Origin of the sequence: Parasutterella secunda (assembly GCF_024733725.1) — a bacterium.
GTDB lineage: Bacteria > Pseudomonadota > Gammaproteobacteria > Burkholderiales > Burkholderiaceae_F > Aphodousia > Aphodousia faecalis.
In genome coordinates this window covers 1-57,671 of the sequence record NZ_JANRHP010000009.1, presented here as the reverse complement: position 1 = coordinate 57,671, position 57,671 = coordinate 1, and the positions used below count along the sequence as shown (strand labels likewise).

Annotated in this window: 53 protein-coding genes and 1 tRNA gene (1 of these 54 running past the window's edge); 24 read left to right on the top strand and 30 right to left on the bottom strand. The window is 47.8% G+C overall.

The genetic code is table 11. The annotated features are described in order from the left end of the window. The 5 genes from NW199_RS08310 to NW199_RS08290 form a co-directional block, all read left to right on the top strand. On the top strand, positions 1-390 hold the final stretch of the coding sequence (locus NW199_RS08310; RefSeq protein WP_258334298.1) for a DSD1 family PLP-dependent enzyme. It extends 738 nt beyond the left edge of the window; 390 of the gene's 1,128 nt are visible here — the last part of the coding sequence; its start codon lies beyond the left edge, outside the window; its stop codon occupies positions 388-390. A gap of 523 nt (positions 391-913) precedes the next feature. Then, positions 914-1,222, top strand: a complete 309-nt coding sequence (locus NW199_RS08305) for a helix-turn-helix domain-containing protein (protein WP_022473382.1) — start codon at positions 914-916, stop codon at positions 1,220-1,222. Position 1,223: 1 nt separating this feature from the next. Continuing rightward, entirely contained in the window at positions 1,224-2,399 is a 1,176-nt protein-coding gene (locus NW199_RS08300) for a type II toxin-antitoxin system HipA family toxin (RefSeq protein ID WP_258334297.1), read from the top strand. A gap of 219 nt (positions 2,400-2,618) precedes the next feature. Further along, the gene (locus NW199_RS08295; RefSeq protein ID WP_258334296.1) at positions 2,619-4,466 is read left to right on the top strand and encodes a C69 family dipeptidase; all 1,848 of its coding nucleotides are present in this window, start codon (positions 2,619-2,621) and stop codon (positions 4,464-4,466) included. Between the two features lie 156 nt (positions 4,467-4,622). Further along, positions 4,623-5,252, top strand: coding sequence for a response regulator transcription factor (locus NW199_RS08290; RefSeq protein ID WP_022473379.1), 630 nt, complete (start codon positions 4,623-4,625; stop codon positions 5,250-5,252). 127 nt (positions 5,253-5,379) lie between these two features. On the opposite strand, the gene NW199_RS08285 is transcribed toward NW199_RS08290, so the two are convergent. After that, the gene (locus NW199_RS08285) at positions 5,380-5,784 is read right to left on the bottom strand and encodes a hypothetical protein (RefSeq protein ID WP_258334295.1); all 405 of its coding nucleotides are present in this window, start codon (positions 5,782-5,784) and stop codon (positions 5,380-5,382) included. A gap of 176 nt (positions 5,785-5,960) precedes the next feature. Here NW199_RS08285 and NW199_RS08280 point away from each other — a divergent pair, with 176 nt between their 5' ends. The 3 genes from NW199_RS08280 to NW199_RS08270 all read left to right on the top strand — a co-directional run bounded on the left by NW199_RS08280 (position 5,961) and on the right by NW199_RS08270 (position 8,996). Then, complete coding sequence (locus tag NW199_RS08280) at positions 5,961-7,241, top strand: amidohydrolase (RefSeq protein WP_258334294.1); 1,281 nt, start codon at positions 5,961-5,963, stop codon at positions 7,239-7,241. 58 nt (positions 7,242-7,299) lie between these two features. Next, positions 7,300-7,683 carry an allophanate hydrolase-related protein gene (locus NW199_RS08275; protein ID WP_258334293.1) on the top strand — a complete coding sequence of 128 codons (384 nt, stop codon included), beginning with the start codon at positions 7,300-7,302 and terminating at the stop codon, positions 7,681-7,683. 128 nt (positions 7,684-7,811) lie between these two features. Then, the gene (locus NW199_RS08270; protein ID WP_258334292.1) at positions 7,812-8,996 is read left to right on the top strand and encodes a hypothetical protein; all 1,185 of its coding nucleotides are present in this window, start codon (positions 7,812-7,814) and stop codon (positions 8,994-8,996) included. Positions 8,997-9,388: 392 nt separating this feature from the next. Here the strand turns inward: NW199_RS08270 and NW199_RS08265 are convergent, their stop codons facing one another. Continuing rightward, the gene (locus NW199_RS08265) at positions 9,389-9,853 is read right to left on the bottom strand and encodes a hypothetical protein (protein WP_258334291.1); all 465 of its coding nucleotides are present in this window, start codon (positions 9,851-9,853) and stop codon (positions 9,389-9,391) included. Positions 9,854-10,000: 147 nt separating this feature from the next. Between NW199_RS08265 and NW199_RS08260 the strand changes: the two genes are divergently transcribed. Then, entirely contained in the window at positions 10,001-10,453 is a 453-nt protein-coding gene (locus tag NW199_RS08260) for a hypothetical protein (protein ID WP_258334290.1), read from the top strand. A 14-nt stretch (positions 10,454-10,467) separates the two neighbouring features. Next, positions 10,468-11,499 (top strand): tetratricopeptide repeat protein, encoded by a 1,032-nt coding sequence (locus NW199_RS08255; RefSeq protein ID WP_258334289.1) that lies wholly within the window; start codon positions 10,468-10,470, stop codon positions 11,497-11,499. Between the two features lie 61 nt (positions 11,500-11,560). Here NW199_RS08255 and rlmB read toward each other — a convergent pair whose 3' ends face one another. Together rlmB and NW199_RS08245 are read right to left on the bottom strand one after the other, a co-directional pair. Next, positions 11,561-12,310, bottom strand: coding sequence for a 23S rRNA (guanosine(2251)-2'-O)-methyltransferase RlmB (gene rlmB / locus NW199_RS08250; protein WP_258334288.1), 750 nt, complete (start codon positions 12,308-12,310; stop codon positions 11,561-11,563). Between the two features lie 43 nt (positions 12,311-12,353). Then, on the bottom strand, positions 12,354-14,768 hold the full coding sequence (locus NW199_RS08245; protein WP_258334287.1) for a ribonuclease R family protein: 2,415 nt from the start codon (positions 14,766-14,768) through the stop codon (positions 12,354-12,356). Between the two features lie 16 nt (positions 14,769-14,784). Here NW199_RS08245 and NW199_RS08240 point away from each other — a divergent pair. Continuing rightward, positions 14,785-14,869: transfer RNA gene (locus NW199_RS08240), tRNA-Leu, on the top strand. A 288-nt stretch (positions 14,870-15,157) separates the two neighbouring features. On the opposite strand, the gene NW199_RS08235 is transcribed toward NW199_RS08240, so the two are convergent. Further along, positions 15,158-16,120, bottom strand: coding sequence for a DMT family transporter (locus NW199_RS08235; protein WP_258334286.1), 963 nt, complete (start codon positions 16,118-16,120; stop codon positions 15,158-15,160). 190 nt (positions 16,121-16,310) lie between these two features. On the opposite strand from NW199_RS08235, the gene NW199_RS08230 reads away from it, so the two are divergent. The 11 genes from NW199_RS08230 to NW199_RS08180 all read left to right on the top strand — a co-directional run bounded on the left by NW199_RS08230 (position 16,311) and on the right by NW199_RS08180 (position 30,449). Then, positions 16,311-17,207 (top strand): DMT family transporter, encoded by an 897-nt coding sequence (locus NW199_RS08230; RefSeq protein ID WP_258334285.1) that lies wholly within the window; start codon positions 16,311-16,313, stop codon positions 17,205-17,207. A gap of 28 nt (positions 17,208-17,235) precedes the next feature. Continuing rightward, positions 17,236-17,574, top strand: a complete 339-nt coding sequence (locus NW199_RS08225) for a hypothetical protein (protein ID WP_258334284.1) — start codon at positions 17,236-17,238, stop codon at positions 17,572-17,574. 216 nt (positions 17,575-17,790) lie between these two features. Further along, positions 17,791-18,993, top strand: a complete 1,203-nt coding sequence (locus tag NW199_RS08220) for an amino acid aminotransferase (protein WP_258334283.1) — start codon at positions 17,791-17,793, stop codon at positions 18,991-18,993. 263 nt (positions 18,994-19,256) lie between these two features. After that, a complete protein-coding gene (locus NW199_RS08215; protein WP_258334282.1) occupies positions 19,257-21,605 on the top strand; it encodes an autotransporter family protein in 2,349 nt (782 codons plus the stop codon). A gap of 313 nt (positions 21,606-21,918) precedes the next feature. Beyond that, entirely contained in the window at positions 21,919-22,734 is an 816-nt protein-coding gene (locus NW199_RS08210) for an MFS transporter (RefSeq protein ID WP_258334281.1), read from the top strand. 65 nt (positions 22,735-22,799) lie between these two features. Next, the gene (locus NW199_RS08205; protein WP_258334280.1) at positions 22,800-23,171 is read left to right on the top strand and encodes a hypothetical protein; all 372 of its coding nucleotides are present in this window, start codon (positions 22,800-22,802) and stop codon (positions 23,169-23,171) included. A 107-nt stretch (positions 23,172-23,278) separates the two neighbouring features. Then, positions 23,279-24,181, top strand: coding sequence for a 50S ribosomal protein L3 N(5)-glutamine methyltransferase (prmB, locus tag NW199_RS08200; protein WP_258334279.1), 903 nt, complete (start codon positions 23,279-23,281; stop codon positions 24,179-24,181). Then, positions 24,181-26,079: an ABC-F family ATP-binding cassette domain-containing protein gene (locus tag NW199_RS08195; protein WP_258334278.1), complete on the top strand. Its 1,899-nt coding sequence runs from the start codon at positions 24,181-24,183 to the stop codon at positions 26,077-26,079. The genes prmB and NW199_RS08195 overlap by 1 nt, the downstream gene beginning before the upstream one ends. A gap of 34 nt (positions 26,080-26,113) precedes the next feature. Further along, on the top strand, positions 26,114-26,914 hold the full coding sequence (locus tag NW199_RS08190) for an LTA synthase family protein (protein ID WP_258334277.1): 801 nt from the start codon (positions 26,114-26,116) through the stop codon (positions 26,912-26,914). Positions 26,915-27,085: 171 nt separating this feature from the next. After that, positions 27,086-29,071: an LTA synthase family protein gene (locus NW199_RS08185; protein ID WP_258334276.1), complete on the top strand. Its 1,986-nt coding sequence runs from the start codon at positions 27,086-27,088 to the stop codon at positions 29,069-29,071. A gap of 100 nt (positions 29,072-29,171) precedes the next feature. Then, positions 29,172-30,449, top strand: a complete 1,278-nt coding sequence (locus NW199_RS08180) for a M20/M25/M40 family metallo-hydrolase (protein ID WP_258334275.1) — start codon at positions 29,172-29,174, stop codon at positions 30,447-30,449. A 49-nt stretch (positions 30,450-30,498) separates the two neighbouring features. Here the strand turns inward: NW199_RS08180 and NW199_RS08175 are convergent, their stop codons facing one another. The 19 genes from NW199_RS08175 to rpsB all read right to left on the bottom strand — a co-directional run bounded on the left by NW199_RS08175 (position 30,499) and on the right by rpsB (position 47,139). Further along, positions 30,499-30,711, bottom strand: coding sequence for a hypothetical protein (locus NW199_RS08175; RefSeq protein ID WP_249092412.1), 213 nt, complete (start codon positions 30,709-30,711; stop codon positions 30,499-30,501). Positions 30,712-30,714: 3 nt separating this feature from the next. Beyond that, on the bottom strand, positions 30,715-31,212 hold the full coding sequence (locus NW199_RS08170) for a hypothetical protein (protein ID WP_022473340.1): 498 nt from the start codon (positions 31,210-31,212) through the stop codon (positions 30,715-30,717). 17 nt (positions 31,213-31,229) lie between these two features. Further along, positions 31,230-31,658, bottom strand: a complete 429-nt coding sequence (locus NW199_RS08165; RefSeq protein ID WP_258334274.1) for a DUF1178 family protein — start codon at positions 31,656-31,658, stop codon at positions 31,230-31,232. Positions 31,659-31,686: 28 nt separating this feature from the next. Continuing rightward, positions 31,687-32,496 carry a TrmH family RNA methyltransferase gene (locus NW199_RS08160; RefSeq protein ID WP_258334273.1) on the bottom strand — a complete coding sequence of 270 codons (810 nt, stop codon included), beginning with the start codon at positions 32,494-32,496 and terminating at the stop codon, positions 31,687-31,689. Continuing rightward, positions 32,471-33,094, bottom strand: coding sequence for a ribonuclease HII (gene rnhB, locus NW199_RS08155; protein WP_258334272.1), 624 nt, complete (start codon positions 33,092-33,094; stop codon positions 32,471-32,473). Before rnhB ends, NW199_RS08160 begins: the two co-directional genes overlap by 26 nt. A 3-nt stretch (positions 33,095-33,097) precedes the next feature. After that, positions 33,098-34,237, bottom strand: a complete 1,140-nt coding sequence (lpxB, locus tag NW199_RS08150; RefSeq protein WP_258334271.1) for a lipid-A-disaccharide synthase — start codon at positions 34,235-34,237, stop codon at positions 33,098-33,100. 7 nt (positions 34,238-34,244) lie between these two features. Continuing rightward, positions 34,245-35,042, bottom strand: coding sequence for an acyl-ACP--UDP-N-acetylglucosamine O-acyltransferase (gene lpxA / locus NW199_RS08145; RefSeq protein WP_022473335.1), 798 nt, complete (start codon positions 35,040-35,042; stop codon positions 34,245-34,247). Positions 35,043-35,125: 83 nt separating this feature from the next. Next, the gene (gene fabZ / locus NW199_RS08140) at positions 35,126-35,575 is read right to left on the bottom strand and encodes a 3-hydroxyacyl-ACP dehydratase FabZ (RefSeq protein WP_022473334.1); all 450 of its coding nucleotides are present in this window, start codon (positions 35,573-35,575) and stop codon (positions 35,126-35,128) included. Positions 35,576-35,579: 4 nt separating this feature from the next. Beyond that, positions 35,580-36,677 (bottom strand): UDP-3-O-(3-hydroxymyristoyl)glucosamine N-acyltransferase, encoded by a 1,098-nt coding sequence (gene lpxD / locus NW199_RS08135; RefSeq protein WP_258334270.1) that lies wholly within the window; start codon positions 36,675-36,677, stop codon positions 35,580-35,582. A gap of 3 nt (positions 36,678-36,680) precedes the next feature. Next, the gene (locus NW199_RS08130; protein ID WP_258334269.1) at positions 36,681-37,175 is read right to left on the bottom strand and encodes an OmpH/Skp family outer membrane protein; all 495 of its coding nucleotides are present in this window, start codon (positions 37,173-37,175) and stop codon (positions 36,681-36,683) included. 97 nt (positions 37,176-37,272) lie between these two features. Beyond that, positions 37,273-39,603, bottom strand: a complete 2,331-nt coding sequence (gene bamA, locus NW199_RS08125) for an outer membrane protein assembly factor BamA (protein WP_258334268.1) — start codon at positions 39,601-39,603, stop codon at positions 37,273-37,275. A 26-nt stretch (positions 39,604-39,629) separates the two neighbouring features. Then, the gene (rseP, locus tag NW199_RS08120) at positions 39,630-40,982 is read right to left on the bottom strand and encodes an RIP metalloprotease RseP (protein ID WP_258334267.1); all 1,353 of its coding nucleotides are present in this window, start codon (positions 40,980-40,982) and stop codon (positions 39,630-39,632) included. After that, positions 40,976-42,139 carry a 1-deoxy-D-xylulose-5-phosphate reductoisomerase gene (locus tag NW199_RS08115; RefSeq protein WP_258334266.1) on the bottom strand — a complete coding sequence of 388 codons (1,164 nt, stop codon included), beginning with the start codon at positions 42,137-42,139 and terminating at the stop codon, positions 40,976-40,978. The genes rseP and NW199_RS08115 overlap by 7 nt, the downstream gene beginning before the upstream one ends. Before the next feature lie 27 nt (positions 42,140-42,166). Then, the gene (locus NW199_RS08110; protein WP_258334265.1) at positions 42,167-43,066 is read right to left on the bottom strand and encodes a phosphatidate cytidylyltransferase; all 900 of its coding nucleotides are present in this window, start codon (positions 43,064-43,066) and stop codon (positions 42,167-42,169) included. A gap of 2 nt (positions 43,067-43,068) precedes the next feature. Next, complete coding sequence (gene uppS / locus NW199_RS08105) at positions 43,069-43,824, bottom strand: polyprenyl diphosphate synthase (protein WP_249092401.1); 756 nt, start codon at positions 43,822-43,824, stop codon at positions 43,069-43,071. A gap of 15 nt (positions 43,825-43,839) precedes the next feature. Then, entirely contained in the window at positions 43,840-44,400 is a 561-nt protein-coding gene (gene frr, locus NW199_RS08100) for a ribosome recycling factor (protein ID WP_258334264.1), read from the bottom strand. 33 nt (positions 44,401-44,433) lie between these two features. Continuing rightward, positions 44,434-45,162, bottom strand: coding sequence for a UMP kinase (gene pyrH, locus NW199_RS08095; protein WP_258334263.1), 729 nt, complete (start codon positions 45,160-45,162; stop codon positions 44,434-44,436). Between the two features lie 249 nt (positions 45,163-45,411). Further along, positions 45,412-46,302: a translation elongation factor Ts gene (gene tsf / locus NW199_RS08090; RefSeq protein WP_258334262.1), complete on the bottom strand. Its 891-nt coding sequence runs from the start codon at positions 46,300-46,302 to the stop codon at positions 45,412-45,414. A 96-nt stretch (positions 46,303-46,398) separates the two neighbouring features. Further along, positions 46,399-47,139 carry a 30S ribosomal protein S2 gene (gene rpsB, locus NW199_RS08085; protein WP_258334261.1) on the bottom strand — a complete coding sequence of 247 codons (741 nt, stop codon included), beginning with the start codon at positions 47,137-47,139 and terminating at the stop codon, positions 46,399-46,401. Between the two features lie 288 nt (positions 47,140-47,427). Between rpsB and map the strand changes: the two genes are divergently transcribed. Next, entirely contained in the window at positions 47,428-48,231 is an 804-nt protein-coding gene (gene map / locus NW199_RS08080) for a type I methionyl aminopeptidase (protein WP_249092397.1), read from the top strand. A gap of 69 nt (positions 48,232-48,300) precedes the next feature. Here map and fabF read toward each other — a convergent pair whose 3' ends face one another. Beyond that, positions 48,301-49,530, bottom strand: a complete 1,230-nt coding sequence (gene fabF, locus NW199_RS08075) for a beta-ketoacyl-ACP synthase II (RefSeq protein WP_258334260.1) — start codon at positions 49,528-49,530, stop codon at positions 48,301-48,303. A 160-nt stretch (positions 49,531-49,690) separates the two neighbouring features. Here fabF and NW199_RS08070 point away from each other — a divergent pair, with 160 nt between their 5' ends. Continuing rightward, positions 49,691-52,240, top strand: a complete 2,550-nt coding sequence (locus tag NW199_RS08070) for a [protein-PII] uridylyltransferase (RefSeq protein WP_258334259.1) — start codon at positions 49,691-49,693, stop codon at positions 52,238-52,240. A 39-nt stretch (positions 52,241-52,279) separates the two neighbouring features. Here the strand turns inward: NW199_RS08070 and NW199_RS08065 are convergent, their stop codons facing one another. The 5 genes from NW199_RS08065 to NW199_RS08045 form a co-directional block, all read right to left on the bottom strand. Beyond that, positions 52,280-52,678, bottom strand: a complete 399-nt coding sequence (locus tag NW199_RS08065; protein WP_258334258.1) for a PepSY-like domain-containing protein — start codon at positions 52,676-52,678, stop codon at positions 52,280-52,282. A 30-nt stretch (positions 52,679-52,708) separates the two neighbouring features. Next, complete coding sequence (locus NW199_RS08060; RefSeq protein WP_258334257.1) at positions 52,709-53,440, bottom strand: S-methyl-5'-thioinosine phosphorylase; 732 nt, start codon at positions 53,438-53,440, stop codon at positions 52,709-52,711. 2 nt (positions 53,441-53,442) lie between these two features. Then, entirely contained in the window at positions 53,443-55,533 is a 2,091-nt protein-coding gene (ligA, locus tag NW199_RS08055; RefSeq protein WP_491745521.1) for an NAD-dependent DNA ligase LigA, read from the bottom strand. 47 nt (positions 55,534-55,580) lie between these two features. Beyond that, positions 55,581-56,900, bottom strand: a complete 1,320-nt coding sequence (locus tag NW199_RS08050; RefSeq protein WP_249092392.1) for a hypothetical protein — start codon at positions 56,898-56,900, stop codon at positions 55,581-55,583. Positions 56,901-57,032: 132 nt separating this feature from the next. Then, entirely contained in the window at positions 57,033-57,515 is a 483-nt protein-coding gene (locus tag NW199_RS08045) for a DUF6198 family protein (protein ID WP_258334256.1), read from the bottom strand. Between the last annotated feature and the right edge of the window lie 156 nt (positions 57,516-57,671).

Below are 57,671 nucleotides of genomic sequence, written 5' to 3'. Positions count from 1 at the left end.
TGCAAACCGACAGACATCGCCATTTCGCTTTTGGTCACTGTGATTGGTCATCAGCTCGAAAAGGGATGGGTCATTACTGACGGCGGATGGATGGCATTATCACGCGACCGAGGAACGGCCAACCAAAAAATTGATCAAGGTTACGGACTGGTCTGTGACATCAACGGAAATATTCTGGAGGGTTTATGGGTGAGCGGAGCCAATCAGGAGCATGGAATTATTTCTGCTAGAAACGGAATTAATTTTGATCCTAAAAAATTCCCGATCGGAACGCGTTTGAGAATTTTACCTAACCATGCTTGTCCGACCGGCGCACAACATCCTTGTTATTATGTCGTCGACGGTGACATTGAAGTCAAAGATAAGTGGAACCGTTTTTACGGTTGGTAAATAAAACCTATTTGTTATCACAACAGAGTGACCGAAGCGGTGAAAAGCTTCGGTCTTTTTTTTAATCAACAGAAAACTACCTGAAAATTATGAAAAATCGGTAAGAATATTTTTTGAAATATTAATAATAAATTTACCAGATTTTTGAAAGTCTGAAATTTCTTCACTCATCCGGATGAACAGCTTAATAGAATGTTTCTATTTACATCTTTTTAAATTGTTCAATGATTTTTCGTAACGCCTTCCGTAGAACATTAAAGATCAGAAGTTAAAGTCGAGAACTGGCTCAATTAATTAAACTCAAACAAGAAAATCAACCTTTGAGATTTCATTTAATACACTTTATTTTAAGTGTTATTTCCTGTTTATACTCATTATTCTAAGTTTTATTATGATCTTAAAGTAAAAAATATAGGGTTTTGGATACCTTGACTTTAAGAAAATGATCCACTTGACAAGAGCGAATTTAATCATCATAATAATGGGTATTAAAACACTATTTCACCATTATTTTGAGAATAATATGCGTCCGTCTTTAGCCGTTGAAACCTCTCTGAAGGCTCTTGGATCAAATTTAAAAATCGCACGTCTGCGTCGTCGTTTGCCGCAATCGCAGGTTGCGGAGCGCGCAGGAATATCCCTCAACACCCTAGCGAAAGTTGAGGCTGGTGACCCTGGAGTGGCCATCGGTAATGTAGCAGCCATTATGCAAGCCATTGGTCTGGGCGCCCCTATGGGCGATATCGCCTCCCCTTCGGCCGATACGTCCGGATTACGCCTTGAATCAGAACGCCTTCCCAAACGCGCCAGAGCTCCTCGCCGTTTGATCTAAAATGGCTTCCCAAACATTAAACCTTTACTTTAAAAGTCTTTCCAATCCCCTGCCAATTGGTCAATTGAACATTGAAGACCCTGGCAGGGAGTCTTCTGTTTGCTATTTTGTTTATGACTCCGGTTGGCTCAGTTATGGTTATTCTTTAAGCCGGGATTTACCGTTAATCCCTAAAGTTTTTAAAACTGACTCCAGTCACCCTGTTTTTGGGTTCATGTATGACTTGATCCCCGGTATCGGCGCGCGTAAAGCAACAAAGTTTATTTATAAAAAAGACTTAACAAACAATCAGTTATTCCTTCTTTCTCAAGAAGTACTTCGCCCCGGTGCAGTTGGATTCAAAGAGAGCACTCAAGCAGCTCTTCAATATAAGGAAGTCGGCCCCTGTGCACTTGATTTAGAGCGTCTGATGATGGGACACTTGAATATTTCTGATATAGATTCACTCTATCGAGGTCTTAGCGCACTACCCGGCGAACGCTTTAAGCTTGGTTATCAATCTGGTAAAAATAAAAATTTTATTTCAAAATTTAACACCCCCGATCCGCAACGTAATTTAGTGATCTGGGAGGCAATTACATTAAGTCTTGCTAGGCGGATGGGACTTCAAACGGTATCGGCTGAACTGACATCCATGCGTGGTATGGATACGATTATCAGCAAACGCTTTGACCGAACCACTGATGGTCATCCGATCGGATTTGCTTCGGCTCGTGCACTTTTGGCTGCGCACGATGATAATCATTCCTATCTTGAAGTTGCTGACATATTAAATCAGGATGGTGCCAAGCCTAAGATGGACTTGCTCGAATTGTGGCGTCGAATGGTCTTTAATATGTGCGTAGGAAACGTTCACGACACGCTTGATAACATCGGTTTTATCCGAGACGGTGACGGTTGGCGTCTATCTCCCCTCTATTCCTTAAAACCTGAACCCATTTCCATTCCCCGTCGACATCACGCAACGGCTGTAACCGATGATTGTGACCGACCGGACTTATCTAAAGCCGTTGAAATAGCTCCCTATTTTGGCATCAGTCAACGTAAAGCTGAGGCTCTGGCACTCGAAATTTCCTCTTTTTGTGCTCAAAACTGGGAAAAAGTCGCCCGAGATTTTCAGGCCGATCCACTTGAAATCGACAATATGAGAAAAGCTTTTGAACAACTTGATCTTTAATGTCGGGTTATCACTTAATCACATTGACCTACGACAAATTACGCACCTACCTTAACGCTCCTAATTACAGATTGTTACCACTAGTCGGGAGTTCCCTTAGTAGAAAGCTATTTTCCTGAGAGCAAAATGTTGCTGTCGCGAAATTCCCACCTCATATAACAACGGGGAAAGCGACTTTGTTTATATAAACAAACTCTCTAATAAAAGGAGCTTACTGCTATGAAATTACGTGCATCTTTGATGGCCTGTGCCATCACAAGCGCCTTGGTTGCCCTTCCGCTTACCTCGATGGCCTGCTCTACGGTGATCGTCGGTAAAGACGCTTCGGCTACCGGCCAAGTGATCGTTGGCCACAATGAAGACAATGGTGGCCGCGTTTTCAACCCCCAATACTATGTTCCGCCTGCCAAACACAAAGCCGGTGAAATGATCAAATATGAACCGACGGCTGCCATGATCCCGCAAGTGCGCGAAACCTTGGGCTTTTACTGGTCTCAAACGCTTGACCCGAATGGCTCCTCCTTCTCTGACGGTTTTGTCAATGACGCCGGCGTGGTGATTGTTTCCAACGCTTGCTCAAACATTTTTGACAAAAACCAAAAATTGAAAGACGGTGGCGTGGGTTACGGTATTCGCCGCTTGATGGCAGAACGCGCTCACAGCGCTCGTGAAGCCGTGAAGATCGCCACCGACCTCCTCACGAAGTACGGTTACTTCTCCGAAGGCCGCACCTACACGATCGCCGATACGCATGAAGCCTGGCAGCTTGCCATCCACATGGGTAATGTTTGGGTTGCCCGCCGTGTCCAAGACAATGAAGTGATTTATATCCCGAATAACTTCATGATGGATAAGGTTGACGCCACCGACACCGAAAACGTGATCGTTTCCCCGGGCTTGATCGAACGCTCCATCAAGAACGGTCGTTACAAACCCGCAACACCCGGTGTCTACAACGACTTTAACTTCCGCGCTGCCGTTCAACCGGCTGAACAACGCGCTGTCGGCTACAACTTCGGTCGTAACCAAGTGGCCTGGAAATACATCACCGGTGAAAAGATCACCGATCCTGAAAAGTTCCCGTACTCTTTCACACCTGACAAGAAGTTCACCGTTCATGATGTTCAAAACATCTTGCGTCTGCACGAAGACCAAATTGGTGACGATGATGGTTGGTACCACCACTTGGGCTTCGGTCCGTGCCGTGTGACAACTCACGAATCCGTTGTTTTCGAAATCAACGACATTCCTGAACTCATCACGAGCTATCGTGCTTTGGCCCGTCCGTGCGAAACCCCGTACATTCCGTTCTATCCGTTGGCCAAGCCCAGCCAGAACATGAGCTTTATGGATGCCGCCACCGCCACGAAGGAACACTTCAGCGCTCCGGACTATCGCTTCGATTATCACCCCGAATGGGCCTCCGCCACCTTCATCAACAACGCCAACACGCTGGAATTCCAACGTGATGACCGCGATGACAACTTCGACATCATCGAAGACTTGGAAGAAAAGTGGGCCGACGAACAAGCCGGTATCCGCGAACAAGCCAAGGCTGCCATGAAGGTCTCCAAGGATCATGCTTTGAACATCCTGCACCGCTACAACGTGGCTAAGTTGCAAGAAGCTCAAGGCGCCATCCAGGCTCACTTGGACGAAATCGCTCCGCACAAGGTTGTGATTTTGGCTGACTCCATCGATCCGAAGAGCTCCGCCACGGTCAAGTTCGCCCTCTTGAGCGACGATGACCTCGATGCAACGAAGATTGATCAAAAGAACACCTACGGCGGTGTGGGTCGCTCCAGCCTCACGACCAAAGGCGTGATGAGCGACTTGGCTCAACCGGTCTCCTTCTCCGCTGAAGACGTCAATGGCGACGGCAAGAAAGACATGGTGATGACCTTCGTGCAAAAAGACCTCGCCCGCTTCATGATGGCTGGCGCCGTCTATGACACGTGGCTCTACACCCGCGACGGTGGCGATCGTATTGCCGCTTTCGACACGGTGAAGATTAAGGGTCAAACCAACCGTAAGTTCTCCACCAAAGAACGCGGTCACGACAGGTAATCTGATTAACAATCCTAGTTAATAGATAGCCTAAGCCCCGGAAATCCATCGATTTCTGGGGCTTTTAATTAAAAAACTCAACAAATTGAACCAAGAGTAACCATTTTTCTTTTGACTTTTATATACTTAGCAAATCGACTCTTAAGAGGGAACAAAATGCAGCAAAACAACACACCCTTGGTTCGCATTGTTGACGATGATGAAGGCATCCGCAACTCCATGGCCTTTTTGCTCGAAGGCGAAGGCTGGGAAGTTAAGACCTATCGCGATGGTTCTCAATTTTTAGCCAGTAATGACTTCAGCCGACCGGGTTGCATTATTTTGGATGTTCGTATGCCCAATATGAGTGGTTTGGGCCTTCAAACACACCTCAATGAAATGGGTGTGGATTTGCCGATCATTTTCTTAAGCGGTCACGGTGACATCGATATGGCCGTGCACACGATGAAAAACGGCGCCGTCGAGTTCCTCCAAAAGCCTGTGCGCGAAGAACGACTCTTTAAAGTGGTTCATGATGTGATCACTGAATACATGAACCGTCAGGAACAAATGGCCGATGTCATTGAGTTTAAGAATCGCCTCAAAAACCTCACCCAACGTGAACGCGAAGTGGTGAATTTGATCAGCTTGGGTAAATCCAACAAAGAAGTTGCTGAACAGTTAGGCATTTCTGAAAAAACAGCCCAGGTTCACCGTGGCGCAGCATACCGCAAGCTCGAAATTCATAACGCCACGGAAATCGCCCGCTTACTGATGCGCGCCAAAGAAGATCCGCAAATTCAATAATTGCTGATGACCTAATTACCATGCAGACGCTCGGTTTGACCGAGCGTCTGTTTTTCTGGTGGACAAATCAATTAAAGTAGTTAAAACACAACGGTCTTTATCTTTGCGCCACTTTTTTTATTTTCAACTACTTACCCTTATATTCTGTCAATGGAATTACTTCTTGAACAATATTATTTTCGTCGTAACAAACCTGATAAGCCACCTGATCACCACTAAATGCGGTTTCTGTTGGCGTCCCCACGACTTCCCACAATCCAAGGGTTAGAACATCTGCTACTCCATGGACAACGGCCCGGCCAGCCTTACTACCTTTCGCATAGCCCTGAGTGAAAGAAAAAATTTCACAAATTTTCCCATTTTTTGCTTTATCTGAGACAGTTGGCAGACCAAATTCACCAATAATTTGTACCCTTGGAGTACCTACTTTAAATAGATCCACATTTTTCTTATCAGGTTGTTGAGATGCCATATAAACAGAGCAACCACTAAGAATTGAGACTAAAAATAAACAGGCAAGAGAGCGTTTCATTTTATTAATAAAAAAAACAGAGATTACGATGCTAAAAGGGAATAACCACTTTATACAACAAAGGAACGTACTACTTTAATGAAAAAATATCGAAATGCAAAAAATAAACATCCTCCCCCAAACTGTACCGGTGTTATCATGATTTACTTACTACCTAACAGCTAGGGAGAATTGCCATGAATGATCTGTCAACCTACATTCCTGAAATGATTGAAACACGGCGTTATCTGCATCGGATTCCGGAAATTGCCTGGACTGAATTTTTGACGTCTGAGTTGGTTATTAAACGTGTCCGAGAATTAGGTTTTAAGACTATTATCGGCAAAGCACTGTTTAACGAAGAATATGCCTATGGCCGAGAAGATAGTGTCATTGAAGAGGCTCAAAAAAGGGCCCTATCAATGGGCATGGATCCTAAACTTTTAGAAGAAATGCAAGGTTATACAGGTTGTATGGCGATTTGGGAGACCGGACGCGTAGGTCCTGTAACGGCCTTTCGTTTTGACATGGATTGCATCGCAGTTGAAGAAAATCATGATGAAACAAATGAAGCTTTTGTGGGAGGGTTTGATTCTACATTCCCCGGCCTGATGCATGCCTGCGGACACGATGGTCATACAGCCATGGGGCTCGCCTTTGCCCGTTGGATTAAAGATCATGCCGATAGTCTCAAGGGGACCATTAAATTAGTCTTTCAACCCGCCGAAGAAGGAACAAAAGGTGCAAGCGGTATTGCTGAATCCGGTCTTCTGGATGACGTGGATTACTTTATTGGCGGACACGTCGGTATGGATCCAAAACTGCACGAATTGGGCATTATTACAAAAGGCTTCCTTTCGACGACCAAGATTAATGTGAGCTATACCGGCAAACCCGCTCATGCCGGTGCGGCCGGTCAAGAAGGACGCAATGCATTAATGGCTGCCTGCTCGGCCTCTATGCAAATCATGGGAATTGCTCGTCACGGTCAAGGAAACACCGCCGTTAATATCGGTACTTTACATGCCGGCGAAGGCCGAAACGTTGTACCTGTACACGCAAAAATGGAATTAGAAGTACGCGGTGCCAACGACAAAATCTGCAAATACATGCAAGAGCGCGCCCTGAAAATGATTAAAGGCAGCGCAGAAAGTTACGAAGTTGGCTGCGATATCAAGATAATGGGACGCGCAACCAATGTGGTGTCCGATCCTGAAATGTGTGATCTCATTCGAGAAGTCGCAACAGCCGTACCGGGAATTAATCGCGTGTTTGACTACGACACCATCACTTCCAGCGAAGACTGCTCGCTTTTAATCCAAAAGGTACAGTCCCATGGCGGTAAAGCCGTTTTCTTTTATTATGGATGCAACCACAACGGTCACCACAAATCAGACTTTGAAATCCAAGACACGGAAAGTTTACCGTTAGGATTTGCCGTGTTTGTGGGAGCCCTGAAAAAGACAAACGGTCAATAATGCTGTTATAAACCCGAAGGCGCAACCTTCGGGTTTTAATTAACGTAGGAAAAAAAGAATGGACAAGAAAATCCTTTTAGCTGTGAACGGGACACTCATGAGGGGCCTAAAACTTAACGGCAACATGATTGAAGCCGGCGCAGAGTTTGTGAAAGAGGCTAAAACGGAAAAACATTATCGTTGCTGGAGTATCGAGGATGACCACCCGGCGATGATTAAAACGGTTGGAAACGGCGCTGAGATTGAATTAGAGGTCTGGGCCGTGCCTCCCGAAGGTCTATCCTCAATTTTGTTAAAAGAGCCGGCCGGTCTTTGTATCGGCAAAGTTAAACTCAACGATGGTTCCGAGGTTTTGGGAGTGTTGGGAGAACCTTGGTCTGTTGTTGGACAAAAAGAAATCACCCAATACGGTGGTTGGCGAAAATACATCGCTAGCAAGTAGTGACTATTGCTCCATTGTTTAAACCTACTACAGCTTTCAATCGGAGCCTTATAAGAAGGACATATTCAAGCTTTCTTAGGAACTATAATCTGGCCTAAAACATCTTCTCTTTAGTACTGAGGTCCACCATGCCCGCTTTACCGCGATTGTCAGTTATTTCCGCCGCTTTAATTTGCGCCGTCATGCTTTCCGGGTGCTCCGAAGAAAGCAAAATGATCGATTTAGTTAAAAATTCAAGATCGCAATTGGATGGCTTGGAAATGGGGCCCATGTTAGAAAACACAAAAGTGTGCTCAAAACCCAAGTGGAGTTATCAAGAAACCAAACGCGGTGAACAATACGTCCTTTTTGAATGCACTCCGAACACTGATTTATCCGTTATCAGCCAAAAAGTTAAGAGCTTGAATGATCAGAGTCAGAAGGAATCTTTAGCCAGTATCAAACGATATGAGGAAAGTCTTGCAAGGTATCAGAAACAAGTCGATACCATTTCCGGAAAACTTCAGGAACTCAACACAAAGTTTGAAGCCTTTAAAAAGACAGACCTTACGAATTCCATGCCTGTTTTCTATTACACACGCATGGGAGGCGGACAAGATAAGATCCTGTTTATCTTAACGTTATTTAATCTTTCTCCCGATCAATGGAATGATGTTTTTCAAAACGTTAAAAATTATCGCTACGATTACCAGAAGCTCTTTGATTACGTCCAAGAACTACGCAAAACGAACTCCATTTACGCTATGTCGGTAGAGTCAAGCTGGGAAAGTGAGGAAATTGACGCTTATGAAACTTTATTTGATCTTCCAAAAGATCAATGTTTTGATGCTTGGAAAAATCAAGTTTTACCCAAGTTGCAGCAATATCGTTTGGTCGAACTAGCGTTACGTTCGACCTATCGGGAGTTAACGGCTAATTTTGAAAAGGCAATTGATCGCTATAAATGGGATTTAGAAAAACCGGTTCGGGAGGTCGAAAAATTCAATCGGTACCTTGAAAGGGAAAAGAAAAATTTAGCTAACCTGAAAAATATCAATTGGACTCAATTAAAAGACGCTACCTTATACGTCAGGTTTAACGTCAACCCGGACAAAGAAGAAATTATTAAACCGAACGGCTCGCGCAGCGGATATGTTTTAAGATGGAAAGACGGAACGGAAATTAACCAATACAGTTTCTACACCATGGTTCCGATGAATCTTGAAAGAGCCGCTGAACAAGATGATGTGAGAAGCCTACAGTATTGGATGGAAGGACTTTCCAACCCCATGACATTAAAAACCTTCTATCAGCAAGGGATTAAATCGGAATAACCTATTCAAAATTAGGCTTTCCGGACCACTCCATTCCCCATCCCCCAAAAAAAGCCCACTGCGACGATCAGATCACAGTGGGCAGTTAAATTGGAAAGGTAGCTAGGCTCGTCGCCTGCGCTTTCCCCGAACGAAACCGATCTCCCTCAAACGATTCCGTCCACCCGATGAAACGGATGCGACCAGCGCATCCCCCTCGTTTCACCCGGCTCGAGCACCCGTAAGCGAAGAACCAAGCGCTCGGTGAGCATCAAAACCACAATTCCGTTCCGATCCTCACGCCTTTATTGTCATCCTTTTTCATGACAATGAGAACTAGGACTTTCCTTACCCCTAAAGAGGCATTAAAAGCAATAGATTAAATAACAAACTGATTTTCTAGCGAAAGAATATTACCGCCAGGGTATATCACCGGGGAATAAGCGATCCACGAGCTCACGAAATTCAACCGACGCGTCGTCAACCTTATCTAAAAGCGTTGGTTTCCCACTACGTTCGTCCCATTGAACGGTATAGACATTATTGTGGCGGCCGACTTCAGTTAATTCCAACTTGGCATAACGAAGAAATGAATGACTCCAGGATGAGCCGTAGACAGCTTCGTAGCGAAGCGTTTGAGGACAAGATAGAAGCGTTTTCGTGTCATCGCTTTTTACACGAGTAACTTTTAACCCCTTATCCATCAAGGCTCGTCTCAAAATCAAAAAAGCTTGAGGACGCACGGAAGGATTGTCCACTAAGCAAAGATTTTTCTGACCGGCTCCGTGCCAATCATCAGAAGCGGGCGTTCCCGCACAACCTGAAAGAGTCAGAAGAGCTGCGCCCATACAGGCCGCGGACAACAAAGACAAACGCATGATGGCTACCTTAAATATCTGCCCTGATTGTACTAGTCATCCGAGAAAAAACAATAGAGTTAGACACTTAGTCATCGATCTGTAAGGAAAAATTAATCTATCGGTCATACAATGCGGAAATTCAATTGAGAACTGTGTGCAAAAAAGATGTCTGAAAAAAATACCCCTTCTCACGCGCCTGCTCTTTGGAACCCGATGTGGGCCATTTTGCTGAGTTTTATCTTCACGCCGGTCTTTGGCGGCATCGTCTGCGGGATGAATTGGCGCGCAATGGGCAAAGAAGAAATGAGTGTGCGCTCATTTAGCTTTATGCGCTCGACCATTTTCATCATGGTTCTCTATATTTTTGCCGAACCGATGCTTCGCGGCATCCCCTACACACAATACGTGCTGCTTGCTTTGATGGTCGGACTGTGGTTGGTTTGGACCTTCATGGACGGACTCAAACAATTACGCTACGTCAACGACACCTACGGCGAAGATTACGAACATAAATTCTGGGCCAAATGCATCACCTGGGGTGTAGGCGGCTGGGTGGCCTACTATGCCTTGGCCATTACTTACGTTATCGGCCTGCATCTTTTAGGCACTGCTATTTAGAATCCGACATCACCATGGCTGCACGAGCGAAAAAAGCCGAAGTCAACCGAAACGCCAGAGCCAACTATGTGCTCGGGCTTTTGGGCGGCGTCGCGCTCTCCCCGCCTCAGGCTTCCAAAGAAGCCATGCAGTACTACGCTCGCGCTGCCGCTGAAGGCAATCCTGACGCTCAGTACCAACTCGCCAAATTACTGGTGGAGGGGCAAACGCTCTCAACCAACAATCGTGCGGCCTTAAAGTGGCTCAAAAAAGCCGTTGAAAAAGACCATGCGGCCAGTCAACATCTTTTGGGCGTTATGTACTTAAAAGGCCAAGGCGTCACGCGAGATGCCCAGCGCGCATTGGAACTTTTTCGTCAAGCGGCTATTTCCGGTAACGCAGAAGCCGAATACGACCTCGGATGCGCCTTAATGAATGGTATTGCCGGCGAAAAAGATGACTACCAGGCTTTACGCTGGTTTAGGCTCGCAGGAGCCCAGGGGCATGTTAAAAGTCAATACCGAGTGGGCTATGCGCTCGCTCACGGCGCCGGATGCGAAATTGATCTGCAGCAGGCAGCCACATGGCTTAGAAAAGCGGCGGTCAACGGTGATCCCAAAGGACAGTACGAATTCGGACTCTTATTTATTCATCCAGACTATCCTAAGCGAAACGAAGAAGAAGCTTTTCGCTGGATCAGACTTTCTGCCATTGCAGGCTTCGCGCCCGCTCAGTACCAACTTGCGCTGTTTTATCAGGCAGGCGAGGGAACCCTCGCCTCTTATGAAGAAGCTTTCACCTGGGCAAGACGCGCAGCCGCTCAAGGCGAAGAAAAAGCTCTCTTGCTTTTAGCCAGCCTCTACCGTTTTGGTGCCGGCACTGCTGCCAACATCACTGCGGCTTACGCAATTGCCTCTTATCTTTCAGGCACTGAAAACCCAAATGCCGCGGCGCTTTTACAAACGCTTGAACCTCAAATTGCGGCTGGTGACCGTGCTCGAGTTCAGAAAATGCTCTCTTCAACAAAAAGCGCTCTAGAGCTTATCGAAAATATCTCTACACTTTAGGCAAATAAAAAGGCAAGCTCCTCAATCAGAACTTGCCCTCTCACTGAAAACGGAAAAATTATCAACCGTTTTTCAAATAACGTTGACGCACGCTTTCAAAAAGACAGATACCCGTGGCAACGGAGACATTCAGACTTTCCACTGAACCCGTTAAAGGAATCTTGGCCAAATCGTCACAGCGTTTGCGTGTTAACTGACGCAAGCCAGGGCCTTCGGCGCCCATCACCCAAGCAAAAGCGCCGGTCTGATCAAAGTCATAAATTGTCTTTGTGGCTTCGCCTGCTGCGCCCACCACCGTCACACCAGCATCGCGCAATTCGACAATGGCACTGGCCAAATTCGTCACGGTTACAACAGGGACCGTTTCAGCGGCGCCTGCCGCCGCCTTCGCCGCCGCCGGCGTTACGGTTGCCGAGCGGTCTTTCGGAATGATCACGGCATGAACGCCGGCCGCATCCGCAGAGCGCAAACAAGCTCCGAAATTTCTCGGATCCGTAATGCCATCCAAAATTAAAAAGAGAGAGTCCGGACGAATCTCATCCATCAATTCATCAAATGTCAGGCTCACTTCCAAAGGTTTGGCCATAGCCACAATACCCTGATGGGGAATGTCTCCGGAAACCATGCCGTTTAAACGGTCGTGTCCGGCTTGCATGACACGCACACCCAAACTTTCCAGTTCAGCGCGCATCTGACTCATGCGCTTGTCGCGTCTTTGCGGATCAACATACACACATACGATTGAATCCGGATCTTTTCTCAGGCGAGCTCCTACAGCGTGGAACCCAGCCAAAATAATGTTCTTTGCCATACAAAAATTAAATTACTTTATTAATCAAACCTGCTCATTGTAATCAATGACGCGACCGACTGATACGAAAATCAATCCGTCTGCGATCTTCATCGACTTCAATCAAACTCACCGTTACCACGTCACCCACGGCATACACTTCACCAAACGATTGTCCCTGCAGGGTACCTTCGGGCGTGTAGACATAGTAGTCAAAACCAATATTGGAAATATGCACAAAGCCTTCAACAAAGATTTCCTGAAGCTGCACATAAAGACCAAATGAAGTAATCGCCGTAATTCGGGCTTTAAATTTTTGCTTATCCGAAGCAATAGTCTTCATGTAGCGGCACTTGAGCCAAGCGGTGACATCGCGGCTCGCATCATCGGCCCGTCGTTCACAGGCGCTCGTGATCTTGCCGAGTTCCACCCAGGCACCGCGAGACGGATCCGTTGCTCCCACCGCCTCTGTTTTTTCAGGCTGCGGCATCGCCAATAGTGTGCGCTTAAGGTTCATGCCACTTAAGCTATTGAGCACCGAGGTACTGCCCGGATAGACTGTCGGTCTATAGGTACGCCTTGAGAGAATGCCTCGAATCGTTCGATGAACCAAAAGGTCGGGATAGCGACGAATGGGCGAGGTAAAGTGCGTGTAGCCCTCGTAACCCAAGCCATAGTGGCCAATATTGTCCGGAGAATAAACAGCGCGCTGCATTGAACGCAAAAGCGCCGTTTGAATGACGTCACTATAAGGTTTGCCTTCAACCGCTTCGACCACTTTTTCATAATCGGCTGCCGTTGGCTTATTGCCACCCAATAGCGTTAGGCCGAAGCCAGAGAGCGTACGCCGCAATTCCAAAAGCTTATCCACCGAGGGTGAATCATGCACACGGTACAAACTCAGCTTTTTATGGCGACCGATAAAGTCCGCCGCGCAGGTATTGGCGGCTAGCATGCACTCTTCGATCAGTCGGTGAGCATCGTTTGATTCCCGAGCAACAATGGCAATAATGTTGCCCTTATCATCAGTTTTAACCAATGTCTCCTGTGTTGCAAAATCAATGGCGCCACGGATGCTGCGTGCCCGCCTGAGGACTTTATAGAGATCATATAAAGTATCAAGGCCTGTTCTTACCACCTGCGGCACTTCTTCATCCGTCACAGCTTCGTTAGAAAGGTATTTCCAAGCATTGGTGTAAGTCAAACGGGCGTGAGAATGGATAACGGCCGGATAGAACTGATAAGCCTTCACCGTTCCAAGCGAATCAATCACCATATCGCAAACCATGGATAAGCGATCAACGCCGGGATTTAATGAGCAAAGACCATTACAGAGCTTTTCCGGCAACATCGGAATCACTCGGCGCGGGAAATAAACCGAGGTGCTTCTGAGCTGAGCATCACGATCAATATCCGAATTGGGCTTGACATAGTAGCTCACATCGGCAATGGCCACGAGCAATCGATAAGCGCCATTGCCTTCGGCTTGGGCGTACACCGCATCGTCAAAGTCTCTCGCGTCTTCACCGTCAATTGTGCAAAACGCAACGTCACGCAAATCCACCCGGCGGGCTCTGTCTTTGGCCAATACCTTATTGGGCAGTTTTTCGGCTTCCAGAACCGTTGCCGGTGAAAACTCATGCGGAAGGTTAAATTGACGAACGGCCAATTCGATTTCTAAATCCGCATCGCTGTCCACTTCAAGTTCCCGATCCATGCGAACGTAGACTCGAGGGTCATCTTTAGAGGGGTAACGGTCAATGACGGCGATCGCCTTTTTATCAACCCAAGACTCTAAAACCGTTTCAGGATCTAAAAACTTCACACTCAAATTGCAAAGTCTCGGATCGTATTTTTTAAAGTGATAGGTCACCTTGCCGTGTTTAGAGGTTGTTTTTTTAACTTCACCCACAATTTCGGCGATAGAATGCTCAACAACTTCAGTGACATTGGCGTAAAGGTAAGGATCATCCCAAGGCTCGGCAGAGTGCGCAGAGCGGAAAATCACAGCGTCACCGGGCAAATACAGTTTGGCCGACTCCTGAGCAATGGAAAAACGCTCACCTGTATCATCATCGACCACGTAAGGTGTGCTTTGCGCGGGCGATACAACAATCCCCGTGTGTTCCTTTTTAGCTTTATGAGTAAAACACTTTTTCTGGGAATCAAACCGCACACGGCTATCCCCCATCAAGCGATCCAACACCTGAGCAAAAAGACCTTCATTTAATTTTCTGTATTGACGCGACAAAAGCACATACAGCTCTGACGTATCCAGATCCGCCGCCGATTGGTTAAGAATTTCAACAGCCTTTTGGACAAGCTCGGTGATGACGTAATTTTTTACCCGTCCTTGCGAGCCTTTTGATTTCTTAGAAGAAGCTCTTTTTTCTTTAACGATTTTAGGACGCGGGGTTTTCTTTAAATTTGGCAACTTCGTTTCTCTTTCGTATATAATTGCGATTCTTATTTCAGGCATTATGCCTGATCCATAAGCCCGGGTGGCGAAATTGGTAGACGCACCAGCTTCAGGTGCTGGCGTTGCGAGACGTATCGGTTCGAGTCCGATCCCGGGCACCAAAAACGCTTAAATAATCACGGAAAATGGTTATTTAAGCGTTTTTCTTTTTGTCCCTTCAATCACACCTGTTGTATTTTCTCTACCTGCATTTCCTAGTATATCGGAGAATTGTGACAGAACAACAAAATATTCCTGATCGGGAAAAACTCGTGACTTACTATCCTCATTCCTGTGCTTTCTTAACCAAAGCTTTCAAGTCAATCCGATTATTCAAAGTAATTAGAAAAACAAACAGCTTTAATATGTTAATAGAATTTATCTAATATTAATTTAATATCATATTAATTTCATTTTGATTGGCGTCTTTCCAAAACCTCCAATTGTTTCTTCTGAATCGCAGCCTGCTCTTTCGCACTAACACTGTGAGTAACCAAATAAACACCGACAAAAATAAAGACAACGGCAAACGCCTTTGACCATGACAGAGAATCCAGTCCCATCGCAACAGCGGCTAAGCACCCTACAACAGGCTGTACATAGTTATACATGGCTGCAACGGTAGGCTTTAGATTTCGCTGGCCTACGACAATCAAGAGGTAAGAGAAAAAGGTACCGCCGACGACCACATAGGCGACACTTAGCCATTCGTTTAGGCTAAGAGAAAACCAAGGAGTCGAGGTTAATGATGAAAATGAAAACGGAAAAATGCAAAGTGAGGCGAATGTAAACATCCACTTCATCGTTGTAAATAAGTTGTAGCGAGTCACCAAATCTTTAAAGCGCACAACGTAAAAAGCAAAACTCAATTGGGCGCTGGCTACAAGCAAATCGCCCCAAATATTACTTTCGATGGCGGGATTGGCCGCGACATCCGTTTTGGACATAATAAGCGTCAAAGCGCCGACAGCTCCCATCAGAATGCCAACGAGCTTTTTCAAAGTGATTGGATCTTTTAAGACAATCGCGGCGAGCACCATCGCCCATAAGGGCATCGTCGAAGTCAGAATGGTGGCGTTACCCGGTGTCGTCAGACCAACGCCAAAAACATAACTGCCCTGATTAAAAATAATGGCGAAAAGGCTTGCCAGAAAAAGTCTGAATAAGTCCGCTTTAGCTACCTTTTCATACGGTGCAAAAAAGGACGCGAGCCAAAACAAAACCGCCGCCCCGAAAATTCTTAAGTCGGTTAAAACAAGCGGCGTCACCAGGCCGCCGACCATCACCACTTTAGCAATCGGCGCCATCATGCCCCAAATAATATTGGCGCCTGCCGCACAACTGTGTCCTAAAAGGGCCGACTGTCTGATCATGAAAGACCTGCCTTTCTTTTTGCTTTATTTTTGAAGAAGCCAAAATTATAGAGAGGCAATCCAGTGCTGAAAGAAGAAATCCGTCTGATACTAATTAAAACATCCGAGCAAACACTACCTTTCGGTAAAGACATAACAGGCATACAATGTCAGGACTTAACTGCGCAAAAAAGAAAAGGATTCTTTATTTATGATGAAACAATCGCTTTGGGCGCTGGCGGCGGCCGCCTGTTTTTCCTTTATGGCGGTTTTTGTAAAACTCTGCAGCGGCCATTTCGGATCCCTTGAACTTGTGTTCTACCGGTCGCTCATCGGCATTGTCACCATTTCCATGTTTGTGCGCTCACAGGGCCTGTCGCTTCGTACGGAACATTTAGGCGGACACATCAAACGCGCAGTCTTAGGCACTATTTCTGTCGGTCTGTGGTTCTTCACTATCGGCGAAATGCCGCTTGGCACCAACATGACCTTGATCTACACCACCCCGCTATTTATGGCGGCTAATTTCATCATTCTGGCTTTTATTAAAAAGGAATCAGCCCCTTGGGGTGTTATTCTGGCTATCCTTTTTGGCTTTGCGGGTGTCTCCACCGTGCTTCAGCCCACCTTTGATGAAGGCTACCTCATCCCCGCTTTGATTTGTCTTTTTGTTGCCCTCATCGACTTGGTTGTTTACTGGCAAATTAAAGAATTGGGGAATCTCAAGGAGCCCTCCTGGCGCATTGTGTTTTACTTTTCCATGTTCGGCGCGGTCTTCGGCGTATTGGGAAGTTACATTTTTGAAAACGGCATGCATATGCCGACGCTGGAGTCCGGCGCCTATTTGGTCGGCATGGGCATCTGCGCTACCCTGGGCCAAATCTGCACCACCCGCTCTTACGCTTACGGCAACATGCTCTTGAGTTCTTGCCTGGGTTTTTCCGCCATTCCCTTCTCGGCTCTTGTCAGTTTCGCCCTCTTTAGTGAAACAGTCACCATGTTGGGCTTAGTCGGCATGGCCATGATTATTATTTCCGGCGTTTGCGCTACTATTTACACTAAACGGACGGAAGCGGCGAATAAAGCTCGCGAGGCCGCTGCTTCTTAAACTTTTCTATCACTCATGAGGTTAAAAAATGGATAAGAAAGAACCCCAAAAAGAACAAACCGCCCAACAACAGGAACCGAATGTTTGGGTTTGTGACGCTGTGGCTGTCACGCACTGCGATGTGAGCGACAAGGGTGTGGTTTACACAGTGACCTGGACTGACTTCATGGGCCTGCAACACTCCGCCAAAGTCAAGCGCGAAGACTGCTATTTTGACTTTGCGAATGTTTTAAAGACGCTGGTCAAGGGCGGCTATCGCTACAACACCATGATTGCCCAAGCTCCGGCTATCATTCAACAACGCCTCACGGCTTTCCGTCCGACACAAGAAAGCGTGAAAAAAGCCATTGAAGCGATGAAGAAATAATCACAAAACCTCTTAACGTTTTGTGCCCAGGCGAAGTCATCAAGGCTTCGCCTTTTTTGTCTATTCAGGGTTCAATTCTTATCTTCATAGTGAAAAGCACGTAGATAACGATAAATTTTCAACCTTAATTACCGCTTTTTACTTAGAAAATTCAATCACGCACTTCACACACCTAATCTATATTGGAGAAAGTAAACTTTTATGAAAGGAATGCCGATGAATGAATCCATTTTTTCGACGGTGACCGCAGTTCCCGATGACCCCATCTTGAGTCTTACAGGTAAGTTTCTTGCCGATCCCCGCGACTGTAAGGTCAATCTTGGGGTCGGAATGTATTTGGATGAAAACGGAGTCACACCGGTTCTTGATGTCGTCCGTGAAGCTGAACTAGCCATTGCCGCAGAACACCGCCCTCATACCTACATTCCCCAAACTGGTCTTCCCCTCTACGACCGATTGGTTCAGGAACTGATTTTCGGTAAAGACAGTGAAATTGTTTCCTCCAAACGCGCCTGTACCGTTCAAACGCTAGGCGGTACCGGAGCTCTAAAGCTCGGCGTTGATTTGATGCATTGGGCCAGCGGTCTTAATGTTGGAGCAACTTCAAAGCCCACCTGGACCAACCACAATGACATTCTTCGCCTAGCCGGCTATTCCGTCACGGGATACCGCTATTACGATGCATCGAGTAATAGCGTGGACTTCTGTGCAATGACTGAAGACCTGAAAGCCTTGCCTGAAAAAACGCTTGTTATTTTGCATGCCTGCTGCCACAACCCAACGGGCTATGACTTGTCTGTTGATCAATGGATGGAAGTCATAGACATTTGCCGCACCCGTCACCTGATTCCGTTTTTGGACATGGCCTATCAAGGATTCAAAAAGGGATTAGACGAGGATGCTCAAACCATCCGCCTTTTTGCCGAGTCCGGATTGAATTTCTTAGCGGCATCCTCCTTTTCTAAATCCTTTAATCTTTATGGAGAAAGAATCGGCGCTTTGACGGTTGTGACACAATCTGAAGACGAAGCCCAACGGGTCACCACTCATCTTAAAACCTGCGCACGGGCGAATTACTCCAATCCGCCCACATTCGGTGGTCGTATTGTCGAAAGTGTCCTTGCCGATCCGGAAAAGTTTAAGCGTTGGGAATCAGAATTGGCCGGTATGCGAAACCGTATTCATGCGATGCGCCAAGCTTTAGCCGATGAAATGAAAGCAATCGGTGCTAAACGAGATTTCTCATTTGTGACGCAACAAGCCGGCATGTTTTCGTTTACGGGACTAACGCCTGAGCAAGTTGATCGGCTGGCAAATGAATTTGGAATTTACGCGGTAAGAAACGGACGGATCTGCGTTTGCGGATTAAATGAAAAGAATGTGAAGTACGTAGCGAGAAGTTTTGCTTCTGTTCTCTAGATAGTTATTCAGTGATTTTTCATATAGGCGATTTTCAGTTGAAAGTCGCCTATTTTGCGTTTAATCAAAATTTAAAATGGTCGACTTTTTTTACTATCGGCCATACGTGTTGATTTTTATTGGAAATACAATAGGTTATTAATTGGTAATTCAAAATTATTAAGGGTTAATACTAAATATCAATTTTCTTGATCGTCATTTTTTGTTTTGAGAAAATTTCAGAACTTAATTTTTTCAGTTATAGAGAGGAATAATTATGCGATATGCCCCCCCCCCAACAAATAAATTATCTTTTTAGTAAAAAATCAGCTATTGCTGCGATAGTAGCATCTTTGTTTAGTCTTCCCGTCTACGCCTTGGATATAGATGTCATCGACAATGAGTATCTAATCCATGATGGTGATGGTGATGGTGAAGGAACTCATATAACAACGTCTAAAACAGTTGGAGAAATATTTATCGTAGATTTTTATCCAGAATCTGGTCAAGACAAGCACGCAATCGCTGTAAATGCAGCTTATTCAGAAAGTACTCCTCCTCCAACCCTTACTGTTGAAGGTAATACAAAATTCGAATCTTTCCCACAGCCTTCAACATCCGAAAATAAAGATGGTACATACGCTATCAGTGCAGGCAATTTACACGGTGCTTCTGGAATAGTAAATTTGGAAGGAAATGTGGATATTGTTATTCGGGATGCTGAAGGCACACTATCTGAATATGGCGCAAATGCTATTTATTCTGCAGGGAAAAATTCATCAGTAACATTGGGCAGTAGCGCAGAAAATCTTACAAGAATTTTCGTTGTTGCGGATAAATCTGATGCTATTAGTGCTAAAGACGGTGGAAGTGTCACTTTTAAATCTGAAAACAATCAAATAATTGGGGCCATTGACTTTATTTATTCCCCTTCTCTCGTTGGAATTCAGAAACTTTTTGAATCAAAAGTTGAGGGAACTTTCTCCGGGAGTAATTCTTTTTGGTTTGGAGACGACAATAGTTTCGCAAACGCTGATACTTTCCCAGAAGATTTAAGACCGTATTTTGAGCTGGTGAAAGATCGCTTAAGTAAGCAGTTGTCCCTTACTTTCAAAAATGGGGCACAGTGGACGTATCTTGGAATTCAAAATGAAGTAGTTAGTGATGATGGCGGAACCAGTGTTACATTCGACACTAAACGCATATCCAATATCACTCTGGAATCAGGCGGTATCATCAACCTTTATGACGATAATATTAAAAAATTCTGTCAGGAACAGGGGATTTCTGGTTTGATAGATCACGTTGATCATGATTATGTACGAGTGGGCTATTTAAATGGTTCAGGGGGTATTTTCCGAATTGATACAAATGGTGAAGATAAAACCCAAACGGACCTAATTTTCGTTGAAAATTCTTACAACAGTGGTGTTCATCATGTTCAGGTTGAAGGTTTGAGTACCCTTAATTCCATTTCGGATACAAATACCTTAACTTTTGCTTTAGTTTCCAAAGAAGCTGCTGAAAAAGGTGTTGCTTTCAACGAAACTGAAAATGTCGAAGGCGACAAGTTATTCAATTATGAACTTGATATTCGTCCGGTCATTGTTGAAGATGCTGCTGATCTTGAAGCTTTAAAGAATAAAGCTGAATTTTCCGGTCTTGAAAATATTCTTGAGGATTATACGGAGGGCAGTAGATACTGGGAAATTTACCGTGTCGTAAAACAAAACTCTTCTTCCACTCTTGGTATGATCGGCTCAGGCTATGCTGGCTACGACCTTGCCGTAGATATGGATAGGTATGATCGCCGAATTCATGAAACAGTAGGTAGCGACAAAAATAGCGGACTTTGGATCCGAGCAAGCCATGGTAAGAAAGGAGCTTCGGGTGTTTATCAAAATGATATCGATACCGTAACTGTAGGCTTTGAAAACAACATTTCTCCTTCAAACCGCCTCGGTGCTTGGTTCTCATATACTCAAGGTGATGTAGATTACTCATCGGTAGACGGTACCGCTGATTTAGATCGCTATGAATTAGCTATTTATGACACTATCCTACTTGATAATCAATACATTGATTTTGTCGGTAGGATTGGCCGAGTCAGTAACGAATTCTCTGTCACAAGTGCCTCTGGAGCTTATAAAACTTCGGGAGATTTCGACCAAGACTATGCTTCTCTATCAGCTGAATATGGTTATACGTTAAAAGATAAGCAAACCGGTGTATTTATTGAACCTCAACTTCAAGTACAGGCGACTTATCTTCGTGATTTCGACTATTCGGTCGAGCGTGGTATGAAAGCAAAGGCCGATGATGAAACAAGTTTCATTGGTCGTGTTGGCATGCGCTTTGGTCAAGAACTTAGAACTGCATCATCAAGCGGAGAATTTTATTTCCGTGGTGATGTATACCATCAATTTACCGATGGACAATCTGCACGGCTTACAGCAGGTAGTGAATACGTTGATACTGTATGGGGTGACAAAGATACTTGGGCCACTTTCGGTGTCGGCGGCTACCTCAATTGGAAAGACAACATGTCCTTCCAAGTGGATGTTGAAAGAACCGCAGGCGGCGAAACAACCGATACGTGGCTTGTTTCCGGACGATTTAATTATCTTTTCTAAAATTTAATTAATCGACACCAAAATCGGCAGGCTTAAAACGCTTGCCGATTTTGTTTTCTACACGGATCTAAATTCGGAATTAATTTCGTTAATTTAAACCAGATACTCAACAATGGTTTTCTATTATTCAGACGGTACGATTCTCTGATTTGCTCTCATTTTTAGCACCTACCAAACCTCTTAGCTCTTTTAGGCATGTTTTAGGCAAAAATCACGCAGTCATACACCATTGAATATGACATAATCGCTCTGTCGATACTGCTCGATGAGAATTCATCGGGCTTTTATTCTTCTGTTTGAAAGGTTGGCTTTCATGCCTATCGAATTTGAAAAGAAGTCTCTGGCCCATCCCGAGGGCGATGCCATTAAAAGACGCGGTTTTTCTTTCTTTGTGGCGGCCTTTTGTCTGATCAGCTGTTTTGTAACTGCCGCCACAGCCATTCCGATGATGGCTTTTTGGGTTGAGGATTTGGGACTGACGTCTCCGGAAGTCGCCATGAGTGTCGTGAGTTATTTCGGAGGCTGCGTTTTAACGCTTATTTTCTTTGCACGCTTTTCCAATTTCTTGGGCAGAAAACCGGTTGTCATTGCCGCCCTCGCTTTCGGCGCCATTGCCTGTTACCTCTTTTCAATCGGTGAAAATGCTTCAGACCTCTATGTCGGCCGCTTTCTTCAGGGGCTATCCTGCGGACTTGCAACAAGCGCCTGCATGTCCTGGGTCGTAGATACAGCGCCACCAGCCCGAGTATGGTTAGGCACAGCCATGACTTCAGCCGGCCCCAACATTGGCCTATCGCTCGGAACACTTCTCACGGGACTCATCATTGAATACAACGTCCTCAATCCGACACTTCTTTTTGATGCCTGTGTGGCTTTGCTCATTTTCTGCATTGTTTTAGCTGCCCTGGGTACCGAAACCATGAGATTGGGAACTGAAAGCATCGGCCAAGTGCTTATTCCCAAAATTGCGATTCCCACCCGCTTAAGACGGCTCTTCATTTTGAGCATCACCGCCTTCATAGGCACATGGGGTGTGAGCAGTTTCTTTCAAGGATTCTCCGCTCAATTTGCCAAATCGTATTTGGAGAAAGCAGCGTCTTACTTGCAGCGATCACGTACTTGCTTTTAATTATTCCGATCGCTGTTTTCGGATTAGTGAGTGGGCGCTTTAATCCGAGCAAAACACTCCTGTTAATGAGTACAGTATTTCTATTTGGGGCAGGAGGCGTTTTCCTCACGCTTGATATGAAGTCTCCCGTTCTTTTTATGGTTTTTGTCCTCATTTGCGGCGCCGCGCAAGGCGGCACCTGCTGCAGCGGATTAAAACTATTACTCATGGATGCCACGTTACGTGAGCGAGCCGGTCTTATTTCCGCCTTATATTTAGGAGCCTACGTGGGATCCGGCATTCCGAATTTTTCAATTGGTCAATTGGCTAAAGACGTTTCCATGACAACCATTGCAAACGGATTTTGCCTATGGATTGCCGTCATGTGGCTCATCATCGTGCTCAGTTTCATTTTGATCAAAAGAAAACCGACCGAAACTGAAAAGAAACGCTTCTGATTGGGCAATATTTAAGAATTTTTGAATTTCTTTTCATGCTCCCCTCCACGAGCGTTCTGGGTTAAAATAGGACCCTGTTTTGAAGCTTGATTTTTAAAAGAATTTTTATGATTACCGATAACGACGTTCATCAATGCCGACTGCAAACCATCCGTGATGTCATCCGCTATGCGATGACGCAATTCGAGATTAATAATATCTTCTGCGGTCATGGTTGCGCTGACACGTACGAGGAAGCCTACTTCTTGGTGTTGCGTTCATTGAAGCTTAACTTCGAAGACTCGGATCGCTTCTGGGACGCCCGCGTTTCCAATGCGGAGCTCAAGATGCTTTTAGAGCGCATCGAAAAGCGCGCTGTTGAAAAAATCCCGACACCCTACCTTTTGCAGGAAGCTTGGTTAATTGACCATCCCTTCTATTGTGATGAACGCGTGATTATTCCCCGCTCCTACATTGCCGAACTCTTAAAAGACGAGTTGGCACCGTGGGTTTCTAATCCTGAAAACGTCACGCGCGTACTTGATTTATGCACGGGCTCGGGTTGCTTGGGCATTATCGCAGCCGAAGTCTTCCCCAATGCGAAGGTTGACTGTGTCGATATCAGCCAGGATGCGCTCGATGTTGCCAAAATCAATGTTGAACGCTACGGTATGCAGAATCGAATCGAACTCATTAAGAGCGATCTTTTCAATGAATTGGGTGACCGTCAGTACGATGTGATCATCAGCAATCCCCCGTACGTCACCCAAGAGGCAATGGACAACCTCCCCGGTGAATACCGTCACGAACCGGCTTTAGCCTTAGGGGCTGGAGACGACGGCCTGGATATCGTGCGCCGCCTAATGACGGATTCAAAAGCTCATCTCACAAACCGCGGTGTCATGGTGGTTGAAGTGGGTGATGGAAAAGACGCCTGTGAAGCGGCTTATCCCAAAGTGCCCTTTACATGGTTAGCCACTGAAAATGAAGATGCGATGGTCTATCTCTTGCGAAAGGATGAACTTCCGTAATGCTTAGACTTCAAGACGTCAGTCTCATGCGAGGCGTGCGAGTGCTCTATTCGCACGCCACACTTTTGGCCAATCCTGGCGAAAGAATCGGTCTCGTGGGCGAAAACGGCTGTGGAAAATCAAGTCTGCTCGCTGCGATTTTAGGCGAAGTCCCCCTTGAAGCCGGTGAGATCAGCGCTCCGGCTCTTGAAAACATCGGTCACGTTGCTCAAGACATTGACACGGTTGACGAAGTCGCTATTGACTGGGTGCTCTCAGGCCACGCTCCCCTCATGGCCGCCAAAAAAGCCTTGGCTGAAGCCAGAGACGATATGAGTGTTGCCAGCGCGCACGCAACCTTGGCCGAACTCAACGAAGGCGCGATCACGGCACAGGCCAAGATCATTCTGCACGGTTTGGGTTTTACCGAAGAGATGACCACCCATCACGTCAAGGATTTCTCAGGCGGCTGGCGAAACCGTCTGGCTTTGGCGCGTGCGCTCATGTGTCCGGCTGAGCTTTTGCTTCTTGACGAACCGACTAACCACCTGGACTTAGATAGTGTCATTTGGCTTGAAGCGTGGTTAAAACGCCAGCATGCGACCACGGTTATCATCAGCCACGACCGCGAGTTCCTGGATCGCTCCGTTAACACCATCTGGAGCATTGAAGACAATACGATTCGCCGCTATGCGGGTAACTACAGCGCCTTTGAAGCTTTGCGTGTGGAAAGACTTCGCGCACAGGACGCTGCCGCCAAAGCCTATGAGCGCGAAAGCGCCCACCTTCAAAGTTTTATTGACCGATTCCGTTATAAAGCAACGAAAGCCCGCCAAGCGCAATCCCGCATCAAAATGCTTGAGCGCTTAAAGGCGGTCGAACCGGTGCGCGCCACCCGTGAATGGCGTTTTGAATTCTTAAAGCCTGAACGTTTGCCGGAACATTTGGTTGAAGCTCAATCCGTCGCCTTGGGATATGGAGAGAAGGAAATTTTGCATGACGTGAAATTTTCCATCCGTGCCGGTGAGCGAATCGGTGTATTGGGTGTCAATGGAGCCGGCAAATCCACCTTGATTAAAGGGATTTGCAAGGAACTTACCCCAATGGCGGGCGAATTCCGATTCGGTCAGGGGCTTCAAATCGGCTACTTTGCTCAGCATCAGCTTGAACAATTGCGAGGTGACGAAACCCCGCTGCAACATCTTCGCCGTAAAGCACCCGACGAACGAGAACAGGTTCTGCGCGACTTCCTTGGACGCTTTAAATTCAGCGGCGAGATGGTCAACGCACTGGTTAAACCGTTTTCGGGCGGAGAAAAAGCCCGTCTGGCCTTGGCCCTTTTGGCTTGGGATAAACCGAACCTGATCGTGCTTGACGAACCAACCAATCACTTGGATATGCAAACGCGCGAAGCGTTAACCATGGCGCTTTCCTCTTTCGAGGGGTCGGTACTGCTCGTATCCCACGACAGACACCTTTTAGCCGCCACAACTGAACGACTGATGCTCGTTCATGAGGGTAAAGTCAGTGAGTTTGACGGGGATCTTGATGATTACGCCAAGCTCGTTCTTGAAACACGCAAAGCTTCCCTATCAGCTGAAAAAGCCAAAAGTGAAACGACATCCTCCTCGCCCAACAAGCGGGAAGCCAGACAACAGGCCGCCCTTGAGCGTCAACGCATCGCGAACTTAAAGAAACCTTTGCAAAAAGAACTGGCACAAGTTGAAAAGAAGTTGGAGCCGCTTTCATCAGAACTTAAAGTTTTGGATGCAAAGCTTGCCGACAGTAACTTTTACACCCAAGGCGATCAGGATGAAGTGGCCGCCGCGCTCAAGCGCCGCGGAGAGTTAAGCGTTGAGGTCGAGGCACTTGAAGCTCGATGGCTCGAACTATCCGAAGCTATTGAAGCAGTGGTTTAACAAATTCCCTATTTATTTAATTTTGCATAAAAAAATGAAACATCAACGTACGATCAAGGCTCTTGCTCCCGTTCAATGTCCGGAGCATCCCTTCGCGCGCGTGCTCGTGCTTTTCATGAGTCTGGCTGTTTTTGCCTTACTGATTTGCGCACTCAATTTTGTTTTCCGCGAACTTTACATGGATGTCTTTATCACTCAAACTGCTTTGGATAAAGTAGTGGTTAAAGATGAATACATCGATATTTGGATGGTCGGACTTCGATATGACGCGAAGCTTGCTTACTATCTGATGCTGCCGGGTATTGTTGTCTCGCTTTTGGGTGCCTTGGGACCGGCCTTTTTCAGATTATGCTTAAAGATCATTGGTGTTTGGGTAACGTTGAGCGCTGCTTGGCTGATGGCAACCACCTGCGCCAATATCCATGTTTTAGGCGCAACCGGATTGCCGCTTAACGCCGCCCAGGTTGATCTCTTTTTCAACGCTCCGTTTGCCAACCTTGCGGCTTATTCAAGTTCCTACCCGATTTTCTTTGATACCGTCATGACGCTCTTTGTCACAGGTTTGTTTTTAGGCCTTTGGCATCGACTGACGACGATTTTCAGCACCTCGGGATTGTGGAGTCACGTGAACATGATTAATTGGCTCATTTGCCTGTGTTGCTTTTTCGGTTTGGTGTGGACTTCCGCTCAAACGAGCGTCACCTCCATGGATCCTCTCACAGCGGCTCAAGCCAAAATCAGCAAAATCCCGATGGTGAACTATATTGTGATGAATGCTCCGATGAGCATTCACTATTCAGATTCACACGCGATGTTAGGCGACACAGCCAAATAATCACCTTTTAACGGCGCCGTAAAAATCACGGCGCCTTTTTGTAACCAAGCTTTGATAATCCCTCGTCTAAAAAGCCTTTTCGCTAAAATGTCGAAAACAATAGACCTTGACCGAAAAATGAGCTTTTTCCCAAAAATACATCGTCCAGACTCTCCTCTAGGACGATTTTTATTGCTTTTATGTCAATGTTTTGTCTTGGTGGGCCTTGCCATTGTTTTTATGGCGGCTATCCGAGAACTTTACTTCTGGCTGATTGTCGTCAGAGAAGTCCCCGCAGAGATGATCCAAAGTGATGATGTTTGGAGAATGCGGTATTTGGGCTTGCGTTTTGATGCCCGAAGCGGGGCCATTTTGGCCATTATTCCCCTTCTGGCTTGCCTGTTTCTTTTCTACTTCAAGGCAACCTGGAGGCTTTTAATTAAGTTTTTGACGATCTGGAGCGTCTTTGCCTTCTTCGCTGTCGTTTTGCTCTCGGTCTGTAACTTCCACTACATCCAGACATTTCAAACCGCTATCGACATCTTCGTTTTCAACTTCCTGCACGAAGAGCCTCAGGCCGTCATGACCACGGTGTGGCAGGATTATCCGATCATCTCAAATTCATTGGGTGTCATCGCGGTAACCGTTTTCCTTTTTTGGTTATGGAAAAAAATCTTTGTTCGATTAAGTGCTTGCGCGCTTTGGGATACGCTCTCAACCATTAAAGCCGTTGCGCTTATCGTGGTCGGTGTCATTGCTTTTGTCTTTCTTGCCCGTGGGTCTCTTACTTCACGCTATCCTTTAAGACGCAATAATGCGCAGGTCTCGGTTGTCAAACAAATCAATGAGTTGGTTTTAAACGCTCCGATGGCGCTTTACTACGCGGCGCAGGACCGTAAACACTCTATGAAATTTGAACCGGCCTCACTCAAGCGCGGTGAAAAACTTATGCAGGCCGCTCAGATCGGTTCCCTGACTCAATCAACACCGGTTAACACTCAATTGGCCCAGATCAAGCCTCACGTTGCTTTCTTCATCATGGAAAGCATGGGTTTTAACATGATGAGTTATGACGAGCCAGGCAAAGTGGATTTGATGGGTGCCCTTCGTCCTCATTTTAAGTCTGACTACGTTTTTGAACGTTTTACGTCAGCCGATCTGCACACCATTCAATCGGTCGCTCAGCTCCTATTCTTAAGTCCGGTCTCTCAGGTGAGCACTTCCTCAATTCGAAATGTTCCCCTGCCCGGCACGCCTTTTGAGGTTTATAAAAAAGCGGGCTACCGAACTGTTTTTGTCACATCCGGTACAACAGCATGGGAAAACATGGACGAGTATCTGCCCCTGCAACATGTTGATGAAGTCTATGATCAAACCCACCTGATGGACGCCTTCGGTTTATCCTCAACAACCGAGTGGGGCGTAGCCGACCACTATGCTTTCAAGTTCGCTGAGGATTTGATAAAGAAATCCGATAAGCCCGTTTTCATGGTGGTGCTTTCCACCTCCAACCATCCGCCCTACCATGTTCCAGAAGGCTATACTCCCAAACCCATCACGGTGCCAGAAGTGATTAATCGTCATTACAACCACGACGATTACGCTCAATCGCTTCTGACCATTATGCAAACTTATCAGTCCAGCGCGGATGCGTTGGGACAGACCATTTCCAATCTCAAATCCATCAAAAATCGAGCGATGGTGATTGGAGCCACGGCCGACCATCGGATGCTCGGCATGAAGCCCATTGTGACCGATGGCCCCTTTAAGGACGTCGCCGTCCCCTTCTATGTGTGGGCATCAGACGATGTTAAAAAGGCCGTTGACATTCATTTTGATGAAAAACGTGTTGGGTCACACAAAGACATTTTCCCGACGCTATACGCCTTAAGTCTTTCAGATGCCACGTACCGCACCGTGGGCGGACGCAACCTCTTGGCTGCCGTTGACGATCCTCAAAGGGCATTTGGCTACAACATCTCTTTGTGGATGAATGAAAAGGGCGTCTATACGTTGAAAGGCCCCATCCTTTTTTACCCATGGGCCGATGATAAAACCGACTTTTTAACCGACTACACAAAGATGCGTGAGGCAACCGAAGCGGAGAAAAAGCGGATCGAAGCCTACCGTCCGCTTGATATGTGGCAGCTCAATGAGCGCGCCTGCGGAACAAAATAGAAATCAAACACAGGTTGATGCTTAGACAAAGGATCAACCTATTTCTTTTTTAGCGATGGTGCTAAATTAGCAACATCAACAATTTCCTCAAGGAATCATCATGTCCGATAGTCTTCATCCTGACGTTCCTGCCATTGACCAAAGCGTTTTCTCTGCCATGCAAAGCCTAAAAGAGCTTCCAAAGATTCAAAAAGCTTTGGATATTGCCCAAAAACAAACGGATCAGGCAATGGCAGAGCAAGTGGAGATTTGTGAAATTCCATCGCCGACCTTCCACGAAGAAAAAAGAGCCCAAGAGATCGCCCGCCGCATGAAAGCATACGGTTTGACCGATGTCACCATTGACGCCATCGGCAATGTGGTGGGAATTCGCAAAGGCAGCGGCAACGGCCCGGTTTTGGTTATTGACGCGCATATGGATACGGTCTTTCCGGAGGGCACAGATGTGACGGTTCGCCGCAAAGGTGATACGTACTACGCTCCGGGTATCGGAGACAACACCAGCGGCGTTCGCGCCTTGCTGCAGTTGATCCGCTGCTTTAACGAAGCCGATATTCAAACAGAAGGCGACATCATTTTTGTTGGCACCGTGGGTGAAGAAGGCAATGGAGACATTCGCGGGGCCAAGTTTATTTGCAATGGCGAACGGCACATTGACGGCTATATTGCCATCGATTCTTTTACGGCCGGTGTCGTCGTAATGGGCGGCGTGGGCTGTCATCGTTGGCGCGTCGGCATCAGTGGTCCCGGCGGTCACAGCTTCATGGACTTTGGAAAAATCCCGAGCGCCATCCATGCGATGTGCCATGCCGGCCATCTGATTGATCAATTAACGCCTCCAAGCGAACCCTACACGACTTTCAATATCGGAACAATTAAGGGGGGCACATCGGTTAATACCATCGCTCCGAGCTGTGAAGTCGATGTTGATATCAGAAGCATTTCCAACGAAGAGCTCTTAAAACTTGAAGCTCAAATCTTTCAAGCTTTTGAAGATGGAGTGGCAGAAGAAAACAAGCGCTGGGGCATTACCGATCCCGAAAGAATGCTCAAGCTCACTAAAACACAAATCGGTGATCGGCCGGCCGGAGCCCGTCCCGATGATTGCCCCGTTATACAAACGGCTCTTTGTGCACAAAAACTTTTGGGGATTGAATTGACGCAATTTTGCCCGTCAGCTACCGATGCCAACGCCCCCATCAGCAAGAATATTCCTTCGGCCTGTTTGGGGTCGGGCGGATTATCCGAAAAATTCCACTCGTTGGATGAATACTTTGTGGCTCAAGACATCCATCAAGGGCCGCAGTTAGTCTTATTGGCCGCTTGCACTTTGGTAGGTGCGGAAGGTCAAAAACCACTATTACCAATCGTTAAGTAGGCAAAAGCGGGGACTCTTCCCCGCTTTCAGCTTATATTGCCGATTTTTTTTATTGCTTGGAAGCTTCTGCTTTAAGATCGGGCTCTGCCTGAGCAGGAGCTTGAGCCGGCTCTTCTTTTTCTTCGACCCATTCCGGAAACCAAGCGTCCGGATCATCCACTTCTTTACCCCAGCCCATAATAATCGCGGCGGCCACCACAATGACAAAAAGAATGTTTAAGAATAAACGGATACCCTTTTTTACCTTGGTCATATCGGCCATGATTTATTCCTCATCCTCAAGATTGTCAACGGGAGGGGTTTCATCAGGGGCAAGGCCAGCAAAATAGTGCGCCCAACCGCTCATAAATGCATAGTATTCTTTGCGTGAAATGCTTTCACGGCCTTCTTGCGGTGCACGCGCATGCTCCAAGAAAGCGCGTAAAAAACGCTGAAGGGCAAATTCAATCACATCCCCTTCAACCTCGACTTCATGACGCGATAAATGTTCACGAAGGGGATCGCCCGCCCAATGCACTTTGCGGTTAACACGCTTATCACGCACTTTGCCTTGGAAAATACCTAAGAGGTCAGAGTAAACATCTTGGGCTTGATCATGAATATCAGCCGCTTCTGGATGGTAGGGTTCATTGGCTTTAATCCATTCGCTTGTCGATACCGTAATGGCGAGCTCTTCAAGAAGCTCCATCACAATATCAGGATTACTCACATCAATGAGCGGCAACTCCTTTGCCGGTTTTGTCAGCTGACCGAATAAAGCCATTTTTAAGACGTCCTCAATTAATTATTTTCGTGCACGACACCTTCGGGCAAAGGCAAAACATTAATGCCTTCATCCAGAAGTTCCTCGGCATCTTCGAGCGTACAGCGACCGTGAATCGTACGTATTGGGGCTTTGCCCTGATGAACAGCCCGAGCTTCCTGCGCAAAGCGCTCACCCACATTTTCACTCCCCTTTAAGAGCTTACGGGCGGCGGTGTACATTTTGCTGCGAATTTCAGCCTCAAGCTCTTTTTCGGATATTTGGGTCTTCGCTTTATCTCTTGAAGCTAAAACATAGGAAGCTGTCGGAACGCGCTTGACGTTCGTCGTATCACAATAGGGGCAAGCCACAAGATGAGCCTTGATTTGTTCGTCCAAACTCTCGACCGAATCAAACCAACCCTCAAATTGATGACCGAATTCACAAACGCAATTAAAAACTTTCACAGCTATTGAGTGCACGGTTTAAACCGCACTATTTTAACGATTTCAAAGAAAGTCGGCGCCGTCTTAATTCAAAGAGACAGACAGCGGCGGCCGCGCCCACATTCAGCGACTCACAATCGTGTTCAATCGGAATATAAAGGCGCTGATCGGCGCAGGTAAGGGCTTCTTCGCTTAACCCCGGTCCCTCGGCACCCATCATCCAGACGACATTTGCCTTTTCCCAATCGGCTGTCGCATAGAGATCAGAGCCGCCTCGAGCATCAGCTGCTAAACGCTTAGCGTCAAACGCACCAGCAAGCTCCCGCGGCTCAACATTTTCATAGATAGCCGCTGCAAAATGAGCGCCCATGCCGGCGCGAAGCGCCTTGGGTGACCATAAGGCTGCCGTTTCACGATTGGCCGCAATGGTTTTAACTCCTGCTGCGACGGCACTGCGAATAAGCGTACCGACGTTTCCCGGATCCTGCACGCCGTCCAAATAGAGCACATCCGTTTTTTGTGAAACGGGAAGCTCACGCTCAACAATAGCCACTTCAGCCATGATTCCCGCTCCGTGCTCCACGGGCGAAATCATGTCATAGAGACGATTATCAAGTACATAACAGGGAACGCCTTCTCTGGCATAGTTTTCAACAACATTACCCACTTCGTCACTGATGCCGCCGCTTCTTAGCAACAGAGCTGCGGGCGTAATCCCTCTTTCTGCCATCGTTAGAAGAAGGTGAGCGCCTTCAGCAAGTGTTGCTTTTTCCCTTTTTATGAAACGAGCGTTTTCGGCTAATTTTCGCCAACGCTTAAATTTCGGATTGGAGTCACTTTGTATCAGTCGATAGTCCATCAATGACCTCTCTGACAGGAGCAAAAGTTTTTCGGTGAATGGGCGTGGGCCCATAAGCCTTTAACGCTTTAATGTGTTCGGCCGTGCCATAACCCACATGATGCTCAAAGCCGTATTGCGGATAAAGCTCAGCCATTTTGCACATGTAGGCATCACGGGTTGTTTTGGCAATAATGGAAGCCGCAGAAATCCACTCCACTTTATCATCGCCTTTGACTACCGCTTCAGACAGCCACTTCCATTTAGGCAACTTGTTTCCATCCACCTGAACAAAATCCGGTTCAACAGGAAGCTTTTCCACGGCCGCCTTCATCGCTTCAAGGGTTGCCTGCAGGATATTGATTTTATCAATCACCTCAGGCCCCATCGCCGCCACGGACCAAGCCAGAGCCTTTTCTTTGATCTCTTGGGCGAGTTCATCACGCTTTTTCGCAGAAAGCTTTTTACTATCCCGCAATCCCTTAATCGGACGATTAGGATCTAAAATCACGGCTGCCGCGACAACGGGGCCTGCCAAACAGCCTCGCCCCACTTCATCGACACCCGCAATCCTTGAGAATTGCTCCGGGGCAAATAAATCAAGATCGGATTCAGACATGGTTTAAGAACCGCAAACCGATGCAATGGCATCGCAAGCTAATTTCGGCGTATCACGCAATAAAGACACATGCATAGCCGTAAAGCGATCCATCAGCCGACTGTCATCGCGTCTTTCATACTCATGCCACAGTGCATAAGCCAGTGTCTCAGCGCGGCAATAGTATTGAAGAATTTCAGGAACCAATCGTTCACCAGCCAAAATATTGGGCAGGCTCACAAAATCAATGATGCCTTTCTTTTGCATCAAAATACCTGTGATACCGGGCATTGCATAACCCACCACCATCGGTCGTTTAAAGAGTGCCGCTTCTAAAGTGGCCGTACCTGAAGCCACCAAAATCGCATCGCTTGCCTGCATCACCGTATGGCTGTCAGAGCGGATAATCCGAGTGGCGGCTTTAGCTTTAGGGAAATTATTCAGAACGGCTTTAATCTGCTCTTCACGAGCTACATCAGCGGCCGGCACCAAGAAAATGGATCGTTTGTCAAATTGAAGAACTTTTTCACAGGCACCGAAAAAATGAGGTCCACACCAAGCCACTTCTGCTTGCCGCGAGCCGGGTAAAACAGCAAATACCGGCCCCAAGGCGTCCACACCCAGTTTTTCTCTGGCAGCATCTTTGTCGGGGTGCATCGGAATTTCCCGAGCCAAGGGATGACCGATATAGGTCGATTCAATCCCCGCTTCATCCATCAGCTTCTTCTCAAAGGGAAAGATGAGCAGCATATGATCAACTGCCCGCTTAATCTGATGGATTCTTTCAGGACGCCAAGCCCAAATGGAAGGACAAACAAAATGAATGGTTTTGAGTCCTTCGGCCCTTAAATACTCTTCAATAGACAAGTTAAAGTCGGGCGCGTCCACGCCAATAAAGGCGCGTGGAGAAAGTTGAGCGACGCGGCGCTTCATCTCGCGCCTGAGCTTTAAAAGGGAGGGAAGCTTTTTGAGAACCTCGACGTAGCCTCTCACCGAAAGGACGCTGCTGTGATGCCAAGGCTCAAGACCGGCGGCAATCATCCGATCGCCCCCGATTCCCAGCATGTGCTCACCCGGGTAAAGAGAAGCCACCTGAGGCAGCACCAATGAGGCGATGAAGTCGCCGGAGGTTTCTCCGGCGAGCCAAACAATGTCTTTAGCCATCAGTGCATTAAGCCTTCGGGCGAATAATGCCGCGTTCACTCGTGGCGATGAAGTCACGCATGAGCTGAAGTTCACGGGCGACTTGCGGATTATTGGTAATCAACACGTCGAGCACTTTAATGGCTTCAGGAATGCGAAGACCGTCACGGTAAATGGTCTTATAGGCAGCCTTAAACGCATTAAGCGCTTTCAGGTCGTAACCCGCACGGCGCAGACCCACAACATTCAAACCATGGGGCTCGGCAGGATTACCGTTACAGATCACAAAAGGCGGAACGTCCATCACCAAGATGGAACCGCCGCCCACCATGGCTCCTTCGCCGATACGGCAGAATTGGTGCACACCGGCTTGACCACCGATAATGGCACGGCTTGCCACAATGGAGTGACCGGCTAAACCGACGTTATTGGCCAAAATCGTATCGTCACCCACGATACAGTCGTGGGCAACGTGGACATTAGCCATAAAGAGATTGCGGTTGCCGACCACGGTAATGCCGTGATCCTGAACGGTCCCTGTGGCGATCGTCACGTGTTCACGAATCACGTTGTCATCGCCAATCACCAAACGCGTATCTTCGCCTTTGTACTTTTTATCCTGGGGCTCGCAGCCGATACTGGCATTGGGGAAAATGCGGTTGCGTTCCCCGATTTCTGTATTTCCCGTGATATTGACATGGGAAATCAGTACCGTGCCCGCACCGATCTTCACCTTCGGTCCGACAACGCAAAACGGTCCGACAACAACGTCATCGGCCAATTGAGCGGCAGGATCGACTAAAGAGAAATGATGAATTTTTGCCATGATGGCTCGCCTCTATTCAGTTAATCGTTACCGGTCAGAGTAATGCTTGAGACCGGCGTTTGACGTCATGCGTCAAAGAAACATTAATCCATCTTGCGGCGGGCGCACATCATCGTGGCCACACATGCAACTTGGTCATCAACCATGGCCGTCGCTTCAAACTTACCGATACCGGCTCGGTCCTTCAAGAAGTGACAATGAATCTTCAATTGATCGCCGGGCTGCACGACTTTCTTAAAGCGGGCATTATCAATGCCGGCAAAGAAGTAAAGCGAGCCGTCATTGCGCTGCTCTTCAGTCAAACGGGCCAAGGCCAACACGGCGCAGGCTTGAGCCATGGATTCAATAATCAAAACACCGGGCATGACCGGACATTCCGGGAAATGGCCTTGGAATTGCGGTTCATTGGCCGTGATGTTTTTGATGACAACAGCCGTCGTCAAGTCGTCCGACACACTTTCCACACGGTCAATCAACAAAAACGGATAACGGTGCGGAAGATATTTCATAATATCTTGAATGTTGTATTTCATTTTCTTATTTTTCCTTTTGATTGTCTTCTAATTTTGCCAAAGCCGCTTCAAGCGCTCTTAAGCGCTTACGCATCTCAGGCAAATGTTTAATCATTACAGCTGAGCGTTCAAACTCACGATTGGGCATCGCAGGGAAAAAGCCCATCATAAGTTTCGTGTCATCCGGATAAGAAATCACGGTCGTTGCCGGCCCGATGGTCGCTCCGCTCGGAATCTTGATATGGCCGTTGATATTAGCTGCGCCACCGACAGTAACATGGTCACCCAACGTAGTGGATCCTGCCATGCTGGCAGCGCCTGCCATCACACAGTGTTCGCCCAAGCGGCAGTTGTGCGCGATCTGAATTAAGTTATCAACTTTGCTGCCTTTGCCGATCACCGTGTCATCGAGCGCACCACGATCGACAGCGGTATTGGCACCGATTTCCACGTCATCTTCAATTCGAACACTGCCGATTTGAGGAATCTTCACCCACTCGCCTTCAAAGGGAGCAAAACCAAAACCGTCGCCACCGATCACGCAACCCGACTGCAGCACACAACGCGCCCCGATCGTGCAGTGATGATCAACGGTGACATTGGGATGCAGGCGCGTATCGTCCCCGATGACAGAGCCGACTCCTACCACACTGTTGGCGCCAATCCAAGCGCGCGCTCCAACCACTGCGTGATCTTCGATAACAGCACCGGCATCCACACGGGCTGTCGGATCAACCTTAGCCGTCACGGCAACGGAGGCATGAGGATGAATGCCACTTGCAAATTGATTTTGAAGTTTTTCGACGACTTGCAAGGCAAAAGCAAACCAGGCATAAGGATTGGGGGTGATGACCATCGCGCGCGGCGTTTCATCACCGTAAATAGCTTCCTTATCTTCTTTGCGAAGCACAATGACGCCAGCCTGGCAGTCTTTGACTTCATGAATAAATTTCGGATTAGCCAAAAATGCCACTTCGTCGGGTTTGGCGTGGCTTAATGCGCCGATACTTCTGACAGCCACCCCTTCAAAAGGGCCGACCAATTCTTGAGCAAGGCGTCCAGCGCATTGCTGGCGCACCGCTTCCACGAGAACAGCAATCGGATAAGCAGTTCTTTGTGTCATAACTTATTTCCCCAAAGCTTTAATGACCTGATCGGTGATATCCACGTTCGGACCGACATAAACAGCCTCTTGAACGATCAAGTCATATTTTCCCTTGCGGGCGATGTCGCGGATAATTTCATTGCTTCGCATCAAAATTGACTGCAATTCTTCATTTCTGCGACGGTTTAAGTCTTCACGCAATTCACGTTCACGACGTTGCAGCGACCGTTCACGATCAGCCAACTTACGCTCTTCGGCCATCCGTTCGGTATTGCTCATCTTCGAGGCGCGTTTTTGGTATTTTTCAACGTCAGCCTTAAGCGCTTTGGCTGAGATGGACAAAGACTTTTCTCGGGAAGCAAACTCCTTTTCAAGTTTCACTTGAGCCGAGTGCGCCGCGGCACTTTCTCGAAGAATACGATCCGGATTCACTACCCCGATTTTTGTATCAGCTAGTGCCGATTGGGCCATCATCGCCAATGAAAGAATCGAGGCAAGAGCCAATTTTTTCAGCATATTTTCATGTACTCCATGTACGCTCAAGGGAAAGGCGGTCTTTAAACCCCTTTCCCCAGTATTTTGCGAACCCTTCCGTAAAGGTGATCAGGCTATGTTAGAAGCCCGTACCGATTTGGAATTGGAAGCGTTCGACTTCGTCGCCATCCTTGTCGTTGAGCGGCGCCGCGATACTGAACTTCAACGGGCCTAACGGCGAAATCCAGGCTACACCGACACCGACTGAGTAACGCAGATCAGACAAGGAAATCTTCATCTTTTCATCTACGACACCGCCTTGTCGATACGAGTCGCCCCAAACCCAACCTCCATCAAGGAAGGTAAACCAGCGAAGCGTACGGTCGGCACCCGGCAAAGGCATCAACATTTCAAAAGAGAAATTAAGTGATGCATTACCACCGGCACTATCTCCCTCGCCACCGCTGGAATTATCTTTTGGACCTAAGCTAGAGTTTTCGTAACCGCGGACACTACCGATACCGCCTGCGTAGAAGTTCTTAAAGAACGGATATTCTTTACCGCCCCAGCTATCACCGTAACCGATTTCGCCGTTAAACGCCAAGGTCAAATCACGGGTTACCGGCCAGTAATGTTGCAACTGGTAGCTGGCACGGTAGTAACGAAGATCCATCACAGGAAGCGTAACTTCACCGGAAATTCTTTGATACGTACCACGAGTTGGTGCCAAAGCGTTATCGCGGCTATCACGTGACCAACCAACTGTAGCGGCAACAGCATGGGGAGATTTCCCAAATTCTCTTGTATAGTTTCTGTACCTTTCCGGTGCTCCATCCCCAGCATCAACAATAGTATTTTCCCACTTGGCGCCCAAGAACACGCGGTCGTATTCGGTAAACGGAATACCCCAGCTCACAGCCGCACCGCGGGTTTCGTATTCAAGGTCATCGGCCAAATCGAGCTCATCCATATCGACTCGACGATCGTACAAGTCAATTGAGCGCGAGATGCCTTCCGGTGTCACGTACGGTTCAGTCAAAGAAACAGCATAAGTACGGGAGCTATCTGACGTATTGACTTCTGCGCTTAACGCCTTACCGGTACCGAAAATGTTGTTTTGAGCAAAACCGGCCGACAAAATCACACCGTCACTTGTGGAGAAACCGGCACCCAAGCTAATGGAGCCTGTCGGACGTTCTTTCACGACCACTTCCAAATCAACCTGGTCACGTGTACCCGGAACCGGTTTCGGATCGACGGTCACCGAATCAAAGAAACCTAAACGGTCAATACGGTCACGGGAAAGTTTCACCTTGTCGCTGTCAAACCAGGCCGCTTCATACTGACGCACTTCACGACGAATCACTTCGTCTTGCGTCTTGCTGTTGCCGGAAATATTGACGTGACGGACATAAGCTCGACGACCCGGGTCAATCGTGTAGACAATCTTTGCTTCATTGTCACCGGTAACGACAGGATTCGGACGAGCCGAAGCAAACGCGTAGCCGATGCTCGAGAGCTTATCGGTAATGGCCGTAGAGGTACGGTTAATGACTTCAGCGTTGTAAATAGAGCCTGTTTCCACTTCAATTAATTGTTGAAGTTCGTCATGCAGACCCAACATATCACCGGTCAACTCAACACCCGAGACGTGATACTGTTCGCCTTCGGTGACGTTGATCGTGATAAAGATATCTTGTTTATTCGGAGCGATGGAAACCTGGACACTGTCAACTTTAAAGTCCAGATAACCGTTATTAAGATAATACGAGCGAATCGATTCAATATCGGCTGCAAGCTTTTCACGCGAATAGAGGTTGCTCTTTGTGTACCAGCTCATCCAACCCGAGGGCGTGAGCTGCATCTGTTCCTGCAACTCTTCGTCATCCATCACACGGTTGCCGACAAAACGGATAGATTCAATGCTGGCCGCTTCGCCTTCATCAACCACAATAGAGAGTCTCACGCGGTTGCGATCCAAAGGCGTCACCGTTGTCTTAACGTCCACCCCATAGTAACCGCGGGCCAAATATTGACGGCGCATTTCTTGGTCAGCGCGATCCAAAGTCGCATGGTCAAAAATTCGACCTTCGGCTAAGCCGACATCTCGCAAGCTCTGTTCAATGGCAGAATGGTCAAACGCGCGGATACCCTGCGTGCTGATGGATGCGACTGCCGGACGTTCCTGAACTTGAACAACCAACACATTGCCGTCGCGCTGCAAGCGCACATCACGGAAAAGGCCCGATCCATACAACGCATGAATGGCCGTATTGCCTTTAGCGTCTGTGAATTCATCGCCTACTTGAAACGGCAAGTGCGAGAGCACCGTACCGGGCTCCGTACGGGCGATACCTTCAATGCGGATATCTTTAATGACAAAATCAGAGGCTGCCGCAAAAGCGACACCTGCAATCGACATGAGCGCCGTCGCCACCGAGGCGCGCAATAGGGAAGATTTCAAATGCATTTTTTATAACGATTTGCTCGGATGGCCTATTGTATCAGCCTTATAAAGTCATTGGAAAGGGCTAAAGCCCCCAATGCCAAAACAATTAACAGTCCCACTTTCTGGCCAGCTTGCATCGCCCACTCGGGCAATGGCCTGCCTCTCAGAATTTCTACCAAATAATACAGGAGGTGTCCCCCGTCTAACAACGGTATCGGCAGTAAATTCAAAAGGCCCAAACTGACCGAAATCATAGCCAAAAAGGATAAATAAACGCGCCAGCCCATCTGGGCGGTTTTACCCGCATAATCGGCGATGGTCACGGGACCGGTGAGGTTTTTCGTGCTGGCCTCTCCTGTGATCATTTGTACCACAGCCTTATACGTTGTCTTTGTAATTGAAATGGTACGGTCAACGCCAGCCATTAACCCATCAACAGGGCCTTTGGAGAGCCAAATCAAATTGGGCTTAATTCCAACGTTCACGCCAATAACCGGGCGCTCAACGAGATTACCCTTGCCATCGTCAACGGCGCGAACTTCCGGTCGAACGATCACTTCACGAGCTTGTCCCTCTTCATTTTGAACCACCAAACGAATAGAGGTTTCGCCTTGATCCTTGATGTAATTGACAAGCTCCTGCACAGACAAACCGTAACGGCCGTCAGCGCTCAAGACAACGTCGCCATCCTTAATTCCGGCCAGAGCCGCCGGAGAACCTTTTTGAATATTAAAAAGGACCGGATAACCGTACCAAAGATTAATGCCTAGCTGAGCAAAGGGACTGGTACTGTCTTCATCAATTTTGATATCTCTTAAATCAAAATCAACCGTAAAACGGGTACCTCCCCGATCCAAAACCAAGGGGACATTGGATTCACCGATATGCTCCAAAATCGCCCAGTTGAAATCTTCCAAGCCTTCGATTTTCTTGTCACCGAAACTGACCACTTGGTCAAGACGCTGAATTTGAAGTTGCGCGGCTTGTGATTGAGCAACCGGCGTATCCATGACCGGACGAATTTCCGGCTGACCGCTCCAAGCCATAATGGCATAAAAAATAATGGCCAAAAGAATATTGGCTATGGGACCGGCCGCAACGATGGCAAAACGCTTATAAACGGATTGACGATTAAAAGCTCGGTGAGCTTCCGCAGGATCTACCACCATCCCCTCTTGGCGCTCGTCCAACATCGAAACGTAGCCACCCAAGGGTAACGCAGAAATGCACCACTCGGTTTTGTCTCTGCCCAAACGTTTACTGAAAAGCTTGGGACCGAAACCAAAACTAAAAGTAAGAACTTTTACACCGCACAGTCTCGCAACAAGATAGTGGCCGAGTTCGTGAAATGTAATCAAAATGCCGAGCGCAACGGCAAAGGCTAAAAGGGCCGTCACCATTGAGCGATCACCTCACGGGTTTTGATTCTGGCTTCACGGTCTGCTGCCAAAACCTCTTCTAAAGACTTCGGAGCCGCAAGAACCAGGCTGTCCATCATTTGACGGCAGGCTCGAGCGATATCAAGAAAACGAATTCTGCGATCCAGGAATGCCTCAACGGCAATTTCATTAGCAGCATTTAAAACGATGCTCGCCGCCCCGCCCATGCGCAAAGCCTCATAGGCGTATCCCAATTGCGGAAAGCGTTGAATATCGGGTGCCTCAAAAGTCACGCTGCCCAAAGCTGCAAAATCGACTCGCTTGGCAAAACCATCGAGACGCTTCGGCCATCCTAACGAATAAGCGATGGGTGTGCGCATATCAGGAGCCCCCATTTGAGCAAGGATGCAGCCGTCAGCGTATTGAACCATTGAATGAATCAAACTTTGCGGATGAATCACCACATCGATGCGATCGGGCGGAAAGCCAAAGAGCCAGGACGCCTCAATCACTTCGAGCCCCTTATTCATTAACGTGGCGCTATCAACACTAATCTTGCGTCCCATGTTCCATGTCGGGTGGGCAACTGCATCTTCGGGTGTCACCTCGGTTAAGTCCATGCGCTTTCTAAAAGGACCACCGGAAGCCGTCAGAATAAGCCGTGCGTTTTTTCTGTCTTCTTCACTAGCGCAAGCCAAGCACTGAAAAATCGCATTGTGTTCACTGTCAACAGGAAGCAGTTCAGCACCATGCTCTCGGATACTATTCATCAAAAGGGCTCCGCCGCACACAACGCTTTCTTTATTGGCTAACAGTAAACGTTTACCGGCTCGCGCAGCCGAAAAAGTCGGCGCCAACCCCGCCGCCCCGACAATGGCTAAAACCGCAACATCGACTTCAGGCAAAGCAGCCAATCGCACCAAATCCGATTCCCCCGCCCATACTTCAATGTCAGTCAGTCCTCGAGTTTTGAGCGCAGAGGCTAACTTTCCTTTTTTAGACTCATCGGCCACAAGAGCGATTCGGGGGTGATGTGATTCACAAAGACGGACCAATTCCTCTACTCGGCTATTGGCTGTTAAAGCGAAAACTCGATAACGATCTTTATAGTGCGACAAGACATCAAGGGTCGATCCCCCGATCGACCCCGTTGCACCGAAAATGGCAATATTCTGCATAACGGTTATTTAATCCAATCTACTCAATTAGCCGATTGTTCCCGAGAGAATCAATACGGTCAAAAGAAAACCGGCCGGAAGTGTCGGCATCATGGCATCAAGACGGTCATAAAAGCCGCCGTGACCCGGTAATAAATTACTGGAATCTTTGATGCCTGCCTGACGCTTCAAAGCACTTTCAAACAAATCCCCCACAATCGAAAGGGAGACCAAAATGAAAGCGGCAACAATCCAGGCCACAACCCCCATGGACTCAACGATCACACCAGGAATAGTATTCATCCAAGAGAAGAACCAGGCAAGGATAAGCCCTAAAATCATCACGCTCAACATGCCTCCCGCAACTCCTTCCCAACTCTTTTTGGGGCTGATAGCCGGAGACATGCGGTGTTTACCGAAAGCCATGCCGGTGAAGTAGGCCATGATGTCAGCCACCCAAACAATGGCCAAAAGTGAAATCACCATGGTGATGCCAAAAGAGGCGTACATGGCCACAAAAGCCAACCAAGCCGCTGGAGGAAAGAATACGCCAGTTACACCGACCACCACTTTATTGACGGGCAAACCGGTATTTCTAGCAAAGAAAACGCGGATGGAGATACCGACCCAAAGCAACGTGATGACGGCAAGGTACATCACAAAAATGCCCGAAAGGTTGGCATAGAGCATTTGGTACTCACGGGCAGCCTGATCGATCATCTGCAAATCGAGATAAGCCAGATAAGTGAGCCCTGAAATAGATCCGCCGACAAGAATAGCGATGACTGCGGAGACGGCTGAACTTAAACCTGCCAGTTTCAGCCACTCCCACTGAGCGAGGATAAATGCGACGGCCATCACTCCGGCAAATTCAACAGGTCCTAACCAGTATGAGCCGATCAAAATCAGCAGTAAAACAATAGCCGTAATCACACGTTGCTTCAGCATCGTCACTCTCCGTGGCCGAGGGCTTTAATTTGTTCTCCGGTCATGCCAAACCGACGTTCACGGCCGGCATACCAATCAAGGGCCTCTTTGAGATCATTTTCATCAAAGTCAGGCCATAAACGAGGCGAGGCGTAGAGCTCGGCATAAGCCGCCTGCCACAAAATAAAATTACTAATGCGCTGCTCGCCCCCTGTGCGGATCATCAAATCCACGGGCGGCGCCCAATCGAAAGCTAAATTAGCATCCACCAATGCCTCGGTCACCCGTTCAGGTTCTTGGGCAATGGAAGGATCCTTGCGCAAAATATTTCGGAAAGCTTCTACGATATCCCATCGGCCGCCATAGTTGGCGCAAATGGTCAGTGTCATGGTCTCACCATGAGCGGTCATGGCTTCACTTTCTTTAATGCTTTCTTGAATGTCTTTGGAAAATGCAGAAAGGTCCCCTGCGACACGAAGCTTAACGCCGTTTTCCCGCATTGCCTGAGCTTCTTTTTTGAGAGCTGTGGCAAACAGTCCCATTAAAGCATTGACTTCGTCGGCAGGACGTTTCCAATTTTCGCTGCTGAAAGCAAAAAGGGACAGATACCGCACGCCGCTTTGGGCGGCAGCTTCGATAACGCGGCGTACACTTCGCACACCACGCCGGTGACCTTCTGCACGGGGCAGAAAACGGCGCTGAGCCCAGCGGCCGTTTCCATCCATAATAATGGCGACGTGGCAAGGTGCCCCGCCGCCTTTTTGATTAGTTTGACTCATCGGGGCGGTTGCTGATTAAACCGTCATCACTTCTTTTTCTTTTTCGGCCACGCACTTATCGATGGCAACCACAAAGTTATCCGTCAACTTTTGGATTTCTTTTTCGGCGCGGGATTCATCATCCTCAGAAATTTCCTTAGCCTTCGTCAACTTCTTGATCTGTTCGTTTGCGTCACGACGCAAGTTGCGCACAGCCACCTTGGCTTCTTCACCCAAATGACGAACGACCTTCGTCAATTCGCGACGACGTTCTTCAGTAAGCGGAGGAAGCGGTACACGGATCAGCATACCCGAAGTAGCCGGATTCAAACCCAAATCAGACGAACGGATAGCCTTTTCAATCGGAGCCACCATCGTCTTTTCCCAGGGCTGAACCGTCAGCGTGCGAGCATCAGCAACGCCTACTTGAGCAACTTGATTAATCGGGGTCATCGCACCGTAATAGTCGACCATCACGTGATCGAGCAAACCGGTGGATGCACGACCCGTACGGATCTTGATGAAATCTTCACGCAAGGTTTCCACCGTACGATTCATCTTATATTCGGTTTGTTTTTGAATTTCACTGATTGACATAAAAATCACTCCGTTGACGATTAGCGTCTCTGGTTAAGGGTTGTAGACCAAGGTGCCTTCATCTTCACCGCGGCAAACTCGGGCAATGGAGCCCTTCTTGCGGATATTAAAGACCTTGATCGGCAAATTCTGTTCGCGACACAAAGCAAAAGCTGTGGCGTCCATCACTTTAAGATCTTGCTTGATCACTTCATCGAATGTGATGGTCTTATAGAACGTGGCATCGGGCACTTTCTTCGGATCCGCTGAATAAATACCGTCCACCATTGTCGCTTTAAGCACAATGTCAGCACCGATTTCAGCGCCACGCAAAGCGGCCGTTGTATCGGTGGTGAAGTAAGGATTGCCGGTACCGGCCGCAAAAATCACAATACGGCCCTTTTCTAAATGACGCAACGCTTTGCCACGAATATAGGATTCTGCGATTCGCTCGATATTCAAAGCGCTTTGTACTCGAGCTTCAACGCCATTTTTACGCAATGCATCCTGAAGAGCCAACGCGTTCATCAACGTGGCGAGCATCCCCATGTGGTCGCCTTGCGTGCGCTCCATACCGGTTGAACCTAAAGCCACGCCGCGGAAAATGTTACCGCCACCCACGACGATGCCGATCTGCACTCCCATGTCGTAAGCTTCTTTAATATCTTCAACCGTTGATTGAATCGTCTCACGATTGATACCGAAGGCATCCGGTCCCATTAAAGATTCACCGGAGAGCTTCAAAAGCACTCGCTTGTACTTCACAGGCGTTTGTTCCGTCATTTATAGAACTCCTGAAAATGATTGCTCAGTCATAAGCGCACAACAAAGTGCGCTTGCGACTTCATGGCCGCAGGCGCATCGTTACCTACGCGTTAGTGCCATTTTAATGAAAAGCCTTACGCTTAGCATGAATAAACGAAAGAAAAAGGCACTCTTTTCAAAAAATAGCAAAAAAAAGACTCCCGACTGATTTACCCCAATCAAGGGAAGCGGGAGTCTTTTATTTTTGTTCAAAAGTATCCTAAATAGTTAGGCCTTTTGAGCAGCGGCCATTTGTTCGGCCACTTCAGCAGCAAAGTCAGTTTGCTTCTTTTCAATGCCTTCGCCGACAACGAAGAGCACGAAGGAGGCGATGGAAGCACCGTTTTGCTTGAGTAATTCGGCAACGCTCATCTTGTCGTTCTTAACGAACGGTTGGGACAAGAGCGTGACTTCCTTCAAATACTTTTGAACCGTACCTTCGGCGATGCGTTCGAGCATGGCTTCAGGCTTACCGGCTTCGCGAGCCTTTTCAACAGCCACCCGACGTTCAGTGGCCAAGAGTTCCGGATCAACACCGTTGGCGTCCAAGGCCTTCGGCTTCAAAGCGGCGATGTGCATGGCGATGTCGTGGCCAACTTCGTCATTGCCGCCGATCATGTCAACGAGCACACCGATCTTGGAGCCGCCGTGCACGTATTGATGAAGCTTACCTTGAGCTTCAACGCGCTTGAAGCGACGGAAGGTCATGTTTTCACCGATCTTACCGACCAAGCCCGTGCGGATGGCTTCCAACGTTTGACCGTTGACTTCCAAAGCGCCCAAAGCAGCGATGTCGGCCGGGTTCTTTTCGGCAACCAAGCGAGCGGCATCAGCAGCCATTTGTTGGAATTCAGGATTCTTGGCAACGAAGTCCGTTTCGGAGTTCACTTCGAAAATAGAACCAAGCTTGCCGTCTTCAGCAATGTAGATGCTCACGACACCTTCAGCAGCGATACGGGCGGCAGCCTTGCTAGCCTTGTTGCCAAGCTTGACGCGAAGAATTTCTTCGGCGCGAGCCATGTCACCATCGGCTTCGGTCAAGGCCTTCTTGCATTCCATCATCGGAGCGTCGGTCTTGACGCGCAATTCTTTAACCATAGCGGCAGTAATAACGGCCATGTATTTCTCCAGTAGAGTTTGGTTTGTGAATTTCAAAAAGGGGCGAGGCATTGACTCAACTCCTCGCCCCGAAAAAGAAAACGCTATTGAAGTTTATTAGGCTTCTTCAGCAACTTCAACGAATTCTTCTTCACCGGCGACTTCCTTCAAGCCTTCTTCGCTATCTTGACGGCCGGACAAAATGGCGTCAGCCATTCCGGAGGCGTAGATGGAAACGGCCTTGGCCGAGTCATCGTTGCCAGGGATAACATAGTCGATGCCGAGCGGGCTGCAGTTCGTATCCACAACACCGATCACGGGGATGCCCAACTTGTTGGCTTCTTGAACGGCAATCTTGTGATAGCCGACGTCAACAATGAACAAAGCATCGGGCAAGCTTGCCATATCCTTGATACCACCGATGGAGCGGTTCAACTTTTCAACTTCACGGGTGAAGTCGAGAGCTTCCTTCTTGGTCATCTTTTCCAAGCCGCCGTTGGCGATGGTTTCTTCCATGTCCTTCAAACGCTTGATCGTGAGCTTCACGGTCTTGAAGTTGGTGAGCGTGCCGCCCAGCCAGCGTTGATCAACATAGCAGCAACCGGCGCGTTGAGCTTCGGCAACGATCGTGTCACGACCGCCGCGCTTGGTGTCAACGAACAGGACCTTACCGCCCTTGGCAGAGAGTTCGCGAGCGAACTTAAGGGCTTCTTCAAACTTCACAACCGTCTTTTCGAGGTTGATGATGTGAATCTTGTTGCGGGCGCCGAAAATGTATTGACCCATCTTCGGATTCCAGAAGCGAGTTTGGTGACCGAAGTGGCAACCGGCTTCGAGCATTTCGCGCATGCTAACCATGATAATTTTTTCCTTCTAAGGTTTCATTCTGACAACGCGCCGCTATTTTGCGGACCGATCATCTGTTCAGACAATTGCGGCCAAATGGCAAAACAACCGTTAGATGACGCGTTGCGCTATTAGAGCTTCCCGAAAATAAAAAAGCCGAGCAAGCGGACGGAAAGCCAAAAAACCGCTTCTCGACACGAAAAAAATTAGCTTTTTTCGCACAGCTCGCTATTATATGCGAAATCGGCTTGAAAAAAGCAAAAAATTCTCAATATTTTAATAAGTAAGAAAAGATTCACCATGGCTATTGTCATTAAAACCGCTGAGGAAATCGAAGGCATGCGCAAGGCCTGCCGATTAGCCAGCGAAGTTCTTGATTTTATTGAACCATTTGTCGTACCCGGTGCAAAGACAATCGACCTTGATCAACGCATGAACGACTTCATGCTCGCTCACGGTGCAAAGTCGGCCTGCTTAGGGTACGCCCCCAAAGGCTTCACACCCTACCCGGGTTCGACCTGCATTTCCGTCAACCATGTTGTCTGTCACGGTATTCCCTCAGAAAAAACACTGAAAAAGGGCGACATTGTCAATATTGACGTAACCGTTATTCTGGACGGCTTTTACGGTGATACGAGCCGCATGTTTATGGTGGGCAATAAAATTTCCGTCTCTGCACGCCACCTGGTTGAAGCCACTTATGAGTGTATGTGGCGAGGAATCGCAGCGATTGCTCCGGGGCGTCCTTTAAACGATGTCGGCATTGCCTGTGAAAAAGTGGCTCGCGCCGAAGGCTTGTCTGTTGTTCATGAATACGGCGGTCACGGCGTGGGACGCAACTTCCACGAAGACCCGTTTGTTTGCCACTACAACACTCAGGACAACCGCGTCATTATGAAACCGGGCATGATTTTCACGGTCGAACCGATGCTCAACGCCGGTCGCCGTCAAATCTCCGAACTCAATGACGGCTGGACCGTGGTGACGGCTGACCGCAGTCTTTCCGCTCAGTGGGAGCACACGGTATTAGTCACGGAAACGGGGTACGAAGTACTCACCCTTTCTGATGGATATCCTCCGATCCCCGACTACATTAAGCGCTAATCGTATAACAAACCGGCCGCCCGAAATAATCCGAGCGGCCGATTTGTTTGGGGGGTGACTCCTTTTTGCTTAATCCAATTTCTTAAAGATAAGACTTCCGTTTGTGCCGCCAAAGCCAAATGAATTCTTCATGGCGTAACGAATTGTCTTTTCACGAGCCTCATTAGCGCAGTAATCTAAGTCGCATTCCGGATCCGGATTTTCAAGGTTAATGGTCGGCGGAATGACTTGATTGTGCAGTGCCAAAACCGTTAAAACCGATTCCATGCCGCCCGCTCCGCCAAAAAGGTGACCGATCATTGATTTCGAAGAGCTGATCACAAGTTCTTTGGCGTGTTCACCAAATACTTCTTTAACGGCTTTTGTTTCGTTAGCGTCGCCCAAAACCGTTGAAGTGCCGTGAGCATTCAAATAATCAATTTCTTCAGGACGAATTCCGGCCTGATTAATGGCCATTTGCATGCAATAGGAAGGACCTTCGGTATTGGGCGTGGTGATGTGATGCGCATCGGCTGTCAAACCGTAGCCCACCAATTCAGCGTAAATCTTCGCGCCGCGAGCCAAAGCATGGTCATAGTCTTCAAGGACCAAGACGCCCGCGCCTTCGCCGAAAACAAAACCATCACGGTCTTTATCAAAAGGACGGGAAGCGTGAGCGGGATCATCATTGCGGCGAGACATGGCATGCATGCTGTCGAAACCGGCCATGGACAAGGCGCAAATCGGAGCATCGGTGCCGCCCGCAATCATCACATCGGCATCACCGCGCTTAATCATCCAAGCGGCTTCGCCGATACTGTGTAAACCCGTCGAACAAGCGCTCACATGCGCCATGTTCGGACCTTTAAAGCCAGTCATGATGGCAAGCTGTCCAGACACCATATTAATAATACAACCGGGAATCAAGAAGGGAGAGACTCGGCGAGGACCGCGATCCAAAAGCGTTTTGTGATTGTCGGTAATCATCGGAATCCCACCGATGCCGGATCCGACCGCACAACCTATACGGCGCAGATTTTCATGTTCACAATCTAAACCGCTGTCACGAATAGCTTGAAAAGCCGCCGCAATCCCAAAATGAATGAAACGGTCAAAACGTCTGGCTTCCTTAATAGGCATATAGGGAGAGACATCAAAATCTTTTACTTCTGCGGCAATTTGGCAACCAAACTGAGAGGCATCAAAACGAGTCACCGGCCCAACGCCACTTGTTCCCTTAAGAGCGTTTTCCCAAATTGTTTGGACATCATTGCCGATTGGGCACACTGCCCCCAATCCTGTTACAACAACCCGACGCATAAAACATTTCCCATCATAAAAATTAAATACACAAGCGTTCGTCGGCCACCAATACAGCCAACGAACCTCAAATCGCATTGATGGTAACAAAACAAAAGTCTGTTGGGGATCACCTATTTTGGCTAAACTTCAAGGATAAAAGTCTATTTCAGGCACTCTCATGACAAATTGCATTGAAAACTTCAAAAACCTCTCAGCTCAATTAGGTCAGCGTTTTTTGCAAGATGGCCGGGTCAGTACCTATCTAAGAGGGCACACGGCCGCAGCCGACGAGTGCATTAAACAACTCGCGCAATCAGAAGGCATTTTTGGCCGCGTTGCTCTGGTTGCCTTGGGCGGGTACGGTCGGCGGGAGCTCTTTCCCTATTCCGATCTGGATGTCATGGTTTTGCTAGAACAAAATCCCGATCAAGAAACGGCCGAGAAAATCGAGCGTTTTCTGATGAAGCTTTGGGATATGGGACTTACGGTCGGCAGCAGTGTCCGAACCATTGAAAGTGCTCTTGAGGAAAGCGCTAAAGATATCACTGTGCAAACCGCTCTTTTGGAGGCCCGCCTGATAGAAGGCGATCTTCTTTTATTTGCGCGGCTACAGAAAGAATTTTTCAGTCAAATGGATGCGGCGGGCTTTTTCAGAGCTAAAGCGCTTGAATTGCGCCAACGACATCAAAAGCATGAAGACACCCCCTACTCACTTGAACCCAACGTCAAGGAAAGCCCGGGCGGACTGCGCGATCTGCATATGCTTTTTTGGTGTTCGCACGCCGCCGGCATGGGCGCAACGCCCGAAGAAATGCTTGCCGCGGGCACTATTTCAAATCAAGAGGCCGATAAATTAAAAGAAGTCCATCACGCGCTCAAATCGTTCCGAATTTACCTTCATTTAATTGCCGGGCGCCATGAAGACAGATTGATTTTCGATTTGCAAACGGCACTGGCTCAAGCAGCTGGCTATAAAGACACCGAACATCAGCTTGCAAGCGAAGCATTGATGAAACGCTACTATTTGACCGCTAAATCGGTTCGTCAATTAACTGACATCTTCATGCAGATGTTTGAGGACAAGTTCTATGACGAAGGCTATGTTCAAGAAACGGTCATTGACAGAACCTTTATCGCACGAGGCTATACTCTGGACATCACTCACGAGGGCGCTTTCAGAGATGATCCCAATGCCATTCTCAGAGCCTTTTACCTACTGGAGAGTTCCGCGCCGCTCAAACGCTTGAGTGTTTCACTTTTACGGGAATTAATGAGCGCCCGGGACTTGATTGACGAACAATTCAGAGATGACCCTGCCAATAAGGCCATGTTTATGCAGATTCTTAAAATGCCTCATGGCGTCAGTCATGCGCTGCAGGATCTTAATCAATGGGGCATATTAGGACTGTTTTTACCGGAATTTCAGCACATCGTCGGTCAAATGCAGCATGACCTCTTTCATACCTACACGGTCGATCAACACACCATGCGCGTTGTGCGAAATATCCGCTACTTTACCCGAAGCGAATACGCTCACGAATACCCCATTTGCACACGTTTAATGCAAGGTATGAAAGACAATTGGCGTTTAGTTTTGGCCGCTCTTTTCCATGATATCGGTAAAGGATTGGGAGGTCATCACGAAAAAGCAGGCGCGAAAATTCTCCAAGCCTTTTGCGAGCGCTTCGGTATTGATCAAGAAACCACGGATTATTTGGTTTTCCTTGTTCGTGAACATTTAACAATGAGTCTTGTTGCTCAAAAGCAAGATCTCTCTGACCCGGATGTTATTAAGCGCTTTGCTCAAATTGTCCAAACTGAAGATCGTTTAAACGGGCTGTTTCTGCTCACCGTCTGCGATATTCGCGCCACCGGCCCCAAAGTCTGGACACAGTGGAAGAGCCAACTGCTTCAAGACCTCTATTGGCAAACCTTACCGCTTGTCCGCCAAGGCGGTGCCCCGGACAGAGAATCGCTTTTGCTTCAAAGACAAAAAGAAGCCGGTGAAATGATCGTTAAGGCCGGGGTGACGCCAAAGAAAATCGAAGCCATCTGGAAAACGCTCACGCTTCAGTACTACCTCAGGCATACTGCCGAGAGCATTGCCTGGCAAACCATTTCGTTAGCCAAAGTGTTTCCGACAGATGAGCCTTTTGTGGCCACACGCATACTGCCTCAAAACGCCGGTATCGAAATTCTTGTCTACACCCCTGACCGAACCGGCCTTTTTGCCAGTATTTTGGGATTCTTGCAAAAGAAACGTTTCTCGGTTTTGGATGCAAGGATTTACACAACACTGGATCATAAAGCCTTCAATACATTTGTCGTCTTTGATAACGGAGGCAGAGACATCGATGAACTCAATGAAAAATTAGCCGATGAACTCACCGAATGGTTGTCAAATCCTCGTGAGCTACCAAAAACAAAACCCGGAAAACTTTCCCGCCGCTCACGCCATTTTCCGCTTCAGCCTCTCGTTAATATCGAGGCCGATGAATCGGGTAAAAATTATCTGCTCTCTATCACTTGCATGGACCGAATCGGATTGTTATTTGATATTGCAACAATATTAAATAAATATCATGTTAATCTTCAAACTGCGAAAATTATGACGATGGGCGAACGTGTGGAGGACGTCTTTTTGATTGATGGCGAAGCGCTCAAGGATATCCCTACCACGGTTGCCATTGAAAAGGATTTATTGGAGGTGCTGACACCCGAGTTATGAGTAAAGAGGCTGGAGAAAACTTCCAGCCTCAATTCAGACTTATTCGTGTATTTCCACGTTGTGATAACGATTTCTGAATTTCAATCCCACATCCCAGACAACACCTTTGGGAGTGGTAATTTTGTTAGCCCCTAAAACTTCAGTTCTAGCCCACTTTTCGTGGATTTGTTTTAAAACAGGAGCCGGGATTTTATCGGCTGAGACATCCTCCTTGGAAGAAATCAATTGCCCGTTTTCACGATAAAGCGCTTTGATTTCCGCTTGTCCCAATCTGGCTTCAACCTCATAGGCATTCTCATCGTCCTCAAAATCCCATTCCATAACTTGTGCTGAAGGATACTGTTGGGCAAATGCGGTTTTCACTTCGGCCGGAACCATTGAAGCGGAAATACTTCCGGCCCAAGCGCAGGAAACACCGAGACCTAAAATTAAAGCCATAGAAAAATTTCTTAATTTCATTTTCGCCTCTTAGAAATTATTGGCTAAAACCAAGACACCGAGCAATTTCACAAGTGACTTCACAGAGTGATTCATATTAGCCTTAATAGCTTCAAAATCCAAAGTCCCTTCAACCAAACCGGCCGCCCAATTGACACTAAAGCAAACCATCGCGTAACGAAGCCCAAGCTCTCTGGCCAAGGCGGCTTCAGGCATCGCTGTCATCCCAACCATGTCGCAGCCGTCCATGATCATCCGTCTGACTTCTGCCGCTGTTTCAAGGCGCGGGCCCTGCGTGCAAGCATAAGTTCCACGATTGTGAACAAAGATCTTGGCACTTTGGGCCGCACCCAAAATAGCCTGACGCACGGATTCATCAAACGGATTGGTGAAATCAATATGCGTCATCGGCATACCGGCTTCACCCCAATACGAGCTTTCCCGACCAAAGGTGTAATCAACAATCTGATCAGGAACCGTAAAGTGCCCGGGGGCATTTTCCGCCGCCATTCCACCAACCGATCCCACGGCAACAACCGTCTTTACACCGAGTTCCTTCAAAGCCCACATTTGAGCGCGATATGGAATTTGGTGCGGAGCCAAATGGTGGTCTTTCCCATGACGATGCAAAAGAGCAACTTCTTTGTTTTCCATCAGACCAACGTCTAATTCGACTTCACCAAACGGTGTCTCGACAGTCTTTGTTTTGACATCAACGAGTTCGAAATGTTCAAAACCGCTACCAACGATCAAACCTAACATGATTATTGTCCTTTCAGCAGCTCAAGCATCTGCGCTTCATCAATTATGGTTACACCCAAAGCTTGAGCCTTTTCTAATTTACTGCCGGCCTCAGCCCCCGCAACGACATAGTCGGTTTTCTTGCTGACACTGGAAGCAACCTTGGCGCCTTGTGCTAATAGAAGCGCTTTGGCTTCTTCACGTCCCATGTTGGGAAGCGTACCGGTGAGCACAAAAGTCTTACCTGAGACTTTTTCATTGACCGCAACCGCTTCAGGCGTTGGCCAATGCACACCCTCGGCAAGCAATTCACCGATGACTTCTCGATTATGTGACTCTTCAAAAAAGTGAATAATGGACTGCGCGATAACCTCTCCAACATCATTGACTTGTAAAAGAGCATCCGCGTCAGCCTGCATTAATTTATCGAGGCTTCTGAAATGCGAAGCCAAGTCTCTTGCCGTACTTTCACCGACATGGCGAATTCCCAAAGCGTAGATAAAACGAGCAAGCGTTGTCTCTTTACTTTTTTCTAAGGCTGCCAATAAGTTAGCCGCGCTCTTTTTACCGAAACGATCCAGTGACAACAGCTTTTCGTCAGTGAGCTTATAAAGATCGGCGGGCGTTTTTATGAGTTCGGCCTCAAGCAGTTGATCAATGACCTTTTCTCCCAAGCCGTCAATGTTAAGCGCCAAACGTGAGGCAAAATGAACCAACGACTCTCTTCTCTGAGCCGGGCAGAAAAGACCGCCCGTGCATCGGGTATCTTTTTCCTCTTCATCCCGGAAGGTTTCCGAGCCACATACGGGACAATGATCGGGCATCACAAAATCACGTTCTTTTCCTGTGCGTCTGTCGGATAACACGCGAACCACTTCAGGAATGACGTCGCCAGCCCGTCTGACAACCACCGTATCGCCGATCTTAAGTCCTAGTTCGGCAATAAAATCTTCGTTATGAAGTGTGGCATTTGAAATCGTCACGCCACCGACAAAAACAGGCTTAAGCCGTGCAACCGGCGTTAGCTTCCCGGTGCGCCCCACCTGCACATCAATATCTTCGACGCTTGTCATCGCCTCTTCAGGAGGGTATTTGTGGGCACACGCCCAACGCGGCTCGCGAGAAATAAAACCCAATTCATTCTGCTGAGCCAAATCATTGACTTTATACACGACCCCATCGATCTCAAAAGGCAGGCTCTGACGAATCGACTTCACCCAATCGTGAAATTCAGCCAGTGCCTTCCAGCCCTTAACGACACGGCGCTCTTTAGCAACAGGGAAACCCCATTTTTCGAGCTTATCCAAAATGCCGCTATGGGTAAGGGCAACGGCGGCGCTCACTTCTCCCAAACCGTAGGCGTAAAACGAAAGTTTCCGTTTAGCGGTTACTTTGGGATCCAATTGACGAAGGCAGCCGGCCGCGGCATTTCTGGGATTCACGAACGGTTTCAAGCCGTCAAGCCGCTGCTCGTCATTGAGACGCTCAAAGTCGGCCTTATGCATGATGACTTCACCACGCACCTCAAGGATATCCGGCACACCCTCTGGCAAATGAAGCGGAATCGTTCGAATGGTTTTAACGTTGGCCGTGACATCTTCACCGATAAGCCCATCTCCGCGTGTAGCGGCCGAGACCAAAATACCCTTTTCATAGCGAAGATTCATGGCTAAACCGTCAAACTTCAGTTCGACATCGTAGGCCACATCATCGTCTGTCTCACCTAATCCCAAGCCCTTTCTTACCCGCTCATCAAAGGCTTGCGCTCCCTGCGCTTCAAAGTCCGTTTCGGTGTGAATTGAGAGCATAGGAACCGCGTGACGAACTTTAGCCAAATCACTGCGCGCTTCTCCGCCCACTCGTTGAGTCGGCGAGGCAGGCGACTTTAAATCCGGGAATTGCTTTTCAAGTTCAGAAAGCTCTCTGAAAGCTTTGTCGTATTCACTATCAGGAACGCTTGGTGCATCGAGCACATAGTACTCATAGTTCCAACGTTCCAGATCTTTTTCGAGCGCACGCATACGAGCGGCCGCAGCCTGATGATCTAGCTTATCGTCGTTTTCCGGAAAATCGTCAAATAAACTCAAAGTGGCGTTTGATTGTTTTTCAGTCATAAGAGCGAAAAGAGCGACCTTCAAGGCCGCTCCCTTTCTTAAGTGTGTTAATCACGAGTAAAGAGCACTCGGGCGCGGGGGCTACCCGGTTCAATGTTGGCTTTGATCATTTCACCGTAGTACTTCTTTAACTGATGATTGATGGATTGGGCCGACTCGGTATTGATCGCACGGTCACGCGAGTCTTGAAGCTGCAGATTCAAGCGGGCGCACAAATCGTTGGCAACGCTAAAAAGAGTGCGAAGCGGATTGGAATCAGGTTGCGCCAACGGTGCATCCAAAGCGAGCGTCAAATAGCGGCGGTCAAAATCGTCGTGCGTAAGGAAAATGGTGGCCGAAGCGATGTCTCGAACACTGCCCAAGAAATAGCGCACAGGATTAAGTTGTGTGAAGCCGGCAAGGCGCGCGGCTTCAGCCACATCGTTGGGATTGAGCGGTTCTTTAGAGGCCATCACAAAATTCAATTGCACGTCCAAACGCAGCACATCGTTATAAAGTTTCTGAGCCCGTTTGACGATCTCGTGCGTGGCTTCCGTATCGCTATCGGCTTCAAGCGCAATACCGATTTGCTGAACCGTAATCACAAAACGACTTGCATCCATTTCATTGATGCAACCTTGACGGTTTGCCAACAAAAGCACAACCGCCAATTCATTGTAACGACCAACGGCGCTCGGCTGATACCAGCGCTTATTGTCCACTCGACGAACATAAATGCGAAGAGCCAGCCCCAACTTTTGAAGGGTTGCCACCATTTCCATCATCTTGGCCCCTTCAATCGGACGAACCGACTGAACCATGCCGACCGTTTCGGTTACTTCATCGTACTTAAACCGTGCCAAGCCTTCTTTCGGGAAAGCCGTCGGCGCAACAACGGGTTCTTCTTTATCTTTCTCTGTTGGTTTAAGCTCTTCTGCTGGCTTGGCGGGCGAGTCGAAATTAAGAGATTCTTGAGTCGCTTCATGCGTGTCTTTGGGAGACTCTTCCTTAGCCGATGCTTTCGGAGCAGCCGTTGAAACCATCGGTGTCACAACAGCAGCAGCGTTAGACACTGGGGTTTGATTTTGAGCGGGTTTGAGCTGAATTTCTGAGGCAGCCGGCACATCATGATCTTTGACATCAACGACATCAAAAGAGCTTTCCGACAGCGCTTCGTCCCCTTTTAGCTGTGAGACAAGATCTTTCTGATTGTTCTCGCGCATCGGCGGTCGGATTTGGGTCATCCGCTGATATATTTCATCTCTGGATTCTTTACTTAAACCGACTTTGCTTTGGTCATTTTTCTTGGCTTCCATTCTGGACCATAAAAACAAGCCCACTAAGATCACGGCCGCGCCGATCACCAGAAAAAGAACTGTTTCATTCATAAAAAACCTCAAAAGCGCAACGCTCGCGCGAAAGCGTTCCCGAAAAAAAACTCTTCGGAAAAATCTGTCAATACAGTCTGTTATTTTAGAACAAGGTACCTGTTCTTTTCAGCTTTAATGCGAATAAATTTTTTAGTCAATCGGACGATGCTTCGGAAAAAGTCTTCCCCAGACTTTCAGAAACTGTTTGGCGATCGGACCGGAACAAACCGCAGTAATCAAAGTCCCTTCGCGAATACCCAAAATGGTTCCAAAAACCAAAAGCGAGAGAATGGCCGCGCTTGCGAGCAAAAATAAATCAACCGTCATGCGAAGTGTTCCAAAAGAGCCACCCCATCGATTCATAACAGCCAACACAAATCCTTCCGGCGGCAAAATGGCCAAACGGGCAAACACCATGGATGCGATACCAAGGCCGGTTAAGGCACTGCCCGCAAAAGCCATTAAAACTTGCTCAATATAGTTTTGCGGAACAACATGAGCGCTAATCCATAAAGCCACATCAAAAATCATCCCGAACACAAAACAAATCGGCAACTGACGCAACGCTTTTTGAAAAATATTTTTGTGATCAACGGCTACTTGAAGGATAAAGAAAAAGACATTGCTAAACAACTCCCCTCTGAAGAGGGAAGGTTTCTTTTGACCAAGTGCAAGCTCTTTTACCCGCTCCCATTGAGAATCTCTTCTCAATGGGACTACAGATAACTATCACTTGCACCACAAAAGATTTCGAGACGAACCTTCTCCGGCGTCACAGCTTTTGGCTCT

Excerpts from the sequence above, each read along its gene's own strand:
- NW199_RS08305 (WP_022473382.1), top strand. The coding sequence starts at position 914 with ATGCGTCCGTCTTTAGCCGTTGAAACCTCTCTGAAGGCTCTTGGATCA.
- NW199_RS08300 (WP_258334297.1), top strand. The coding sequence starts at position 1,224 with ATGGCTTCCCAAACATTAAACCTTTACTTTAAAAGTCTTTCCAATCCC.
- NW199_RS08295 (WP_258334296.1), top strand. The coding sequence starts at position 2,619 with ATGAAATTACGTGCATCTTTGATGGCCTGTGCCATCACAAGCGCCTTG.
- NW199_RS08290 (WP_022473379.1), top strand. The coding sequence starts at position 4,623 with ATGCAGCAAAACAACACACCCTTGGTTCGCATTGTTGACGATGATGAA.
- NW199_RS08285 (WP_258334295.1), bottom strand. The coding sequence starts at position 5,784 with ATGAAACGCTCTCTTGCCTGTTTATTTTTAGTCTCAATTCTTAGTGGT.
- NW199_RS08280 (WP_258334294.1), top strand. The coding sequence starts at position 5,961 with ATGAATGATCTGTCAACCTACATTCCTGAAATGATTGAAACACGGCGT.
- NW199_RS08275 (WP_258334293.1), top strand. The coding sequence starts at position 7,300 with ATGGACAAGAAAATCCTTTTAGCTGTGAACGGGACACTCATGAGGGGC.
- NW199_RS08270 (WP_258334292.1), top strand. The coding sequence starts at position 7,812 with ATGCCCGCTTTACCGCGATTGTCAGTTATTTCCGCCGCTTTAATTTGC.
- NW199_RS08265 (WP_258334291.1), bottom strand. The coding sequence starts at position 9,853 with ATGCGTTTGTCTTTGTTGTCCGCGGCCTGTATGGGCGCAGCTCTTCTG.
- NW199_RS08260 (WP_258334290.1), top strand. The coding sequence starts at position 10,001 with ATGTCTGAAAAAAATACCCCTTCTCACGCGCCTGCTCTTTGGAACCCG.
- NW199_RS08255 (WP_258334289.1), top strand. The coding sequence starts at position 10,468 with ATGGCTGCACGAGCGAAAAAAGCCGAAGTCAACCGAAACGCCAGAGCC.
- rlmB (WP_258334288.1), bottom strand. The coding sequence starts at position 12,310 with ATGGCAAAGAACATTATTTTGGCTGGGTTCCACGCTGTAGGAGCTCGC.
- NW199_RS08245 (WP_258334287.1), bottom strand. The coding sequence starts at position 14,768 with ATGCCTGAAATAAGAATCGCAATTATATACGAAAGAGAAACGAAGTTG.
- NW199_RS08235 (WP_258334286.1), bottom strand. The coding sequence starts at position 16,120 with ATGATCAGACAGTCGGCCCTTTTAGGACACAGTTGTGCGGCAGGCGCC.
- NW199_RS08230 (WP_258334285.1), top strand. The coding sequence starts at position 16,311 with ATGATGAAACAATCGCTTTGGGCGCTGGCGGCGGCCGCCTGTTTTTCC.
- NW199_RS08225 (WP_258334284.1), top strand. The coding sequence starts at position 17,236 with ATGGATAAGAAAGAACCCCAAAAAGAACAAACCGCCCAACAACAGGAA.
- NW199_RS08220 (WP_258334283.1), top strand. The coding sequence starts at position 17,791 with ATGAATGAATCCATTTTTTCGACGGTGACCGCAGTTCCCGATGACCCC.
- NW199_RS08215 (WP_258334282.1), top strand. The coding sequence starts at position 19,257 with ATGCCCCCCCCCCAACAAATAAATTATCTTTTTAGTAAAAAATCAGCT.
- NW199_RS08210 (WP_258334281.1), top strand. The coding sequence starts at position 21,919 with ATGCCTATCGAATTTGAAAAGAAGTCTCTGGCCCATCCCGAGGGCGAT.
- NW199_RS08205 (WP_258334280.1), top strand. The coding sequence starts at position 22,800 with ATGAGTACAGTATTTCTATTTGGGGCAGGAGGCGTTTTCCTCACGCTT.
- prmB (WP_258334279.1), top strand. The coding sequence starts at position 23,279 with ATGATTACCGATAACGACGTTCATCAATGCCGACTGCAAACCATCCGT.
- NW199_RS08195 (WP_258334278.1), top strand. The coding sequence starts at position 24,181 with ATGCTTAGACTTCAAGACGTCAGTCTCATGCGAGGCGTGCGAGTGCTC.
- NW199_RS08190 (WP_258334277.1), top strand. The coding sequence starts at position 26,114 with ATGAAACATCAACGTACGATCAAGGCTCTTGCTCCCGTTCAATGTCCG.
- NW199_RS08180 (WP_258334275.1), top strand. The coding sequence starts at position 29,172 with ATGTCCGATAGTCTTCATCCTGACGTTCCTGCCATTGACCAAAGCGTT.
- NW199_RS08175 (WP_249092412.1), bottom strand. The coding sequence starts at position 30,711 with ATGGCCGATATGACCAAGGTAAAAAAGGGTATCCGTTTATTCTTAAAC.
- NW199_RS08170 (WP_022473340.1), bottom strand. The coding sequence starts at position 31,212 with ATGGCTTTATTCGGTCAGCTGACAAAACCGGCAAAGGAGTTGCCGCTC.
- NW199_RS08160 (WP_258334273.1), bottom strand. The coding sequence starts at position 32,496 with ATGGACTATCGACTGATACAAAGTGACTCCAATCCGAAATTTAAGCGT.
- rnhB (WP_258334272.1), bottom strand. The coding sequence starts at position 33,094 with ATGTCTGAATCCGATCTTGATTTATTTGCCCCGGAGCAATTCTCAAGG.
- lpxB (WP_258334271.1), bottom strand. The coding sequence starts at position 34,237 with ATGGCTAAAGACATTGTTTGGCTCGCCGGAGAAACCTCCGGCGACTTC.
- lpxA (WP_022473335.1), bottom strand. The coding sequence starts at position 35,042 with ATGGCAAAAATTCATCATTTCTCTTTAGTCGATCCTGCCGCTCAATTG.
- fabZ (WP_022473334.1), bottom strand. The coding sequence starts at position 35,575 with ATGAAATACAACATTCAAGATATTATGAAATATCTTCCGCACCGTTAT.
- lpxD (WP_258334270.1), bottom strand. The coding sequence starts at position 36,677 with ATGACACAAAGAACTGCTTATCCGATTGCTGTTCTCGTGGAAGCGGTG.
- NW199_RS08130 (WP_258334269.1), bottom strand. The coding sequence starts at position 37,175 with ATGCTGAAAAAATTGGCTCTTGCCTCGATTCTTTCATTGGCGATGATG.
- bamA (WP_258334268.1), bottom strand. The coding sequence starts at position 39,603 with ATGCATTTGAAATCTTCCCTATTGCGCGCCTCGGTGGCGACGGCGCTC.
- rseP (WP_258334267.1), bottom strand. The coding sequence starts at position 40,982 with ATGGTGACGGCCCTTTTAGCCTTTGCCGTTGCGCTCGGCATTTTGATT.
- NW199_RS08115 (WP_258334266.1), bottom strand. The coding sequence starts at position 42,139 with ATGCAGAATATTGCCATTTTCGGTGCAACGGGGTCGATCGGGGGATCG.
- NW199_RS08110 (WP_258334265.1), bottom strand. The coding sequence starts at position 43,066 with ATGCTGAAGCAACGTGTGATTACGGCTATTGTTTTACTGCTGATTTTG.
- uppS (WP_249092401.1), bottom strand. The coding sequence starts at position 43,824 with ATGAGTCAAACTAATCAAAAAGGCGGCGGGGCACCTTGCCACGTCGCC.
- frr (WP_258334264.1), bottom strand. The coding sequence starts at position 44,400 with ATGTCAATCAGTGAAATTCAAAAACAAACCGAATATAAGATGAATCGT.
- pyrH (WP_258334263.1), bottom strand. The coding sequence starts at position 45,162 with ATGACGGAACAAACGCCTGTGAAGTACAAGCGAGTGCTTTTGAAGCTC.
- tsf (WP_258334262.1), bottom strand. The coding sequence starts at position 46,302 with ATGGCCGTTATTACTGCCGCTATGGTTAAAGAATTGCGCGTCAAGACC.
- rpsB (WP_258334261.1), bottom strand. The coding sequence starts at position 47,139 with ATGGTTAGCATGCGCGAAATGCTCGAAGCCGGTTGCCACTTCGGTCAC.
- map (WP_249092397.1), top strand. The coding sequence starts at position 47,428 with ATGGCTATTGTCATTAAAACCGCTGAGGAAATCGAAGGCATGCGCAAG.
- fabF (WP_258334260.1), bottom strand. The coding sequence starts at position 49,530 with ATGCGTCGGGTTGTTGTAACAGGATTGGGGGCAGTGTGCCCAATCGGC.
- NW199_RS08070 (WP_258334259.1), top strand. The coding sequence starts at position 49,691 with ATGACAAATTGCATTGAAAACTTCAAAAACCTCTCAGCTCAATTAGGT.
- NW199_RS08065 (WP_258334258.1), bottom strand. The coding sequence starts at position 52,678 with ATGGCTTTAATTTTAGGTCTCGGTGTTTCCTGCGCTTGGGCCGGAAGT.
- NW199_RS08060 (WP_258334257.1), bottom strand. The coding sequence starts at position 53,440 with ATGTTAGGTTTGATCGTTGGTAGCGGTTTTGAACATTTCGAACTCGTT.
- ligA (WP_491745521.1), bottom strand. The coding sequence starts at position 55,533 with ATGACTGAAAAACAATCAAACGCCACTTTGAGTTTATTTGACGATTTT.
- NW199_RS08050 (WP_249092392.1), bottom strand. The coding sequence starts at position 56,900 with ATGAATGAAACAGTTCTTTTTCTGGTGATCGGCGCGGCCGTGATCTTA.